The sequence below is a fragment of the Corynebacterium sp. KPL2825 genome (assembly GCF_037908445.1).
GTDB classification, from domain to species: Bacteria; Actinomycetota; Actinomycetes; order Mycobacteriales; family Mycobacteriaceae; genus Corynebacterium; species Corynebacterium kefirresidentii.
This window is the reverse complement of the sequence record NZ_JBBMGI010000006.1, coordinates 113952-165767: the sequence shown is the minus strand read 5'-3', so window position 1 is coordinate 165767 and position 51816 is coordinate 113952. Positions and strand designations below refer to the sequence as shown.

46 protein-coding genes, 5 tRNA genes and 1 pseudogene are annotated in these 51816 nt (G+C 59.3%); 16 read left to right on the top strand and 36 right to left on the bottom strand.

The genetic code is table 11. The features are described from left to right. Nucleotides 1-110: 110 nt before the first annotated feature. Together murA and ramA are read right to left on the bottom strand one after the other, a co-directional pair. Entirely contained in the window at nt 111-1379 is a 1269-nt protein-coding gene (gene murA / locus WMQ00_RS06680; RefSeq protein ID WP_023019848.1) for a UDP-N-acetylglucosamine 1-carboxyvinyltransferase, read from the bottom strand. A 21-nt stretch (nt 1380-1400) separates the two neighbouring features. Continuing rightward, a complete protein-coding gene (gene ramA, locus WMQ00_RS06675) occupies nt 1401-2240 on the bottom strand; it encodes an acetate metabolism transcriptional regulator RamA (protein ID WP_005325834.1) in 840 nt (279 codons plus the stop codon). A 265-nt stretch (nt 2241-2505) separates the two neighbouring features. Here ramA and cysK point away from each other — a divergent pair, with 265 nt between their 5' ends. Together cysK and epsC are read left to right on the top strand one after the other, a co-directional pair. Continuing rightward, nucleotides 2506-3441 carry a cysteine synthase A gene (cysK, locus tag WMQ00_RS06670; protein ID WP_248100211.1) on the top strand — a complete coding sequence of 312 codons (936 nt, stop codon included), beginning with the start codon at nt 2506-2508 and terminating at the stop codon, nt 3439-3441. A 70-nt stretch (nt 3442-3511) separates the two neighbouring features. Next, nucleotides 3512-4075 carry a serine O-acetyltransferase EpsC gene (gene epsC, locus WMQ00_RS06665; RefSeq protein WP_034655513.1) on the top strand — a complete coding sequence of 188 codons (564 nt, stop codon included), beginning with the start codon at nt 3512-3514 and terminating at the stop codon, nt 4073-4075. A gap of 40 nt (nt 4076-4115) precedes the next feature. On the opposite strand, the gene WMQ00_RS06660 is transcribed toward epsC, so the two are convergent. The 6 genes from WMQ00_RS06660 to WMQ00_RS06635 all read right to left on the bottom strand — a co-directional run bounded on the left by WMQ00_RS06660 (nt 4116) and on the right by WMQ00_RS06635 (nt 5288). Further along, nucleotides 4116-4406 carry a GNAT family N-acetyltransferase gene (locus tag WMQ00_RS06660; RefSeq protein ID WP_023019851.1) on the bottom strand — a complete coding sequence of 97 codons (291 nt, stop codon included), beginning with the start codon at nt 4404-4406 and terminating at the stop codon, nt 4116-4118. A gap of 49 nt (nt 4407-4455) precedes the next feature. Further along, nucleotides 4456-4528 (bottom strand) — tRNA-Phe (locus tag WMQ00_RS06655). A gap of 19 nt (nt 4529-4547) precedes the next feature. Continuing rightward, a tRNA-Asp gene (locus WMQ00_RS06650) sits at nt 4548-4621 on the bottom strand. 83 nt (nt 4622-4704) lie between these two features. Further along, nucleotides 4705-5019 (bottom strand): DUF4288 domain-containing protein, encoded by a 315-nt coding sequence (locus tag WMQ00_RS06645; protein WP_023019852.1) that lies wholly within the window; start codon nt 5017-5019, stop codon nt 4705-4707. A gap of 84 nt (nt 5020-5103) precedes the next feature. Beyond that, nucleotides 5104-5177 (bottom strand) — tRNA-Asp (locus WMQ00_RS06640). A gap of 35 nt (nt 5178-5212) precedes the next feature. Continuing rightward, nucleotides 5213-5288: transfer RNA gene (locus tag WMQ00_RS06635), tRNA-Glu, on the bottom strand. 82 nt (nt 5289-5370) lie between these two features. On the opposite strand from WMQ00_RS06635, the gene WMQ00_RS06630 reads away from it, so the two are divergent. Continuing rightward, on the top strand, nt 5371-5703 hold the full coding sequence (locus tag WMQ00_RS06630; RefSeq protein ID WP_023019853.1) for a metal-sensitive transcriptional regulator: 333 nt from the start codon (nt 5371-5373) through the stop codon (nt 5701-5703). A gap of 31 nt (nt 5704-5734) precedes the next feature. Here WMQ00_RS06630 and WMQ00_RS06625 read toward each other — a convergent pair. Then, nucleotides 5735-5807, bottom strand: a tRNA-Lys gene (locus WMQ00_RS06625). A gap of 108 nt (nt 5808-5915) precedes the next feature. Then, nucleotides 5916-7418 (bottom strand): acetyl-CoA hydrolase/transferase family protein, encoded by a 1503-nt coding sequence (locus WMQ00_RS06620; protein ID WP_200288676.1) that lies wholly within the window; start codon nt 7416-7418, stop codon nt 5916-5918. A gap of 191 nt (nt 7419-7609) precedes the next feature. Between WMQ00_RS06620 and dusB the strand changes: the two genes are divergently transcribed. Next, on the top strand, nt 7610-8755 hold the full coding sequence (gene dusB, locus WMQ00_RS06615) for a tRNA dihydrouridine synthase DusB (RefSeq protein ID WP_340440799.1): 1146 nt from the start codon (nt 7610-7612) through the stop codon (nt 8753-8755). 101 nt (nt 8756-8856) lie between these two features. Next, nucleotides 8857-9585 carry a phosphate signaling complex protein PhoU gene (gene phoU / locus WMQ00_RS06610; protein WP_340440798.1) on the top strand — a complete coding sequence of 243 codons (729 nt, stop codon included), beginning with the start codon at nt 8857-8859 and terminating at the stop codon, nt 9583-9585. A 70-nt stretch (nt 9586-9655) separates the two neighbouring features. Here phoU and pstB read toward each other — a convergent pair whose 3' ends face one another. From pstB to mshD, 5 genes are all read right to left on the bottom strand, one after another. Beyond that, nucleotides 9656-10429, bottom strand: coding sequence for a phosphate ABC transporter ATP-binding protein PstB (gene pstB, locus WMQ00_RS06605; RefSeq protein WP_023019857.1), 774 nt, complete (start codon nt 10427-10429; stop codon nt 9656-9658). A 52-nt stretch (nt 10430-10481) separates the two neighbouring features. After that, nucleotides 10482-11396 (bottom strand): phosphate ABC transporter permease PstA, encoded by a 915-nt coding sequence (gene pstA, locus WMQ00_RS06600; protein WP_049360033.1) that lies wholly within the window; start codon nt 11394-11396, stop codon nt 10482-10484. Between the two features lie 14 nt (nt 11397-11410). Next, a complete protein-coding gene (gene pstC / locus WMQ00_RS06595; protein WP_023019858.1) occupies nt 11411-12457 on the bottom strand; it encodes a phosphate ABC transporter permease subunit PstC in 1047 nt (348 codons plus the stop codon). A gap of 121 nt (nt 12458-12578) precedes the next feature. Continuing rightward, entirely contained in the window at nt 12579-13682 is a 1104-nt protein-coding gene (gene pstS / locus WMQ00_RS06590; protein WP_179386949.1) for a phosphate ABC transporter substrate-binding protein PstS, read from the bottom strand. A gap of 214 nt (nt 13683-13896) precedes the next feature. Then, nucleotides 13897-14814, bottom strand: a complete 918-nt coding sequence (mshD, locus tag WMQ00_RS06585) for a mycothiol synthase (RefSeq protein ID WP_284798074.1) — start codon at nt 14812-14814, stop codon at nt 13897-13899. Nucleotides 14815-14847: 33 nt separating this feature from the next. Here mshD and WMQ00_RS06580 point away from each other — a divergent pair, with 33 nt between their 5' ends. Next, the gene (locus WMQ00_RS06580; RefSeq protein ID WP_200288673.1) at nt 14848-15675 is read left to right on the top strand and encodes an LmeA family phospholipid-binding protein; all 828 of its coding nucleotides are present in this window, start codon (nt 14848-14850) and stop codon (nt 15673-15675) included. Here the strand turns inward: WMQ00_RS06580 and WMQ00_RS06575 are convergent. After that, a complete protein-coding gene (locus WMQ00_RS06575) occupies nt 15659-16696 on the bottom strand; it encodes a diacylglycerol/lipid kinase family protein (RefSeq protein ID WP_284798069.1) in 1038 nt (345 codons plus the stop codon). The two genes, WMQ00_RS06580 and WMQ00_RS06575, sit on opposite strands and share 17 nt — an antisense overlap. Nucleotides 16697-16749: 53 nt before the next feature. Here WMQ00_RS06575 and WMQ00_RS06570 point away from each other — a divergent pair, with 53 nt between their 5' ends. Beyond that, nucleotides 16750-17445 carry an FABP family protein gene (locus WMQ00_RS06570; RefSeq protein WP_023019863.1) on the top strand — a complete coding sequence of 232 codons (696 nt, stop codon included), beginning with the start codon at nt 16750-16752 and terminating at the stop codon, nt 17443-17445. Here WMQ00_RS06570 and WMQ00_RS06565 read toward each other — a convergent pair. Beyond that, complete coding sequence (locus WMQ00_RS06565) at nt 17442-18305, bottom strand: aminodeoxychorismate lyase (RefSeq protein WP_340440797.1); 864 nt, start codon at nt 18303-18305, stop codon at nt 17442-17444. The two genes, WMQ00_RS06570 and WMQ00_RS06565, sit on opposite strands and share 4 nt — an antisense overlap. A 30-nt stretch (nt 18306-18335) precedes the next feature. On the opposite strand from WMQ00_RS06565, the gene ygfZ reads away from it, so the two are divergent. Together ygfZ and WMQ00_RS06555 are read left to right on the top strand one after the other, a co-directional pair. After that, the gene (gene ygfZ, locus WMQ00_RS06560; protein WP_284835435.1) at nt 18336-19400 is read left to right on the top strand and encodes a CAF17-like 4Fe-4S cluster assembly/insertion protein YgfZ; all 1065 of its coding nucleotides are present in this window, start codon (nt 18336-18338) and stop codon (nt 19398-19400) included. 140 nt (nt 19401-19540) lie between these two features. Then, nucleotides 19541-19735, top strand: a complete 195-nt coding sequence (locus tag WMQ00_RS06555) for a DUF3073 domain-containing protein (RefSeq protein WP_023019866.1) — start codon at nt 19541-19543, stop codon at nt 19733-19735. An 86-nt stretch (nt 19736-19821) separates the two neighbouring features. Here WMQ00_RS06555 and purM read toward each other — a convergent pair whose 3' ends face one another. From purM to WMQ00_RS06540, 3 genes are read right to left on the bottom strand one after another with little or no spacing between them, the layout of a single operon-like run. Continuing rightward, nucleotides 19822-20874, bottom strand: coding sequence for a phosphoribosylformylglycinamidine cyclo-ligase (purM, locus tag WMQ00_RS06550; RefSeq protein ID WP_248100193.1), 1053 nt, complete (start codon nt 20872-20874; stop codon nt 19822-19824). Nucleotides 20875-20892: 18 nt separating this feature from the next. Further along, nucleotides 20893-22389, bottom strand: coding sequence for an amidophosphoribosyltransferase (gene purF, locus WMQ00_RS06545; RefSeq protein ID WP_248100191.1), 1497 nt, complete (start codon nt 22387-22389; stop codon nt 20893-20895). 10 nt (nt 22390-22399) lie between these two features. After that, the gene (locus WMQ00_RS06540) at nt 22400-22804 is read right to left on the bottom strand and encodes a sterol carrier family protein (RefSeq protein WP_248100189.1); all 405 of its coding nucleotides are present in this window, start codon (nt 22802-22804) and stop codon (nt 22400-22402) included. A 33-nt stretch (nt 22805-22837) separates the two neighbouring features. On the opposite strand from WMQ00_RS06540, the gene WMQ00_RS06535 reads away from it, so the two are divergent. Together WMQ00_RS06535 and WMQ00_RS06530 are read left to right on the top strand one after the other, a co-directional pair. Further along, the gene (locus WMQ00_RS06535) at nt 22838-23848 is read left to right on the top strand and encodes an acyl-CoA thioesterase (RefSeq protein ID WP_248100187.1); all 1011 of its coding nucleotides are present in this window, start codon (nt 22838-22840) and stop codon (nt 23846-23848) included. Between the two features lie 134 nt (nt 23849-23982). Continuing rightward, nucleotides 23983-25143, top strand: a complete 1161-nt coding sequence (locus WMQ00_RS06530) for an asparaginase (RefSeq protein WP_248100185.1) — start codon at nt 23983-23985, stop codon at nt 25141-25143. A 56-nt stretch (nt 25144-25199) separates the two neighbouring features. Here WMQ00_RS06530 and WMQ00_RS06525 read toward each other — a convergent pair whose 3' ends face one another. Then, on the bottom strand, nt 25200-26219 hold the full coding sequence (locus WMQ00_RS06525) for a LysR family transcriptional regulator (RefSeq protein WP_259825240.1): 1020 nt from the start codon (nt 26217-26219) through the stop codon (nt 25200-25202). A 70-nt stretch (nt 26220-26289) separates the two neighbouring features. Between WMQ00_RS06525 and WMQ00_RS06520 the strand changes: the two genes are divergently transcribed. Next, nucleotides 26290-27276, top strand: coding sequence for an SLAC1 family transporter (locus tag WMQ00_RS06520; protein WP_248100183.1), 987 nt, complete (start codon nt 26290-26292; stop codon nt 27274-27276). A gap of 143 nt (nt 27277-27419) precedes the next feature. Here WMQ00_RS06520 and trhA read toward each other — a convergent pair whose 3' ends face one another. The 7 genes and pseudogenes from trhA to purS all read right to left on the bottom strand — a co-directional run bounded on the left by trhA (nt 27420) and on the right by purS (nt 35004). Then, complete coding sequence (trhA, locus tag WMQ00_RS06515; protein ID WP_445293060.1) at nt 27420-28130, bottom strand: PAQR family membrane homeostasis protein TrhA; 711 nt, start codon at nt 28128-28130, stop codon at nt 27420-27422. Between the two features lie 109 nt (nt 28131-28239). Further along, nucleotides 28240-29329 (bottom strand): annotated as a pseudogene (locus WMQ00_RS06510) (type ISP restriction/modification enzyme); the annotation flags it as partial. Beyond that, nucleotides 29317-29805 (bottom strand): hypothetical protein, encoded by a 489-nt coding sequence (locus tag WMQ00_RS12005; RefSeq protein WP_396127264.1) that lies wholly within the window; start codon nt 29803-29805, stop codon nt 29317-29319. The gene WMQ00_RS12005 and the pseudogene WMQ00_RS06510, both read right to left, overlap by 13 nt. 93 nt (nt 29806-29898) lie before the next feature. Next, nucleotides 29899-31533, bottom strand: coding sequence for a histidine-type phosphatase (locus WMQ00_RS06505; protein ID WP_340440796.1), 1635 nt, complete (start codon nt 31531-31533; stop codon nt 29899-29901). Nucleotides 31534-31754: 221 nt separating this feature from the next. Beyond that, nucleotides 31755-34064: a phosphoribosylformylglycinamidine synthase subunit PurL gene (purL, locus tag WMQ00_RS06500; RefSeq protein WP_340440795.1), complete on the bottom strand. Its 2310-nt coding sequence runs from the start codon at nt 34062-34064 to the stop codon at nt 31755-31757. A gap of 13 nt (nt 34065-34077) precedes the next feature. Then, nucleotides 34078-34761 (bottom strand): phosphoribosylformylglycinamidine synthase subunit PurQ, encoded by a 684-nt coding sequence (purQ, locus tag WMQ00_RS06495; RefSeq protein ID WP_239208389.1) that lies wholly within the window; start codon nt 34759-34761, stop codon nt 34078-34080. Continuing rightward, nucleotides 34762-35004: a phosphoribosylformylglycinamidine synthase subunit PurS gene (purS, locus tag WMQ00_RS06490; RefSeq protein ID WP_049360085.1), complete on the bottom strand. Its 243-nt coding sequence runs from the start codon at nt 35002-35004 to the stop codon at nt 34762-34764. It lies immediately after the preceding gene. Nucleotides 35005-35235: 231 nt separating this feature from the next. On the opposite strand from purS, the gene WMQ00_RS06485 reads away from it, so the two are divergent. Beyond that, a complete protein-coding gene (locus WMQ00_RS06485; protein WP_340440794.1) occupies nt 35236-38013 on the top strand; it encodes an ExeM/NucH family extracellular endonuclease in 2778 nt (925 codons plus the stop codon). Between the two features lie 213 nt (nt 38014-38226). Here the strand turns inward: WMQ00_RS06485 and WMQ00_RS06480 are convergent, their stop codons facing one another. From WMQ00_RS06480 to purD, 5 genes are all read right to left on the bottom strand, one after another. Continuing rightward, the gene (locus tag WMQ00_RS06480) at nt 38227-38910 is read right to left on the bottom strand and encodes a DUF2334 domain-containing protein (protein WP_023019880.1); all 684 of its coding nucleotides are present in this window, start codon (nt 38908-38910) and stop codon (nt 38227-38229) included. 56 nt (nt 38911-38966) lie between these two features. Continuing rightward, entirely contained in the window at nt 38967-41090 is a 2124-nt protein-coding gene (locus WMQ00_RS06475) for a S9 family peptidase (protein WP_308766977.1), read from the bottom strand. 52 nt (nt 41091-41142) lie between these two features. Continuing rightward, nucleotides 41143-42036, bottom strand: a complete 894-nt coding sequence (locus WMQ00_RS06470) for a phosphoribosylaminoimidazolesuccinocarboxamide synthase (protein WP_034655979.1) — start codon at nt 42034-42036, stop codon at nt 41143-41145. 116 nt (nt 42037-42152) lie between these two features. After that, a complete protein-coding gene (gene purB / locus WMQ00_RS06465) occupies nt 42153-43583 on the bottom strand; it encodes an adenylosuccinate lyase (protein WP_284835440.1) in 1431 nt (476 codons plus the stop codon). A 41-nt stretch (nt 43584-43624) separates the two neighbouring features. Then, nucleotides 43625-44899: a phosphoribosylamine--glycine ligase gene (gene purD, locus WMQ00_RS06460; RefSeq protein ID WP_340440793.1), complete on the bottom strand. Its 1275-nt coding sequence runs from the start codon at nt 44897-44899 to the stop codon at nt 43625-43627. 35 nt (nt 44900-44934) lie between these two features. Between purD and WMQ00_RS06455 the strand changes: the two genes are divergently transcribed. Beyond that, nucleotides 44935-45366, top strand: coding sequence for an HIT family protein (locus tag WMQ00_RS06455; protein WP_023019885.1), 432 nt, complete (start codon nt 44935-44937; stop codon nt 45364-45366). On the opposite strand, the gene WMQ00_RS06450 is transcribed toward WMQ00_RS06455, so the two are convergent. From WMQ00_RS06450 to WMQ00_RS06440, 3 genes are all read right to left on the bottom strand, one after another. After that, complete coding sequence (locus WMQ00_RS06450) at nt 45363-46868, bottom strand: sensor histidine kinase (RefSeq protein ID WP_023019886.1); 1506 nt, start codon at nt 46866-46868, stop codon at nt 45363-45365. The two genes, WMQ00_RS06455 and WMQ00_RS06450, sit on opposite strands and share 4 nt — an antisense overlap. Nucleotides 46869-46880: 12 nt before the next feature. Then, nucleotides 46881-47585, bottom strand: a complete 705-nt coding sequence (locus WMQ00_RS06445) for a response regulator transcription factor (protein WP_023019887.1) — start codon at nt 47583-47585, stop codon at nt 46881-46883. A gap of 186 nt (nt 47586-47771) precedes the next feature. Beyond that, a complete protein-coding gene (locus WMQ00_RS06440; RefSeq protein ID WP_248100165.1) occupies nt 47772-49517 on the bottom strand; it encodes a pyruvate dehydrogenase in 1746 nt (581 codons plus the stop codon). A 172-nt stretch (nt 49518-49689) separates the two neighbouring features. Here WMQ00_RS06440 and WMQ00_RS06435 point away from each other — a divergent pair, with 172 nt between their 5' ends. Then, the gene (locus tag WMQ00_RS06435) at nt 49690-51201 is read left to right on the top strand and encodes an MFS transporter (protein WP_248100163.1); all 1512 of its coding nucleotides are present in this window, start codon (nt 49690-49692) and stop codon (nt 51199-51201) included. Continuing rightward, nucleotides 51167-51748 (top strand): TetR/AcrR family transcriptional regulator, encoded by a 582-nt coding sequence (locus WMQ00_RS06430; RefSeq protein WP_248100160.1) that lies wholly within the window; start codon nt 51167-51169, stop codon nt 51746-51748. Before WMQ00_RS06435 ends, WMQ00_RS06430 begins: the two co-directional genes overlap by 35 nt. Nucleotides 51749-51816: the final 68 nt, after the last annotated feature.

The following is a 51816-nucleotide window of genomic DNA, read 5'->3' as shown; positions in this document are numbered from 1 at the left end:
ATCAAGTAACCTCCCGGCTACCTCTCGGCGACTTGGATTAATCTAGCCCACCACAACCAAACAACACAAATCCCCAGCACACTACGGAAAACTGTGTACTGAGGACGTCGTTAAAAGAGCTCTTCTTCTTGAGTTCTTTCGATCGTGGCGCCGAGACGCTGCAGGTTTTCTACAAAATTCGGATAACCGCGGTCGATGTGGAAAACATCGTGAACCGTAGTGGTCTCATCCGCACACAACGCAGAAAGCACCAAGCCCGCACCTGCGCGGATATCGGAGCTCCATACGTGAGTAGAAGACAGCCGCTCTTTGCCACGGACTACTACATGGTGGCCGTCAACCTGGGCGTCGGCACCCAGGCGCAGCATTTCATCTACAAAACGGAAGCGGGATTCAAAGACATTCTCTGTAATGACCGTCGTTCCGTCCGCAATGGCGGAGATGCCAATGGCCATAGGCTGCAAATCAGTAGGGAACCCCGGAAATGGCAGGGTCTGATAGTCCACCGACTGCGGGCGCTGATCCATGCGTACGCGGAAGCCGTTCTCATAGGTTTCCAGTTCGGCACCGGCGGACTTCAGCTTTTCCAGTGGCAGGTGCAGGTGGCGCGGTGAGATACCGCCCACCGTGATGTCCCCCTGGGTCATGGCGGCGGCATATGCCCATGTACCTGCCACGATGCGGTCACCGATAACCTCGTGCTGGGTGGGCTGCAGCTTATCGACGCCCCGGATAGTCACCACCGAGCTTCCTTCACCTTCGATATCGGCACCCATGGATTTGAGCATGGTGCACAGATCGACGATTTCGGGCTCACGAGCCGCATTATGCAGAACGGTTTCCCCCTCAGCGAGAACCGCGGCGGTGAGGATGTTTTCGGTTGCACCCACTGACGGGAAATCAAGGCGAATATTCGCGCCACGTAGGTGGGTGGCTTCTGCCACGACGGCACCGTGCTCAATACGAGTGGTAGCGCCCAGCTTTTCCAGGCCCGTCTGGTGCATGTCTAGCGGGCGGGAACCAATCGCGTCGCCGCCGGGCAGCGCTACCTTGGCATGACCACAGCGGGAGGTCAGGGGTCCGAGCACACAAACGGAGGCGCGGAACTGGCGGACTGCATCAAAGTCCGCATTAGATTGTGGCTGCGCAGGAGTAGTAATCCGGACTTCAGAGCCCTCGATAACTACCTCGCAACCGAGCCCCTCGAGGACCTTCTTCATCAGGGGGACGTCCAGAATTTCTGGGCAGTTGGTCAGCGTCGTAGTGCCCTCCGCCAGCAAGGATGCGGCCATGAGCTTTAAGACGCTATTTTTTGCGCCATCTACTTTGACGGTGCCCTCTAAGCGGGCACCGCCGGAAACAATAAACTGATCTTTCACAACTGCCTACGCTACCGGTTCTTAAGGCAACGCGCCGATGCGACGGGCGGCATTGACCGCCTCGTAGCGGGTGTGCGCACCGAGTTTACGCATTACCGAGCGCAGATAAGACTTCACAGTTTCTGCGCCGATTCCCATTTCCTCAGCCGCTTCCACGTTGGTGTGGCCCAGGGCCACACAAGAGAGAACGTCGAGCTCGCGGGCGGAGAGCTTGGTGGATTGCTTCACGCGCACCGGAGAAACCATCTGGTCACATAGCGTCTCCAGTTCCTTGCGCAGCTCCTCGTCTTCCACGCGGTTAGCCAGCATGCGCAGCTTGGAGTGGGTGGAGCGTACCTGTTCCCACTCAGCACCGTTCATAACGTGGCCGCGGGCGGCTCCGCCTTTAGACCCATCGGCGCGGCGCATCGCGGAATTTACAGCTAGGTCCTGCTCAAGAGTGCGCGCGGTCATCGTCACTTCTTCAATGACCTTGTCGCCCAGGCGAACTGGTGAATGCACTCCCACGTAGAGGACGCCGCGGATTTCGCGCTGGACCGTAACGGGCACAGCCACGATGGAGTGCAGGCCCTCGTCTTGGATTACGCGATCATTCTCGTGCGAAATGGTAGTAGCACGGGTGTAATCGGAGACGCCTACCGCGCGGCGAGTGCTCACCACTCGCCCACCCACACCAACGCCTGAGTCAATGATCAGATTCTGCAGCGCTGGGGTACGTAGGCCCACCCACTGCGTAATCTGCAAGCGATTGTCTGGCAGCAGCGTGGCATACATCGTCACCGGAATACCTGTAGCGGTTTTCAGGGACGATAACGCCGCGCGTACGGATTCTTCATCATCTTTGAGGCGATGCGACTCCATGAGACTCTTTCCTCGTCGGGGGTAACCAAGCAGGTGTACCCGTCTTCCCCCCGGGAATTTGGGGGCCAGCGGGCAACTGAGTGGAAGTATAGACAGCATGTGGGGGTAATTCGAAATCGCCCCTGGCTTATCCGGTGTTGTAATCCCACATGGAATGCCCGAATGCCCGGTCTAGAATTTATATACTGACCGGTCTACTTGTGTAGTGTACCCTTGCGTTGTACACGATTTGAATCCAAATCCGATTCCCAAAGGAGTCAATACAATGGCTGTCTACAACAACATTATGGAAACCATCGGCGGCACCCCGCTGGTCCGCCTAAACCGTCTTACCGAGGGCAAGGGTGCAACCGTGCTTGCCAAGGTTGAATCTTTTAACCCCGCTAACTCCGTGAAAGACCGCATCGGCAAGGCCATCGTTGAGGCCGCTGAGAAGTCTGGTCAGCTCAAGCCGGGCGGCACCATCGTGGAAGCCACGTCCGGCAATACCGGCATTGCCTTGGCTCTGGCCGGCGCCACTTTGGGCTACAAGGTCATCTTGACCATGCCGGAGACCATGTCCAACGAGCGCAAGGTGCTGCTGCGCGCCTATGGCGCAGAGATTGTACTGACCCCAGGCGCGGCGGGCATGCAGGGCGCCGTCGACAAGGCGAATGAAATCGTCGCCGAGAACGACAACGCTATCCTGGCTGCACAGTTCGCCAACGAGGCAAACCCGAAGATGCACGAGGAGACCACCGGCCCGGAGATCTGGGAAGACGCCGAGGGCAAGGTTGATGCCTTCGTTGCTGGTGTAGGCACCGGCGGCACCGTTACCGGTGTGGGTCGCTTCCTCAAGTCCAAGAATCCGGACCTGCACTTGGCCGCCGTCGAGCCGTCCGACTCCCCTGTCCTATCTGAAGGCCACGCTGGCCCGCACAAGATCCAGGGCATCGGCGCCAACTTCGTTCCTGAGGTACTTGACCGCGAGCTTCTCGACGAAGTCTTTCCCGCCACCACCGAGGAGTCCATTAAGGCCTCCCGCGACTTGGCCACCCAGGAAGGCCTGCTGGTAGGCATTTCCGCCGGCGCTAACGTCTCTGCAGCTTTGAAGCTGGCAGAGCGCCCAGAGTTTGAGGGCAAGACCATCGTGGTTGTCCTACCGGACTTCGGTGAGCGCTACGTCTCCACCATCCTCTTCGAGGACATCCGCGAGGCTTAAATCACTTCGGATGAATAAAAGCACCCGCCAACCTTGGCGGGTGCCTTTTTTATGCCAGTACTATGTGAGCATGAACATTATGAGCTACATCCGTGAAGACTTAGCGAATGCAAGAGATCACGATCCAGCCGCTCGCGGCGACGTCGAAAATGCAATAGTGTACTCCGGCCTCCACGCGGTGTGGTCTCATCGCATTTCGCACTGGATGTGGAAGCGCGGCCTACGCGGGCCCGCGCGCATATTAGCGCAAATTAACCGCTTCTTTACCGGCGTGGAAATCCACCCGGGCGCCACTATCGGTCGCCGCTTCTTTATTGACCACGGCATGGGCATCGTCATCGGTGAAACCGCCGAGATTGGCGATGGCGTCATGCTTTACCACGGTGTCACCCTCGGTGGCCAGGTACTCACTCAGACTAAGCGCCACCCCACCATCGAGGACAATGTAGTCATCGGCGCAGGCGCTAAGGTACTCGGCCCCATCACGATCGGTGAGGGATCGGCCATTGGCGCCAATGCCGTAGTGACGAAGGACGTGCCCGCCGAACATATCGCGGTGGGCATCCCGGCCAAGAACCGCCCACGCAATCCAAATGAGCGCATCAAACTGGTCGACCCCGACTACTACATCTAAATTCTCTCCCAGCGGCCCACAGGCACTTGTGGGCCGCTTTTTATATGCCTTCTGGGCGTAGCAGGTCGCGGTATTCGGGATTCTTTTCTATAAAGTGCGCCACGGCGGAGCAGGAAGCGATGACTTGCTTGCCGACGCCCCGGGCATCATCAAGCGCAGCCTTAATCAACGGCGCAGACAGTCCTTGGCCGCGAAAAGCATCCTTGATGACCGTGTGGTTGAACTCGCGGGTATCGCCCGCGTCTACGTAGTAGCAAGCACCCGCCTCAGTACCGTCCACGGTGAGGACGTAACGGGATTTATCGGTCTGGTGTGCAATAGCGTGTTCCATGCACCTATACTAAAGCAAAAATGGCCCCTCTTAAGAGGAGCCATTATTGTGGCCAGAGCCAGGATCGAACTGGCGACCCCACACTTTTCAGGCGTGTGCTCTACCGACTGAGCTATCTGGCCAGAAACCCGAAGGTTTCCGCGACCTTGACGGGACTTGAACCCGCGACCTCCGCCGTGACAGGGCGGCGCGCTAACCAACTGCGCCACAAGGCCATTTTAAATTATGTGTGCTCTCTGGCACGGATAGTTACTTTACAGAAGACTCCCAACACTCACCAAATCAGCACGTCATAACACTATTCGGGAGCCTGAAGAGGATCGCTTCCTCCTAATTTCATCTCAAAGCGCTCATAGTCTTCCAGTGCGGCAAAGTGTCGCGAGTAAAGGTCGCAATCTCGGTCCACATAGCCATACAGGGCCGGAGCAACATCTACAATGTGGCGCAACTTCAGCTCTTCATACTCTTGCTCGTGAGCTCGGTTAGCAACTTTGTGGTGCGCCTCCTCCTCAGAATCTGCGTAGACGAGGAAGAAGTCTTCCCGGTAGAAATTCCTAAGCTCCGAATCCTGCGACACGAGCTCAAAGACGACAATCCCTACGTATGGTTCCACAGTGCTGACTCTCCTAATTCCTTAGTTGGCGCCAGCGTACCAAAACAAAAAGCAGCAATCGTAGAAACGATTGCTGCTTTTCTGCGACCTTGACGGGACTTGAACCCGCGACCTCCGCCGTGACAGGGCGGCGCGCTAACCAACTGCGCCACAAGGCCAATCGAATATTTAATTCGTACCAACACTTTCATGTTGGTACCCCCAACGGGATTCGAACCCGTGCCGCTGCCGTGAAAGGGCAGTGTCCTAGGCCGCTAGACGATGGGGGCCCGTCGCGCTATGGCGACTTCTAGAAATATACTGGAGACCTCACCTAGTTACAAAATCGCTCCCCCAGAAAGATTAGGAACCATGTCTGACCAGCATCAAACGTGCTCCTGTCACGAGCCGCACGTGCACGGATATAACGCAGATTCACAAAGTAAAGATCGCTACCTCGCACGGCTCAAACGTATTGAGGGCCAAACACGCGGCATCCATCGCATGATCGAGGAAGACCAGTATTGCATTGACATTATTACCCAGATTTCGGCCGTGAAGTCAGCGCTAGAAAATGTCTCACTCGCGCTCCTAGAAGACCATATCGAGCACTGCGTGGCCGGTGCTGCCGCCGAGGACGGCGAAGTGGCCACGGAGAAGCTAGAAGAGGCGATGCGCGCCATCAAGAAGATGGTGAAAAACTAAAAGGAGCCACCCTACCGGGTGGCTCCAGTTGTGGGCCCTGTGGGGATCGAACCCACGACCTGCGGATTAAAAGTCCGTAGCTCTACCAACTGAGCTAAAGGCCCAACGTCGTTACATCTTAGCTTGCGACATTTGCAAAGTCCTAATTAGGGGGCGTCGGCAAGCGAAAGGCGCCCAGCTCACCGCTGAGCGCCCGCCAGGACACAGTTAGATTAGCCGCGCATATCGCCCTTTTCCATGAAGTTCACCTGGAAGTCGAAGGCGGTCTTCAAATCGTGCGGGGTGTGCTGGAACTTGTTTTCCTTGGCACGCTTGAAGTAGTCCTCCAGCAGCGGACGGTAGTCCGGGTGAGCGACAGAGATAACCTTCTCCACGCGCTCCTTCGGAGCCAGTCCGCGCAGGTCAGCTGCTCCATACTCGGTAATGATGACCATGGTGTCGTGCTCGGTGTGGTCCGTGTGAGACACGAAAGGAACCAGCGCGGAAATGGCGCCATCCTTGGCCACGGACGGCGAGACGAAGGTGGAGATATAGGCGTTGCGGGTGAAGTCACCCGAGCCACCGGTGCCGTTCATGATTCGGGAGCCGGAGACGTTGGTGGAGTTGATATTGCCGTAAATATCGGCCTCAATCATGCCATTGGAAGAAATCAGGCCAACGCGGCGAATGACCTCTGGGTGATTGGAGACCTGCTGTGGGCGAAGAATGATGTGCTTGCGGTAGCGCTCTGCCTCCGCGTTCATCTTCTCGGCATACTCCGGGGAAAGGGCAAAGGAGGTAGCAGAGGCCATGGTCATCTTGCCGGCGTCAATTAGATCAAGCATGCCATCCTGGATAACCTCGGTGTAGGCTTGGATATTTTCAAACTTGGAATCCAGGAGGCCAGCCATCACGGCATTTGGCACGTTGCCCACGCCGGACTGCATGATGAACTTGTCATACTCAAGGCGGCCGGCAGCCACCTCACCCTCAAGGAACTCGATGAAGTTTGCAGCGATCTTTTCCGAGATCTCGTCCGGCTCCTTAAACGGCGCGTTGCGGTCGGGGGCATCGGTCTTGACCACTGCGACCACCTTCTCCTCCGGCACCTCCATGTAGGTGGTACCGATGCGGTCACCCGGCTTGGTGATAGGGATCGGCTGACGGTTCGGCAGCTTTTCAATGCGGTAGATATCGTGCATGCCCTCGAGGTTGATGGACTGCCACTCATTAATCTCGATGATGATCTTATCCGCAGCCTCAATGTATTCGAGGTTATTGCCCACGGCGGAGGACGGGACGACGTGGCCTTCCTCGGTGATGCGCACAGCCTCGATGATGGCTACCTGGAAATCACCGTAGAAGCCCTCCTCTACTTGCTGGCCAGAGTGAGACAGGTGAATGTCCTGGTAGAGCGCGGTTCCGTCATTGAACTGCTTACGCAAGGTGGGATCGGAGTTATAAGGAGAGCGGAAGCGAATCGCCTCAGCTTCCGCGAGGACGCCATCGCAATCCGGAGCAGTAGAGGCACCAGAGAAGACATCGATCTTAAATTCCTCGCCCTTTTCGTGCAGGGCCTTGGCCTTTTCTGCAATGGCGGTAGGCAGGCCCTTAGGGTAGCCAGCGCCGGTAAAGCCGGAAATGCCTACGCGATCACCGTGGTTTACGTGCTGAGCAGCCTCTTCTGCCGAAACTACGAGCTTTTGAAACGGGGCATACGCGATTCTTTCGGACAAGGGTAATCCTCCTTCATCGAGAGACTAGCCAAAATAACGGCCGTCCTAATTAGTTACACAGACCACATTAGCGAATCTTTGCAAGATTTCCACCACATTTGTGTGACCCCCACCCCATAAAACGGAAATAAGGAACGCCACCACTGTGGCCCTAGTTGCTATTTTGGCCCGTCAACTAGCACAATTGGGGCGTGAATTTGCGCATTGGACACTACGATCTCTCCTCCCCCGTCATCCTCGCCCCGATGGCGGGGGTAACCAACGTTGCTTTCCGCACGTTGTGCCGCGAGCAGGAATTGGCGCGCACTGGCACGGTTTCCGGCCTCTACGTCTGTGAGATGGTCACCGCCCGCGCGCTAGTAGAGCGCAATGAAAAGACGCTGCACATGACAACCTTTGCTCCGCAGGAGGATCCCCGATCACTGCAGATTTATGCGGTGGATCCGGAATATACTTACAAGGCAGCAAAGATGATCGTGGACGAGAACTTGGCGGACCACATTGATATGAACTTTGGCTGCCCGGTTCCCAAGGTGACCCGTCGCGGCGGTGGATCCGCTTTGCCTTATAAGCGACGCCTCTTTGGCAATATTGTCTCCGCCGCCGTCAAAGCTACTGAGGGCACCGACATCCCAGTAACGGTAAAGATGCGCGTAGGCATTGACGATGAACACCATACGCATCTTGATGCGGGGCGCATCGCCGTCGAATCCGGCGCCGCCGCCGTTACCTTGCATGGCCGTACCGCCGCCCAGCGCTATTCCGGTGAAGCACGGTGGGACGAGATCGCCCGACTAAAAGTGCACCTAGCAGACACTGGAGTCCCGGTTTTGGGCAATGGCGATATCTTCCGCGCCGAGGATGCGCGCCGCATGATGGAACAGACCGGTTGCGACGGCGTGCAGGTCGGGCGCGGCTGCCTCGGCCGCCCGTGGCTCTTTGCGGAGCTCGGCGCTGCCCTTCGCGGCGAGTCCATCCCAGCTGAGCCCACCCTGGGTGAGGTTACCCAGGTTATTCTCCGCCACGCAGAGCTACTCGCAGAGCACGATGGCGAGGATAATGCTTCCCGCGACATTCGCAAACACATTGGCTGGTACCTGCGCGGCTTCCCAGTCGGCGGCCAAGTACGCGCGGGCTTGGCCAAGGTGGATTCCCTCGACGCACTGCGAGAGCTCCTAGCCCCATGGGCAGATTCCGACGCCTTGGCTGCCGACGCCGACGGTGCCCGAGGCCGCCAAGGTTCGCCTTCCAAGGTGGCATTGCCGGATGGCTGGCTCGACGATCCGGAGGATGAATGCGTTCCCGTCGCCGCAGATATTATGAATTCCGGCGGTTAACCTTATTAGGGCATCAGAGCACCCTGGGGTATATAGGTATCGTGCATTTATCTTCCACTTAAGTTGCGCGGGAATGGAAAGTTTTCGCTATTATTTCTGGCATGCGTGCTGCCTACAGGGAACACTTAGACAACTTCTCCCATGACCTCATCGTCATGTGCGATACCGTGCGCACCATCATGGATAAGTCCTCACAGGCGCTAATCCAGGGCGTTTTGGAATCTGCCGAAGAAGCTCTCACTATGACTGAGGAGCTCGATGAGATCCGCACTCGATGCTCGGAGCGCGCCGTAAAACTTTTAGCACTAGAAAACCCCATGGCGCAGGATCTCCGCCAAGTTGTCTCTTCCATCTATATCGTGGAAGACCTCTACCGAATGGGAAAGCTTGCCCAACACATCGCGGATTCCGCACGCCGCCGCCACCCCGATCCCGTGGTGCCTGCGAACTACATGGGCTACTTTGAGGAGCTGTACCGTCTCACTGAAGAGATGGGTTCTGTGCTGCACAATATTCTCGTTACTCCCGACGCGGATCTATCCGTGAACCTTCGCGCCGATGACGACGCCGTGGACGATATCAACTCTCATCTTTTGCGCCTCCTGACCCAGCGCGAGTGGGAAGGATCCGTCCGAGAGGCAGTGGAGACCTCGCAGATTACGCGCTATTACGAGCGCTATGCCGACCACTGCGTTTCGGTTGCCGGCCACATTATCTATTTGATCACTGGGCTGCTGCCCCACGACTATGCCAAGAAGCTAGAAGAGAGCAAGAAGGACGCGGAGTTCGAGGCCCGTATGGCCGAGCTGGAGCGTCAGTTCCGCCGCTAAGGAATAAAAACTAAGAAACGGGGCCGGTTCGAATGAACCGGCCCGTTTTCTCGGACAATCTCTCTACTCTTTAGCCAAAGCGGCCAGAGATATAATCCTCGGTCTCCTTCTGGGAAGGATTCTCGAAGATCTTGGTGGTGTCATCGAACTCCACCAGGTGACCCGGCTTGCCGGTTGCTTCCAGGGAGAAGAAGCCGGTCTTATCGGACACACGGGCTGCCTGCTGCATATTGTGGGTCACGATGACGATGGTGAAGTTCTCCTTCAGCTCGTGGATAAGGTCCTCCACGGCGAGGGTGGAAATCGGGTCTAGGGCGGAACAAGGCTCGTCCATGAGCAGCACCTCTGGCTCCACGGCGATGGCGCGGGCGATGCACAGACGCTGCTGCTGACCACCGGAAAGGCCGCCGCCCGGCTTGTCCAGGCGGTCCTTGACCTCGTCCCACAGGTTGGCGCCGCGCAGGGACTTCTCCGCGACTTCCTTGAGCTTCTTCTTGTTCTTCTCACCGGAAAGCTTGAGGCCAGCCACGACATTGTCCTCAATGGACATCGTGGGGAACGGGTTAGCCTTCTGGAAGACCATGCCGATGGTGTTGCGTACGGATACTGGGTCAACCTTTGGTCCGTAGATATTGGTGCCATCGAGCAGGATTTCACCCTTTACCGAGGCGCCGGGAATGACCTCGTGCATACGGTTGATGGTGCGCAGCACGGTGGACTTACCGCAGCCGGAAGGGCCGATGAATGCGGTCACGGCCTGGGCCGGGATCTGCATATTCACGTTCTGCACGGCGTGGAAGTCGCCGTAGAAAATGTTCACGTCATTGAGCGCGAGCTTAGACATTTGGGAGTTTCTCCTCTAGCAAGTGTATGGCGGAATCGAGTGTTACGGCGTTTTACTTCTTAACCGAGAACTTTGCGGACACGATGCGGGCCGCAATATTGAGGACGGCGATGAGGATAACCAGCGTCAAAGCTGCACCCCAGAGCTTGTCCAGCACGGCTGGCTGAGCGCCAGCCTTGTACATATCCAGCATCATCAACGGGAGCGAGGACTGAGATCCCTTGAAAGCGTCCCAGTTGATGACGGAGGAGGAGCCAACCAAGACCAGCACCGGCGAGGACTCACCCATCACACGGGCAATCGCCAGCATGATGCCGGTGACAATGCCGGACAGGGCGGTAGGCAGAACGATACGGGCGATGGTCTTCCACTTTGGTACACCGAGCGCGTAGGACGCCTCACGCAAGTCCATTGGGACCACGCGCAGCATCTCTTCGGTATTGCGCACCACAATCGGAATCATCAGCAGTACCAGGGACAGCGCCACGGCGAAGCCGGAGCGGCCGAAACCGAAGAGGGTAATCCACATGGCGAAGATGAACAGAGCCGCAACAATGGACGGCACACCAGACAGGATGTCCACCATAAAGGTGGTGACGCGGCCAAGCCATCCACCCTTGGAGTACTCCACCAGGTAAATAGCGGTGAAGATGCCGATGGGAATGGAGATGACGGAAGCCAAAATGGTTTGCACGAAAGTACCCACGATTGCGTGGGCAGCACCGCCGCCAGCCGAGCTATTCATGATGCCGCGCTGGGAGGCGGTCCACCACTCAGGGTTGAGGATTACGCCACTACCGCGGGCGATGAGTTCCCACAGAACCCACACCAGCGGGACCATAGCCAAAATCATTGCGCCCCAGACCACTGCAGTGGCGATGTTATTGGTCATCTTGCGGGAGCCGGAGATGTCCAGGAATGTCGCGCCGCCTTGGGAGGCAGGCTTGGCATTAGTTGTCGTAGTCATTGATCCTCCCCTCCTTACTTCTTCTTCACGATGGCGCGGGCAATTGCGTTGACCACGAAGGTCAGCAAGAACAGCATGAGGCCGGCGGCGATGTAGGCACCAGCGCGCATCTCGTTACCGAACTCGGCAGATGCCAGGGCGATGGCCGTGGCGAAGGTCGTGCCGCCATCGAAAAGCGAGAAGCGGAAGTCAATCAGCGGGGAGACGACCATGTACAGCGCCATGGTCTCACCCAGCGCACGGCCCAGGCCGAGCATGGAGCCTGCGATATAGCCGGACATGCCGAATGGCAGCACGGTCATGCGGATAACTTCCCAACGGGTAGCGCCCAGCGCCAGGGCGGATTCCACCTGGCCTGGAGGGGTCTGCACGAAGACCTCGCGGGCGGTGGCCGCGATGATTGGCAGAATCATCACGGCGAGCACGATGCCACCGGTAAACAAGTTGCGGCCGGTAGCAAAAGAGGGCGAGTTATCGAAGACATGGAAGAGGAAGAAGCCGCCGGCCCAAGACTCCATCCAGGAGTAGAAGCCGGATAGCGCCGGGCCGAGAACCTGCCAGCCCCACAGACCATAAACAATGGAAGGAACCGCAGCGAGCATGTCCACCAGGAAGCCGAGAGGTTTGACCAAGCGGGCAGGCGCGTAGTTGGACAGGAAGATGGCAATGGCCAGGGCCACCGGCATAGCCAGCAGGAGGGCGAAGACGGAGATAAGGACGGTGGTACCGAACATGGTCGGGATACCGAACTTCATCGCAGAAGTATCGGTGGTCTCCCAACGGCCACCATAGGTAAAGAAACCCAAGATGCCGCCGTCGTTGACTCCCAGGGCGGGAACTGCACGCCACAGCAGGAAGGCGGCAATAGCCGCAATCATGACGGTAATAAGTGTTGCCGAAGCAGTGGACAGGAACTCAAAGACACGATCGCCTGGGCGCTTTACGCCGCTATTGGAGCTGGTGGTAGCTACTTCTTCGTGTCCGCTGGTGGAGACTCGCTCGGCAGCGGTGATATTCGCGTCCGCCTGCTCTGGAGCCGTGGTGAGATTATTGTCTGCCATGAGACTGTTAATCCTTTTCAGCGTTGAAAATGGAAAATATCGTTACATACCTGCGCCCCCAAAGCGCGAATCGTGTGCGGCAGTGGGGGCGGGAGATATTAAGCTTTTACAGCTTTAGCGCTTACTGCAAAGCGTCAACAGCAGCCTTCAGCTTGTCCAGGTGAGCACCCTCAACCGGGATGAAGCCTTGCTCAGCCAGCTGGTCGTCCTGGTGATCCAGGACGGTGGTGAAGAAGGACTTGACCAGCTTGGAGGTCTCCTCATCGTAGCCCTTGGAGCAGACGATGTTGTAGGTAGTCAGGATGAGCGGGTATGCACCCTCGTTATCGGAGGAGAACAGTGCCTCAGAGTCAACAACCATGTTGTGCTCGGAGTCGGTCTTCTTGAACTCCAGGTTTTCCAAAGCCTTGTTGACGGACTCGGTGGAGAGCTCAACTGGGCCGTGGCCGAAGTCAATCTTGGCCTTCTTAACGCCTTCGCCTTCCTTCTGGTCTGCAAAGCCAGCCTCGACGTAGGTGATAGCACCGTCGATGCTTGCAACCTGGTCAGCAACGCCGGAGGAACCGTTAGCGCCCTCACCAACAGAATCCGGGAACTGCTTGCCCTCGGAGTCCCAGTCGCCCGTAGCGGCCTTCAGGAACTTCTGGAAGTTTGCGGAGGTACCGGACTCGTCGGAACGGAAGATGACGGTGATGTCCTTGTCCGGCAGGTCGGTGCCCTCGTTGTCAGCGGCGATAGCCTTGTCGTTCCACTTCTTGATTTCGCCCTTGAAGATCTTGCCCAGGGTCTTGGTGGAAAGGTTGATCTCGGTGTCACCCAGGTTGTAGGCGATTGCAACCGGGCCGATGGTGGTTGGCAGGTGCCATGCCTCGTTGCCGTCGCAACGCTTAGCGGCAGCCTCGACCTCGCCCTCGTCTTCCTTCAGGGCGGAGTCAGAACCAGCGAAGTCAGCCTGGCCGTTGGTGAAGGCCTCAACGCCGGCGCCGGAACCGGAAGCATTGTAGGACAGGGAAGCGTCTGGGTGATCCTCGGAGAACGCGGTTTGGAAGTAAGACATTGCGTTCTGCTGGGAGGATGCACCGTCGCCGACGAGCTCGCCGGAGACGTCCTCGCCGCCAGCGGAATCGGAGGAGGAGCCAGACTCCTCAGAGCAAGCTACGAGAGCGGTAGAGGTTGCGGCTACGATGCCGAAGATTGCGGCGGTGCGCTTGAAGTTGCGAATCACGGGAAAACCCTTTCCGGTGCAGATCAGAGATTGATTGTCCGAGGAAACCGCATCTCCTAGAGAGATATTTCCCGCATCCCGCTTCGCTTTCTGGGGCGAGATGCAGGTGCGCAGGTGCGGTTAACTCACAAGGTGTAAAGCTATCCGCAGGATCTGACCAAAAGGGTGCCAATAGGTGAACACTGAGTGAACAAACACGGCTCACCCCATGACTTTAATCACATACACCCCATACGACGTGTTCTTCATCAACTTTAAAGCCCAGGCGCTCATATGCTTTCAGCGCCGGATCATTGTCCGCTTCCACATAAAGAATTACCCGCTGAGCACCCTTTTCCACCATGCGACGCAGACCAATCTGCAGCAGCGGTCCACCCAATTTCTTGCCGCGATAGTCCGCAGCCAAGCCCACCACGTAGACCTCACCGAATCCCGGGGCTTCCTCCGCATGCCATTTGGTCCAGTGGAAGCCGGCTAGGACCGGATCTCCTGCCGTATCCCACAAGAAGAGCAGGTCAGCGGGATCAAACCAATCCGCCTCCATGCCGCGGTGCAGGCGATCTATATCCCAGCCACCTTGCTCAGGGTGCCAGGAAAAAGCCTCATTATTTGCCTTGAGCCACTGCTCCTCCACAAACTCCTGCCCCCATTTTGCTACCGACTCGGAGTAATTGAGCGCCGTCAAAGGCACGTCCTCGGGACGGGCGACAGCAGCGAGCTCTTCTCCCCCAATACCCATAACCACTAGCTTACGGGTGACCTGCAGACCTCGGGAGTGTGCCAGGGCCTGTGCGGCCGGCAGGTTCCCGTGGGCCCAGGCCTGGAGATTGGGGGTTTCCGCGGCGGCGTCGTAAAGCAAGGCCCCATAGCCCTGTCCGCGGAAATCTGGGGCGATAAATAGCTCGGCGGTGGAACCATCCAGCCCAGCCACGCCGCACGGCTTCTTATCTACCCACGCCACCAAGTGGCGATGCTGCAGGCGGGAATCAGTGAGGCCATTAAGGAACTGCTCTGAAAGGGGCGCCATTCCATCCACACGTTCGGCCTGCTCAGCAAGCTCTTCTAGGCGGCTCGCCAGCTCCGGGGAGTCCGGCAGGTTTTCTTCCGTGATACTAAAGGCATTGCTAGTCATAGACCCCAGAATACGTAGGGTAAGAATGAAGGGGTGAGTGTTCTAAGAATTGACCGGCGCATCGTACACATCCTCCTCGTGGTGTGCGTATTCATTGCGGCCTGGGTGGCGGATGCCTGCGTGGCTATGCACACGGAACACAAGGTGGCACAGGCCGTAAAAGCCAATTCACGGCTGGAAAATACGCCAGATGTCTTTATCGGTGGCACCCCCTACGTGTGGGCTGCGGCCTCGAAGGAAATTCCCTATTTGGAGGTCAAGGCGCTCGACGTGGAGGTGCCCAAGCTGGGAATGGTCAATGCTTCGACCGTACTGCGCGATATTACGGTGACCCCAGAACAAGTAATGAACGGCGATATTGAGGGCGCGCCTGTTTCTACCTACTCGCGCGGCATTTCCTTAGACGGGGTGGCGTTGGGCCGCCTGCTGGGAATTACCGATCTATCCATTGCCAACCCAGACGATATCTCCCCTTCCGGTGGCACCTCCGCGGAAGCTGAGCTGACAGGCACCCTGCCTGGCGATACTCACAAGTCCACCGCCAAAGTCACCCTCCGCTTAGTCGGGCCGGAGTTTCGCATGCAGGTCTATGACACCGATGACGAGCGCCTGCAAAAGGCCTTTTCCCTCAACTTTGATACTCGCCAGCTTCCGCTTCCGGCCCAGGCTACCGCGGTAAAAATGCAGGGCGGCACCATCTCCTTCGAAATACAGCGCCGCAATATCAAGGTGCAGCTGGCCCAACTCTCTCCTCTGGAGATTGAAGGCTCGGAGCAAAAGGCCGTGGAAGAGGCAGAAAAGAAAGCCGCCGACACCAAGCACCGGGTGGGACCTGCGCCGCAGGCTAGCGCAGGCGGATAAAGTCCCGGAGCACTTCCTTCATCGTGCGCTTATGGACTTCTCTCCTATCCTGCGGGGCGAATACCTCGATGGCTTCCTTTACGGAGGCTAAGGTAACGGCATCGAAGCGCCCCTCAGATTCCCCGTCGGCCTGGAAGCGCTGCGGTTCGCGGCAGACCAGTTCGACGCGCATGGCATCGTCGAAGGCCACGGTCTTTTCTTTGGTGAGCTTATTGAGCCATCCACGTTTATCGGCACCAAAGAGGTGCAGCAGGCCGACGACGCCGCCAAGTCCGCTAAACTCCTCCAGGCCAAAAAGAGCAAGGCCCTCATCAAAAGAATTGCGCGGATTGGTCACAACCGGCAGAGGGCCTAGGAAGGTCCACGGGTTGGTATTGGAGGTAAACATGAGCGGCACATCGTCTTTGCGCAGCTGCTCGCCGATGCTGGATTCGGCCTTAACCGCAATATGCGGTGGATTCTTCCGCGCGCGGCTCCACGCCCGAATGGCAACATTGAGATAGCGCAGTGGAGTGGCAGAAAATCCTTGCTCGCGCGCCCGGTCCACGCGCGCCAAAACATCCGCATCCAAGCCGAAGCCGGCATTGACGGCAAACCAGCGATCGTTCCACGTGCCCAGGTAAATGGTGCGACGGAGGTTGCGCTCCAGCATGCGCGCCAATACGTGAGTGGCTTCCACCGGAGTGTTGGGAAAACCTAGAGCGCGCACGAAAACATTGGCAGACCCGGTAGGAATTACGGCCAACGCGGGGATGGAGTGGGGGTCGGGGCGCTGCCCATCGGCCGGGCCGAGGAGCCCGTTGACTACCTCGTTGACGGTCCCATCTCCGCCTACAGCGATAATGACGTCATAGTCATCCCTGGTCATTCCCTTGACCATCTCTTCGGCGTGGCCGGGGTGGTGCGTAAATTGCACCTTCAGGCGCAGCCCCTCCACCGCTTGTAGGCAAGGAACGATTTGGCGGAAAAGGGCGTTGGTTTGTGAGGTCGAGTTGGGATTCGAGATCATCAATGCATGCACGAGGCCCAAGTCTAGTAGTTAAATAGGCGGGTTCACGACTAGGCTGGACGCCCATGAGCGAAAATAAAAATGAAACCACTCCCGAAAACATCGAAACCACCGCGGCTTCCCACCCGGAAAATGATCCGGGAAAGCTCAACGGCAACGATGCCGTGAACCAGGCCGCCGAGCAGTGGAAAGACGCCGCTAGCCGCAATATCCCCGCTCTCGAGCTGGGCGATACCCCGGTACCGGACGATACCGCTAACCTGCGCCAGGGCCCATCGCTGCACGACGGCCTGCTAGGACTGCTCCCCCTCGTGGGCGTCTGGCAAGGCGAGGGCCAGGCACACGATACGCAGGGCCAGGAATATACCTTTGGCCAGCAGCTGGTCATCGCCCACGATGGCGAGAATTACCTCACGTTTAGCTCCCGTACCTGGAAGATTGATACCGAGGGCAAGCCGGAAGGCCCCTCCGTGCGCGAGACCGGCTTCTGGCGCATTTCTGAAAAGGATGAAATCGAGGTCACTTACACCTCTTCCAACGGCATTGTGGAAATCTTCTACGGCGAGCCGTTCAATGACCGCGCATGGCAGCTGGAGTCCGCCTCCACCATGGTCACCGAAACCGGACCGAAAAACCTGGGGCCGGGCAAGCGCATGTACGGCCTGATGCCCAATAACAACCTGGGCTGGGTAGACGAGCGCATGGTTGATGGGGAAATGCGCCCCTACATGTCCGCGGAGCTCACCCGTATCGCTGGCTAGTCCCCCAGCGCTTTATCAATAAGGTCTCGAATGACGTCCACGTTATCCGGGGCCTTTAATTTTTTGCCATTAAGCCGGGTGACCCGGGCGGCAACGCGCACCGAGGACACCAGCCACACTGAGTCCGCCTTTTCCAGATACTCCACGGTGAGCGGCTTGGCTTTGCAGCGATAGCCCTCCTTAGTGGCGTGGGCGAAAAAGGCCGCCTGCGTGGTTCCGGGAAGGATGCCGCGGCCGGCGGCGGTGCGCAGTTTCTCTCCCTTGACGGCCACCACGGTCGAGGTTGCGCCCTCGAGGATTTCTCCGGTGTCTGGGTCGGTGAGGATGAGATCCTCAAATCCCTTCTCGCGCGCCATACGCAACATCGCCATCGTGGCCGCATAGTTGAGCGTCTTGGCGGGTAATTCCTCCGCTACGTGCCACAGGCGCGGGCTGGTCATGACGGCTACGCCGTGCGCGCGCTGTTCTAGGACCTTCTCCTCGATGGGCTGCACCACGACCCAGGCGCTCGGCCTTCCCGTAGAGGCGCGCCCGCGGGTATAAGTCCAGGTGCATTTGGCATCCCCTGTCTCATCCCCGCAGAAGTCCGCAATCGCGAGACGCGTGGCTTCTTCCCACTTCTCCATAGGCGGTTCTGGCAGATTCATGGTGCGCGCTGAATCGCAGAAGCGTTGCGCGTGCCGCTGCAGGTTGGCGGCTTTTCCTCCGCGTACGAGCAGGGATTCAAAAATGCCATCGCCGCGGGTGACCGCGGCATCATCCGCATAGACGAGAGGCAGCGTGGGCATGTGCCTGCGTACCGACCCTCCAAAGGGCTCCACAACGTAGATGACCGGCTCTTTTCGCGGCGAGAACTTCATACCTTTGATTATGCCCTACCATCGGTAGTTGTGAGTTATTCTTCGCCTCTTCTGCAACGCACCGGTGCCGCGGAGCACCAGGACGCAACCGTACTCGATGCCCAAGGCGTGGCCTGGCACTATGGCAATCCGCTGGGTGAGCAACGAGCTGCCGATGGCGGCACCATAGTCATCGACCGTTCCCAACGCCGCGTCATCCGTGTCAGCGGCAAGGACGCCGCCGAGTTTCTTAATAATTTGCTTTCGCAAAAGCTGGATACCGCCCCCGTGGGCTTTAGCGCCGGCGCCCTTGACCTAGACATCCAAGGACATATCCTCCACCACATGGATATCGTCCGCACCGAAGACGCCTTTCTTATCGACGTCCCCGCGGCCCAATTCGACTCCCTTTTCAAGTTCCTCACCATGATGATCTTTTGGTCCGAGGTCACCGTAGAGGAGGCTGATATCGCCATCCTCACCCTCCTGGGTGAAACCGATATTCCCCTACCACCCATGGTGGAGTTTTCCCGCCAGGTTCAGTGGACCGGAATCAATCGCGTTGACCTGGGAGTTCCGCGCGAATCCTTGGTTGAGGCAACGAAGCTCTTGGAGGAATCCGGCGCGCGACTGGCCGGGCTTATGGCGTTTACCGCCGAGCGTGTGCGGGCCCGTGAGCCGGAGCTGGCAGCGGATCTAGATAATAAATCCATCCCCCACGAGGTACCGCAGTGGATTAGCCGTAGCGCAGATAATCCGGCCCACGTCCACCTCAATAAGGGCTGTTACCGCGGTCAGGAAACGGTAGCGCGCGTGGAAAACCTCGGCCGCTCTCCTCGCCTATTGGTGCAGCTACACCTCGACGGCTCAGCCCCGCAACGGCCGAATGTGGGCGATGACATTACTTTCAATGGACGTAAGGTAGGCCGCATCGGCACGATCGTGGATGACTGCGATTTTGGCCCCATTGCCCTAGGCCTCGTGAAGCGCTCTGCGCTGGACGCCGGCACCCTAGAGGTGGGCGATACGGCGGCTTCTATCGATCCTTCTTCCATCCCCGAAGATGAGGGCCCCAAGGCCGGACGTGAGGCGGTAAACCGGCTGCGCGGACGTTAGATCTCCCACTAGCTAGGGGGCGGTGCGGAATTTTTTCGTCACACAGGCTATTGTGTCTTACAGGAAGATACTCAATAGACAAGTCGATGGGGCGCCCAAGAATCCCTGGCGCGCCCTACTAACCCAAGGGGGTCATGCACATGGGACGCGGACGCGCAAAGGCAAAGCAGACCAAAGTTGCACGCCAGCTCAAGTACAACTCACCCGAGATGGATATCGAGTCCCTACAACGGGAACTCGCCGCACAGCAAGAGGGTGACTCCCGCGATTATGAAGAGGATGACCCATACGCCGACTACGTCGATGAATGGGATGACGACCGCGACGAACGCTAATCTTCCGCTCGCCGCCGGATAGTTCAAGGGCCCTAGGATTTCCTAGGGCCCTTCCTCATGCCCTCCCCTAGCGGGACAAGACACTTTTAGAAATTTGGGTGCTCGCCGTGCATGAGCACGCGCGGCTCTTCGCCAGACGCGGAGCGAACGGTGCCCAGCTCCCACGCATCGATGTGGCGCGCAGTAAGCATCGCTAGGGCGCGGTCGCGGTCTTCAGGGTTGACCACGGCAATCATACCCACGCCCATATTGAAGGTCTTCTCCATCTCAGCCAGCTCCACCTTGCCCACTGAGGAAATGAGCTTGAAAATCTGACCCGGGGTCCACGAAGCGCGGTTAATATCGGCGGCTAGGCCTTCCGGGATGACGCGCTCGAGGTTGCCGGCCAGCCCACCGCCGGTGACGTGGCAGAAGGTGGATACAGAGCACTCACTGGCCAAAGCCAGGCAGTCCTTGGCGTAGATGCGGGTAGGCTCCAGCAGTTCCTCTCCGAGGGGACGGCCGAGTTCCTCCACGTGGCCGTCGAGAGGCATGCCAGCCTGCTCCAAAAGGACGTGGCGGGCCAAAGAGTAGCCATTGGAGTGCAAGCCGGAAGACCCCATGGCGATGAGCACGTCGCCATCACGGACCTTATCGGGGCCGAGCACGCCATCAGCCTCAACGACGCCCACCGCGGTGGCGGAGACATCGTATTCATTTTCTTCCATCATGCCGGGGTGTTCGGCGGTCTCGCCGCCCAATAGCGCGGCACCGGCCTGCACACACCCCTCGGCGATGCCCTTGACTACCTCGGCCACCTTTTCCGGCACGACCTTGCCCACGGCAATATAGTCCTGCAAGAAAAGCGGCTCCGCGCCGCAGACGACGAGATCATCGACGCACATGGCGACCAAGTCGATGCCGATGGTCTCGTGCTTGTCCATGGCCTGGGCCACGGCCAGCTTGGTGCCAACGCCATCGGAACCCGCGGCCAAGATGGGCTCCTTATAATCGCCGAGCTTAAACAGGCCGGCAAAGCCGCCGAGGCCGCCAAGGACCTCGGGGCGGGTGGCGCGCTTGGCGTGCGGGGCGAAAAGCTCAACGGCGCGGTCGCCCTCTTCGATGCTGACGCCGGCTGCGGCGTAGGTATTGTCACTCATGGTTTCAAAAGTCCTTTGTTATTTGGTGCCGAGCAAGGTGCGCACGGCGTCTGCATTGGAGTTTCCGGCGGGCAGGCCGAGCGGGTACTCGCCCGTGAAGCAAGCGGTGCACAGCTCGGACCGGGGCTGCTCGGTGGCGGCCACCATCTCCTCAACGGAGACAAAGCCCAGGGAATCGGCGCCGATGGTGTCGCAGATAGTGGCGCAAACGGTTTCCGGATCGTCGGAGGGGCTGGCATTGGCAATCAGCTCGCCTGGGGAGGCGAAGTCAATGCCGTAGAAGCACGGCCACTTCACCGGCGGGGAGGCGATGCGCACGTGCACCTCAGCGGCGCCGGCCTCGCGCAGCATGCGGATGAGAGCGCGCTGGGTATTGCCGCGAACGATGGAATCATCCACCACGACGAGCTTCTTGCCGTTGATGACCTCGCGCAGCGGGTTGAGCTTCAAGCGGATGCCCAGCTGGCGCAGGGTCTGGGTGGGCTGGATGAAGGTGCGACCTACATAGGCGTTTTTGACCAAACCGTGGGCGAAGGTGATTCCCGATTCGCGGGCATAGCCTACGGCGGCTGGATTACCGGATTCGGGTACTGGGATGACGAGGTCCGCGCCCTCCGCGGGGTATTCGCGGGCCAAGCGGCGGCCAATATCCACACGGGAGGCGTTGACGGAACGGCCCTTGATATCGCTATCCGGGCGGGCCAAGTAGACGTATTCGAAGACGCAACCGTGGCGCTTTGCCGGCGCGAAGTTCACGGATCGGATGCCAGCCTCATCGATGGCGACGAGCTCACCGGGTTCAATCTCGCGGATGAACTGGGCGCCGCAGATATCGAGCGCACAGGTTTCGGAGGCCACGACCCAGCCCTTGGCCAGGCGGCCAAGGACAAGCGGGCGCACGCCGTGCGGGTCGCGGGCGGCGTACATGGTGTGCCCATCGGTAAAGGTCAGGCAGAAAGCGCCCTTAACGCGCGGGAGCAGATCGCGGGCGGAGTCGAAGACGGAGGTGTCTTCATCCACGCCGTCGGCAAGCAGCATGGACAAGCACATGGAGTCAGAAACGGATTCCTCGTGCGGCTTGATGAGGCCGCGTTGCACGGCCTCCTCGCGCAGCTCCAGGTAGTTGACCAGATTGCCGTTGTGCCCAAGGGCAATGTCTACCCCGGTGGAGGAGGTAGAAAACATGGGCTGCACGTTGGACCATTCCTTGCCGCCGGCGGTGGAATAGCGCGTGTGCCCCACCGCTACGTTTCCTTGCAGGGCAGACAGGGTGGATTCATCAAAGATATTGGCCACCAGGCCCATGTCTTTGAATACGACGATGCGGTCATCATCGCCCACCGCGATGCCGGCGGCCTCCTGGCCGCGGTGTTGCAGGGCGAAGAGCCCAAAGTAGGTTAGCTTGGAGACTTCCTCCCCGGGAGCCCAAACGCCGTAGACGCCGCACTCTTCGCGGGGCTCCTGCTCATTGTGATCGTCAAGATTGGTGATACTAGGAGTATGTACTTCTACCACGGCGTTGAGTTTAGCCTGTCGCGCCGCCGGAAACTAACGGAATGAGCGGCAACCACTGCGCGATTTCGCCCGCGCGGGAGCCAGAAGCATCCACGCGACCAGTACTTACGGCCTCCTCCCAGTCCGCCAATCCGGTGGCAAGGCGCAGCCAGGTTTCCGGATCAGTCTCCACCACATTGGGTGGGGTGCCGCGGGTATGGCGGGGTCCCTCAATGCATTGCACCGCAACAAATGGGGGTACGCGCAGCTCCACGGAGTGACCCGGCGCGTCGGCTTCGAGGGTGCGAGCGGTGCGCCGGACGGCGTCGGCAAGCAGGGTCCTACCTGGCTTATCATGCTCCGCCGGGGCGGCAATCCAGTCTTTGATGGCCATGACGGCCGCGCGGGTGGCAGCGGGATCGACGGGCTTTTTCATAGCTACATCATAACTACTGTTATCTTGTTGTTTATGTCACCTACGCCTTCCGTTGCGGAAAATCAGAAATCGCCGGCGCTGACGCTGCGCTTTATGGCATCGCCAACCGACGTCACCATGGCCGGCGCCCCCGGCATCAGCGGCGGACGCGTCCTGGAATGGATTGATAAGGCCGCCTATGCCTGCGCCGTGCAGTGGTCCGGCCAATACTGCGTGACCGCATACGTGGGCCATATCCATTTCACTCGGCCGATCCCCTCCGGGCACATCGTGGAGGTACGCTCGCGCATCGCCATGACCGGCCGGTCTTCCATGCACATCGTCAATGAGGTGCTTTCGGCTGACCCGCGCGAAGGCATCTTCACTCGCGCCTGCGATTGCCTGGTCATCTTCGTAGCCAAGGACCCTGCCACTGGCAAGTCCACCCCGGTGCCGCCCTTCGTGCCGGAAACCGATGAACAGTGCCGCGTAGAAGAAGCAGCCAAGTCCCGCATTGAGCTGCGCAAGGCCATCGAGGCGGAGATGGAAGAGCAAACCTATGACGGGCCTTCCGATGCCCCGCGCATGGTCAACCGCTTCCTAGCCAAGCCCACCGACGTCAACTGGGGCGGCAAGGTCCACGGCGGCACCGCCATGCAATGGATCGATGAGGCCGGTGCGGCCTGCACCATGGAGTGGTCCGCCGAGCGCACCGTAGCTGTCTATGCCGGTGGCATCCGCTTCTACCGCCCGATTTCCATCGGCGACCTCATCGAGGTCGACGCCCGCATGATGCGTACCGATACCCGCTCGATGCAGATGTCCATCCACGTCCGCTCCGGCAACCCCCGCGGCGGCCGTGAGCACTTGCAAACCGCCATCCATGCCACCGTGGCCTATATCGCCCTCGATCATGATGGTCAGCCACAGGTGGCCCGCCCCTTCCATCCGCGTACCGAGGAAGATAAGCGCTTGGCCGAGCACGCCACCGTGCTGCGCGAGCTACGCGCCAAGTACTCGCCAAAACCTTTGGTGGTGGCGCCGACAAATCAGCACATCGATTAACTGCTCTCCCCTCGTTTCGGTGTTAGCAAGTCCATAGTGGCAGCGGCAACCCCGTCTTTATGCTTTAGATGGATTTATACGCGGACGACGGTTTCCTGCCGTCTGCTCTTATATCCACACAGAAACGAGGGAATATGCACACCCCAACTTTGCGCCGGTCGGTACGCACCGGCCTTGCCCTGATAGCTTCGGCCTGCCTCTTGGCGTCCTGCCAGAATCCGGATAACCGCCCAGCGGACGAAACTTCGGCCACCACACCCGAGTCTTCCGCCTCGCACAGCCCCACCAGTTCTGAGCCCGCGACCACAGAAGCAACCGAAACCTCCGCCACGGAAAGCGAGGGCCCACGCGCCACCGCCGAGGGACACGTGGTGGTCCTTTCTACCGGCGGCACTATCGCCAGCACACACGATAAGACTGGCGCGGTGGTGCCTACCGTTACTGGCTCCAAGTTGGTGGAACCGCTTTCTGGCACCTTTGATAACAACAAACTCACGTTAGAGGTCAAAGACATTGCTAAGCTGGATTCTTCCGCGATGACCTTGGACGATACCGATAGCATTATCACGGCCGTACACAAGGAGCTGCAGCGCAAGGACGTCGATGGTGTTGTGGTAACCCATGGCACCGATTCCATGGAAGAGACCGCCATCGCTGTCGATACCTTCCAAGACAGTGAGAAGCCGGTGGCCTTAACCGGTGCAATGCGCCCCTTTGATGATCCGAATCCAGATGGCCCGGATAACTTGGCGCTCGCGGTGAAGACCGTCACCGATCCCGCCAATAGGGGCCGCGGCACGTTTATCGCCTTTGCGGATCAGGTCATTCCTGCCCGCGGCGCTTTCAAGTCCGATACGTCCAAAGCCGATGGCTTTGCCAATAACAATGGCGAGAAGCAGCCTCAGCGCCCGAAGGCTCTGAAGTTTAAGCCACTGGGCAATACCCGCGTCGATATTATCGCCGCCTACCCCGGTGCGCCGGCTGATCTCATCCAGCGTTCCTTGGACAGCGGCGCCGAAGGCATCGTCATTGAGGGCATGGGCGCCGGCAATATCGGCGACGAGCTAGCACAGGCCGCTCAGGCCGCGGCCAAGAAGGTTCCGGTGGTGCTCACCACCCGCGTGGACCACGGCCCAGTGGAGGGAATCTACGGCGGAGCCGGTGGCGGTGCCACGCTTGCCGACGCCGGCGTTATCTCCTCTGGCACCCTGCGCGCGCCCCAAGCACGTATGCTGCTAGCCGCTGCGATTACGACCGGCACCGATGCTGAGGATCTCTTCGCTCACGCTGAATAAACACTCGCCTTGGAGCACCGGCTGGTGGAGTCACCACATTAATGAACGAGTTTTCATCAGCCACGCTTAGTTTCGACCTCGTCCCCGTCCGCATAGTCCGCCAAGAAGCGAAGAAACCGGTGAGCCGGCTCTGGGAGTCGGTTCTGCGAGCTCCACACCACACGTAGAGGCCGGTCAAACTTGATCTCAGCTACCGGAACCTCTATATACTCACCGGTGGCCAACTGCGACTCCACTGCTCGCCTGGCTATAACCCCTGGAGCGCCTAAGGCACCTATAGCAGCGCGTTGCGCCCCCAGAGATCCAAATTCTCCTGCAGGAGGAGCGAGTGACCCCAGAATGTCCTCTACTACCTCCCGCGTGCCGCTTCCCTGCTCACGCAGAACCAAAGGAGTAGTCTGCAGCTCCTCCTTAGTTACTGCAGCCATCCCCTTCAATGGTGCTGAAACTGTAGAAGTCCCAGCTTCATTTCGGTTATCCACCCGAGCCCAGTGATGGCCTGCGGGGACGACAACAACGAGTTCATCGTGTCCGGCTACACGCTGTTGCAATTCATGGGATACCCAGTTGCCTTCCACAATGGCCAATTCCGCCAATCCCTGTACTACGTAGCGCTGGGCCTCCCGGCTATTGAGCTGGCGCATACGCAGAAAAGTTTTCGGGTGAGCACGTTGAAACGCCGCAGCCCAGCGCGGGTAATCTACCTCGGCGACTGTATGCGAGACCACCAATTTAATTTCCTCGGTGACGCCTTCACCGATGGCTCTCTCAAGACCACGCGCGCAGTCGTTCAAGGCACCCTCTAGCACCTCGAGTACCCGGACAACCTGGGAGCCGACTTCCGTAGTAAAACTACCCGCAGCTCCACGCCAAAAAATGCGTTGATTTAGATGCCTTTCAAAATTGGCAATGCGATTACTCACCGACTGTTGGGAGACATTCAGGTGTATGGCGGCCTGATTCATACCCCCATACCGTGCCACAGCAAGTACGGCGTCGACTGTCTGGGCATCGGGGACAAATCCGCGCCGAACTGGTAAAAAGTCATCACTACTACCGATTCGCGAGGGGTACATATTTTCATTGTAACCCCGTCCAGAATGAACGCCCTCCCGCAATTCTGCCGTAAAGCTTAGCCTCAAGCGCATGTTAAAAATTCAGAACGAGATAGACCTTCCCCCGCTCGGCCCAGGCTGGGCCGGGGCCGTTATGGGCCTCGGAATCTCTTCTACTCTTATCGACGTACACGTAACTCCCCTATTAGGCTCGGCCCCCTCGAAAGCCATGCTTGGGGTTGTAACAATTCTTGCTATATCACTCGTATTTGGGTTTCTAAAGCACCATAATCCGGGATTTTACGCCGCCGACATGCCTGCTTGGGGCATGGTATCTATGGGCATACTTTCTTTGGGTAGCGCCTACTCCCTCATTTATGATGCCTGGTCGGTTCATACCTTGTGCTGGGCAATAGGAACGGTTCTCGGCGCGGTGACGTGCATCCGTTTTCTCGTGTTTCTCATCTGCGATCGCCCGTCAGCCCCCGCTTTCACCTGGGGACTACCGCTGGTTGCCCCCATGGTTGCGGCTACCTCCTCAGCTCAGTTGGCACCGCATGCCGGCGAGTGGGGATCGATAGTCCACAGCATTGGCGTAATCAGTTTTGCATTGGCTTGGCTTACAGGATTGCCTACATTCGCCTTCGTTTACCTGCGTACCATTCCGAAAATTCCTACCAGCTTCGCTGCCACTGCTTGGATCCCGCTCGGGCTGGTAGGCCAATCTACCGCGGGAGCACAATTGCTTGCAGGTGAACAATGGCACTTCCGCGCAATGGTCTACGGTGTAGCGATGCTCGGGCTTGGCATCCCGCTGGCCATTTACGCCATGAGCAAGCACTGGGGAGCGGCCCTAGGAAGCACCCCCATGTCTTATAACCCCACGTGGTGGGCTAGTACATTTCCCGTAGGTACCTGCTGTCTTGGTAGTCATACTTTGTCCACCCAACCTGCGGCACTGACGTTGGGCATGGGATGGATGGATACCATCAGCGCCGCCCTTCTAGTGCTGCTTCTTGTCCACGTCATGTGGGCTACTATCGGCGCAGCCGTGATCGGCTGGGCAAAAGCACGCTGAGTTTTCGAGTCTCATGACTTCTAGGTGAATACCCACCGTAGCGGCGTCAGTATGTGTACCCCCCTTCCATCTAAAAAGGAGTTTACAGGCAGTCCGGCAATTCCTGGGTGGAGGAGATAGACGTGCTAATAGTCGACCTACCCCTAGACGACGACCATCCACACCGCAACCAGGTGCACCACCGCCGCCGCAATCGTCGCGGTGTGGAAGTGCTCGTGGTAGCCGTAGTAGCGTGCGTTGCGCCCTGGCCACTTAAAGCCATAGACCAGCGCACCGAGCGAATAAACCACGCCGCCGGCAACGAGCAGCCAGACGACGGCCGCGCCGGCTTGCGTCCACAGCGTGGGCAAGAGCGGCAGCACCAACCAGCCCAGCGCTAGGTAAACCACCACGTCCAACCAGCGCGGGTGGCCAATCCACACCAGGTTCAAAATCGCGCCGAGAATCGCTCCTGCCCAGGCAACGCCTAGCATCCATGCCGCCTGTACCGGCGATAACACGATGAGGCACAGCGGCGTATACGTCGCCGCAATAAACACCGAGATGGTCGCGTGATCCGCCCGCCGCCACCACTGCACGGCACGCGCGCTCGCCCACGGATAGCGGTGATAAAGCGCTGAGACGCCAAAAAGCCCCACCAGCCCCACGCCGTAGACAGTCACGCCAAGCCCCTGCCACCAGTGCAGCGTCATCCATGCATAGGTAATGAGCACGGTGGAGGCAATCACCGACAGCAATGCTGCAATCGCATGTCCCCAGCCACGGCTTAGCGGCCTGGGACCGCGGTCGGCCATCCAGTACGTGCGCTGGACAAGGCCCGGCCCCGGCGCGCTATCCGCATGAATCTGTGCCACGAGGTACTTCCCTTCTGCTAGCCGCAACGAACCCGAACAAGAAACCTACGATACCGTAAGTCTACGGACGCAGCCGGAGGGATTCAAGGAAAATCGCCTCGAAATGCTGCTAACTTTCCACAGCAGAACCTTCCTCTACCAGCCCATCAACAATGCGTACCGTCTCCATCGCTACGCGCGTGACCTTGCCAATTAGGTCCACGATGCAGCGCGGATTGCCCACCTCATCGGCCCAATCCTTCGGGTCATTAACAATACCGGAGGCCTTGTCTTTCTTAACCTGGTAACGGTCAATCAGCCAGGCGAGAGCTGAGCGCGAGCCAAGCATATACTCATCCGCCTCCGCAGGAATACCACCGATGGTCACCTGCCTGTTGTAGATCAGCTTGGTCACGTCATTGACGTTTTTGCCTGTCTCCGGGTCCTTGCGCTTGGCCCATATCATCTTCTTAACGCGCCACGTCTCACGGTCAGACTCATCACCCTTGACCTGAATATCCAGCGGCCACGGCTCCACGGACTCGTAGTCCACGTGCAGGTCCATTAATTCTTTACCAGCCGCAGCAAACTTGTCGAACTCCGCACGCGAGGATGGCGTTTCAATATGCGGCAGCATCTTCTTCAAATCCGCCGCATTCTTCGTGCGATAGCCCGAGTCATGCAACTTTCCGTACACAAAGTGGAAGATGTCATCACCGCTTTTCGAATACTACGGCTTTGGACTCCCCCTGTAACCCAAGCATCTCGGCCTGTAGCGAGGCCCAGACTATAATCCTTGAAAATAGAAATCTTGTTTGGCTTTTGCCCCCAGTACCGGCCACTTTTCAAATTCTTCAGAGTGCTGGTGCAACCAGTCACCCTCTTCATTTGGTTCAATGGACTGCCAGTCAATGGTTTCAATCGCGGAGGAGTCGACGATCCCAAGCTTTTCTTCGACTGTCAGATAGTCACTAATGTCTCGGTAGTGAAGCTGGAAACCAGTCTTTGATACCGACGGTGATAGCCACGGAGTTGCGGGAACCAGAGCCGAAGACTTTGCCGCCTTCTTTGCGGGACTGTTCGCCAGCGGTACGTTGGTTGCCGCGAAGGTTAAAAATATAAAGGTCCGTGAAATCCTCGGCCATCGATAAGCGCACACCATCACCCGTATTGCCGTCGATCCACCCGCCATTGGACACGAAGGCTACTACCTCCTGGTCGCCGATGCGGTCGGTGCCCAGCGGAAAGCTCGCAAATAGGAATCGTAGAGGGTTCGCTGAGGCGTCGCCGTGGATTTCACAGCGTAAGTCTCTGCAATGCGCTTATCCAACCCCGGGTATTTCTGGTTGGCGTTTATATCATTGGCGGACTTTTGGCCGGCGGAATATGGCGGGTTGCCAATAACTACGTTGATGGGTGCCTTCTTCTGGCGCTCAATGGTGGCGTTGTTTTCGCGGAAGACGTTGAGGTCCGGAATGTCGCCGTCTTCGTGAATTTGGAAGGTATCCGCTAGAGCGATGTTGTTAAAGGTTACGTAGTCCGGAATTGGTTCCCCGTTGCGCTGCGGACATACTTCAAGGTCGAAATCCGAAAGGACGACACACACTAGGCCCAGCCGAGCACTAAAGGCTGCAATGGCGCTAGACCTAGAGCTGTAGCGAGCCTGCTTGCGGTTCCATTGAACTATGGAAACCATATGGGAGGCTGTGCCTTTCGGAAGCCGCCACTAAGCGGTGATTCGAGGAGAGCTTCCCAGTTTGTCGCCCCCCTCAGTAATATCTTGCCGTTACTAAAAGGGAAGTTGGATGCCGAACTTATGTAGCAGACTTTCTATCTGCTGCCGGTTAATGTACACAGTTCCAACTGCAATAGTCAGTATGCTGACGAGGGCACCAACTACCGCCCACATCTTCGACTGTGAAGAGGCAACGCTACTTCCTGTTTGTGGCTTGTACCCGCTGTCCGCGGTGGAATCAATATGAGCTTGAGAGTGGTCAGAGACAGAACCAAGCGGCAGACAAGCGGACAGCTCATCGATGGTATAAAACGTCGAGCCCTCACTTATTGGCTCACACCCCTCCTTGAAGGGAATTTCCTTCTCGTTGTACAGCATGCGCACGAGGGTCTCGCCATTGTCATTCTGGAAGGCATCCCACTGGATATTTGCTCCCATTGGGGAGACCTCGTCACCACGCCAATCCGAGTTCTGCCAGGTGTAGAGCTCTCCTGCGGGAACTCCATTCTCTGAGCCAGGCGTTTTCAGCAATGCGGCGAGCGGAATGATGGTTTCCGCGTGACCAAACCTATATTCCGCAGCTATATCACCACCGGCCGCGCGATCCTGTACGCCCTCAATCATTTCCTCAAGCAGTGGCTCATAATTGTCGTAAGAAACAGTGCGACCCTCGATAGCCGGCCCCTTCTCATAGAAGTCTTCTACATCCAATAGGTATGCAAAGGTAGGCCCGCTCGCATCGTCCATGTACTGATCAAATATCCACCCCTCAGCAGGGGTTTTCTCCTCATCAGCAAGTGCTGGAGCAATGATGTACAGGTTGTAGAACTGCAGCGCGGCGTCCACTATTCCTTCTACTGTCTTGCCATCCTTTTCACGGGCGCTAAATGAAATGGCCCCATCTTTTAACTCATCGATAAAATCCGAGGTGAAAATCTTGGACAGCAACTCCTGCGATGCTTCTTGGGAGGCCGGCTTGGAATAAGCTTCCTGGATCTTTTCCTGTAGCTGCGGTGAGTCTTTCCACGCCGAATATTTTTCGTACGACGGTGACTTCTTATCTTTATGCGCATACATCAGGTCAGTGCGTGGCTCGATGGTGACATGACCATCGTTGGTTCCGTCCACGAGGTTGTCAGCAAGAGTGGGAGCTTCCTTCAGCCACGCCGCACCGAAATTCCAACCAGAGTCATTAGCGCGGTCCTCACCCGAAGAGATGAATTTCACTTTTGAGTCGTCCCTGTCGATGCTGTGCATAAGCTCAGCATTGCGTTGCGCATTGCGCTGACCAATCCCCCGCAGTTCTTCCCGCCCAACTGCGGTGAGGTTTCCGTATCCGGCGTCTTGTCCGGCGCCACCGGCCAATTCCTCATTCACGGAAATCATCGCTTCTACCTGCGGAATGAGCTTTTCTCCTAAATCCGTGAGCTCACCACGCTCCTGGGCATACTCCAGCATCTGCTGCGCGAGGTCGTCATACTTAAAGCTAGACAGCCCACGCGAGCCATGCCGGTCCACCGTGGAGGTATAGATCTGTCGGAATCCTGCGGGAGCTTCGGAATACTCCCGCCCCTGCGGTTCATAGTGCTGCTTGGTGGAGTAATAGGAACCATGCTCGGCGGCCGTGGCTGGCACTGTTACACCAGAACACGCAACGGCGGCAATAAGAGCGAGAGTACGTATACGCATTGGACGTTGGCTTCCATGAGTAGTGGATATCTTGAAGAGGGACACACTCACGGTAGGCCGCTGACGTTACGGAAAGGTTGCCTGAAAGGAAAATGATTGAAAAGAACTCGTCCCGACGCTGTTCTTAGCCTTTGTCACTGCTCCTAACGAGAATTAAAGCCCGGCCGAAGCCGGGCTTTCCGCATTGTCGCTTAGTTGCGTTTGTCCAACGCCGGGAGTTTTTACTCCACTACAGAGTTAGCGCCCACAGCGTGGTCGAAGAGGTCCGGCAGGGTGGCGGACCAGGCGGCGACCAACTGGGAGATGGCGACGGACTCGCCGCCGAGGGTAAGGGCGCCGGTTTCGGTGGTCTCACCCACTATGGCGGCTGGGATGCCCAGCTCGCCGGCGCGGGCAAGCACCTGATCGGCGCGGTCGGCGGTGGTGGCCACGAGCACGCGGGAGGCAGACTCGGAGAAGGCGGCGACAAATTCATCCTCGTGGACTGCCGAAAGGTCCAGGTTGAGGCCGAGGCCGGCGCCGTCGGCAGTCGCACCAGCGCGCTTAGCCATCTCAAAAGCGGCTACTGCTAGGCCACCTTCGGACAGGTCATGCGCGGCGGTAAGCAGCTCATTGCCGTGGAAGAACTCGGCCAGGCGCTTCTCGTTGGCCATGTCCACCTGCGGCGGCAGGCCATTGAGGGAGGAAGCCTCGGAGGTATCGGCGCTCACCTGCTGCCAGATGGAGCCGCCGAACTCGTCCTTGGTCTCACCTAGGGCGATGAGAACTTCCTTTTCACCTACGGTGCCGAGCTCATTGCCAATGGCCTTGTGCACGTCATCGATAACGCCCAGCACGCCGACCACCGGGGTGGGCAGGATCGGCTCCTCGCCGGTCTGGTTGTAGAAGGATACATTGCCGCCGGAGACGGGGATGGAAAGCTCCACGGCGGCGTCGGCAAGCCCATGCACTGACTCGCGGAACTGCCACATAACGTCGGGGTTCTCCGGGGAGCCGTAGTTTAGGCAGTTGGTAATCGCGACGGGCTTGGCGCCGGTGACGGCCACGTTGCGGTAGGCCTCCGCCAGCGCGAGGCGGGCGCCCATGTTCGGATCCAGCTTGGTGTAGCGGCCGGATGCATCGGCGGACACGGCCACGCCGCGGCCGGTCTCCTCATCGATGCGCAGCACGCCGGCATCCGCATGGTGGGACTGGACGGTATTGCCGCGCACGTAGCGGTCATACTGGTTCATGATGAAATCGCGTGAGCACAGCGACGGGGAGGAGACGAGCTTCTGCAGGGATTCCACCAGACCACGCTTGTCGGTGCCCTGGTACTTCTGCAGCTCGTCCTGCCACTCCGGGCGGGCATAGGGGCGCTCGTAGACCGGGGCTTCGTCCGCGATGGTGCCGGCGGGAGCATCCACGACGACCTCACCCTGGTGGCGGATAACCAGGTGATTGCCCTCGGTGACCTCGCCGATCTCGGCGCAGGTTACATCCCAGTGCGCGCAGATTTCGCGGAACTTCTCCACGTTCTCCGGAGACACAACGGCGCACATGCGCTCCTGGGACTCGGAGGCGAGGATCTCAGCCGCGGTCATGTCCTTCGCACGCAGCGGAACATTATCGAGGTTGACCTCCATGCCGCCATCGCCGGCCGCTGCCAGCTCCGAGGTAGCACAGGCCAAGCCCGCACCGCCGAGATCCTGGATACCTACGACCACGCCGGCGTGGTAGAGATCGAGGCAGCACTCGATAAGCACCTTCTCCGCGAAGGGGTCGCCTACCTGTACGGCCGGCAGCTTACGCTCGGCGCCGTCCTCGAAGGTATCGGAGGCCAGCACGGAAACACCGCCAATGCCGTCCAAACCGGTGCGGGAGCCGAAGAGCATGACCTTATTGCCCTTGCCGGACGCAAAGGCCAGCTTGAGGTCCTCCACCTTGAGGGTGCCCACACACAGGGCGTTGACCAGTGGGTTACCCGCGTAGGTCTCATCAAAGACGGTCTCGCCACCAATATTGGGCAAACCCAGGGAGTTTCCGTAGCCGCCAATGCCGGAGACCACACCGGGCAGGACGCGCTTGGTATCGGGGGCGTCGGCAGGCCCAAAGCGCAGCTGGTCCATCACGGCAATCGGGCGAGCGCCCATGGCCATGATGTCGCGCACGATGCCGCCCACGCCGGTGGCCGCACCCTGGTAGGGCTCCACGTAGGAGGGGTGATTGTGGGACTCCACGCGGAAGGTCACCGCGTTGCCGTCGCCAATATCCACCACGCCGGCGTTCTCACCGATGCCGGCGAGGATCTTCTCCCCCATCTCCTCGGTCATGGTCTCGCCAAAATAACGCAGGTGCGTCTTGGAAGACTTATAGGAGCAGTGCTCGGACCACATAACGGAGTACATGGTCAGCTCCGCATCGGTAGGGCGGCGGCCCAGAATATCGTGGATGCGCTGGTACTCGTCATCCTTCAGGCCGAGCTCCGCGTAGGGCTGCTGCTCATCCGGGGTGGACTGTGCCTTTTCTACGGTGTCATTATGAACGGTCATTAAAGTGGCCTCCTTAAACCGCCGGCGCCTGGGCGACGGCCTTGATGGCGGATACGAAAAGTCCCAGTCCGTCGGTGGATGGGCCGGTCAGCGTGTCAATGGCGTGCTCTGGGTGCGGCATGAGGCCCACGATGCGGCCAGATTCATCGCTGACACCGGCAATGCCGTTGACAGAGCCGTTGTAGTTATCGGTATAGCGGAAGACCACGCGGCCCTCGCCTTCGATGCGGGCAATGTCATCATCGCCGGCCTGGAAGCGGCCCTCACCGTGCTTGGCCGGCACCAAAATCTTCTGGCCCTGCTCAAACTCGCTGGTCCATGCGGTGGTGGAATTGGCCACCTCCAGGTAGGTATCGGTGCAGTGGAAGTGCAGGCCCTTATTGCGGGTCAGCGCGCCCGGCAGCAGGCCCGCCTCGGTCAAAATCTGGAAGCCATTGCAAATGCCAAGCACCGGCATGCCCTGCTTCGAACGGTCAATAACGGACTGCATCACCGGCGCAAGCGCGGAAATAGCGCCCGAACGCAGGTAGTCACCATAAGAAAAACCGCCCGGCACTACGACCGCATCCACGCCGTGCAGATCGCTATCTGCGTGCCAGAGGCTTTTCACCTCTGCGCCGGCGGTGCGGGCTGCGCGAGCGGCATCCACATCATCCAGGGTTCCGGGGAAAGTGATTACTCCGATTGTTGCGGCCACTTACTTGACCTCCAGCCCAACAACCTCGTAGTCCTCGATGACGGTATTGGCCAGCAGTGTGGCGGCTACCTTATCTAGGTCCTCTGCGGTTACAGAGTCGTCGACCTCGATTTCGAAGCGCTTTCCCTGGCGCACATCGCTGACACCGGATACCCCGATGCGACCCAGCGCGCGGACGACGGCTTGGCCCTGCGGATCCAGAATTTCCGCCTTGGGCATGACATTGACAACTACACGAGCCATGAAAATATTGCCTTACTGTATGGGGCTTTGGTCTGCGCGGCTTAGTTTAGTTGGCACCCCCTGCTTTTACCTAGACTCACCCCCGCAGTGTGGGTTTCACCCCGCTTGGGCAAACTCTACGTGAACCTCAAACAACGCTCTGGCAAACTCCGGCGTGCGCTCCACCCCGCCCCGGCGCGGCGATCTACTAATAGACATCGCACACTATCGCTCTCATTTAAGGTTGAATCTATGTCTTCTCGTCGCCTAGGTGCGCTGGCGCTCGCCACCGCCTTGTCTACTGCCGCCCTTGCTGTACCCACTGCCACGGCTGCCACCGACGGCTCCGCCGCAGTCATCTCAGAGGTCTACGGGGGCGGTGGCAATAAGGGCGCTGCCTTCACCCATGACTTCATCGAGCTCTATAACCCCACCGATGCCCCGATTGACCTGAGCGGCTATACCGTGGAGTATTTCTCCGCCTCCGGCAACACGGGCGGCAAGGTAGTGCTTTCGGGCACCATCGCCCCGCATGGCTACTACCTCGTGCAGGGAGCGGCCGGCAATGGAGCGGGCGATGCACTGCCTACCCCAGATGCCGAGGGCAACCTCAACATGTCCGGTTCCAAGGGCTCCGTGCAGCTTGCCGACGCCACCGGATCCCCCATCGATGCCATCGGCTACGGCGCCGCTTCCCTCAAGGAGGGCACCGCTGCTGCGGGTCTGTCCAATGCCAAATCCGCCTCTCGCGACGCCGAGGGCACCGATACCGATGACAATGCCGCCGACTTCACCAGTGGCGCTCCCACCCCGACTAATACCGGTAATAAGGCTCCCTCCCCTCAGCCTGAGGATCCGGCCGAGCCCGAGCAGCCAGCTCCCGAGGGCGTGACCGCCATCGCGGATATCCAAGGCACCGGCGCTGAGTCCCCGCTCACGGACCAGACCGTTACCACCGAGGGTGTTGTCACCGGCGTGTGGAGCGAGGGTGGCCTCAATGGCTTCACCATCCAGACGGGCGGCACCGGCGCCGAGGCTTCCGACGCCTCCCAGGCCCTCTTCGTGTACATGGGTGATAAGCCAGCCGACCAGTACCCGGACCTCGAGGATTCCGTTGCGGTCACCGGCAAGGTCTCCGAGTTCTATGGTTCCACCCAAATCACCGCCGCCGAGGTCACGCAGCTCGATGCCCCGCTAGAGAAGGTCACCCCACTGAAGGTCGACCAGCTTCCTGATGGCAACGAGGCCCGCGAGCCCTTCGAGCACATGCTCATCCAGCCCGGCGAGCACACCGTAACCAATAACTACGCTCTCAACCAGTACGGCGAGATTGGCCTTGCCCCTGGCAAGGAAGCCTTCCGCCAGCCTTCCGATATCTTCTCCCCTTCCACGGATCCCAATTCCGATATCCAGAAGCTGACCAAGGACAACGCCGATAAACTGGTCACCTTGGACGATGGCCGCACCCGCGACTACTTAAAGACCGACCAGAATACCCCGCTGCCGTATATCGCCCAGGATGATGCCCACACCATCAAGTCCCTGCGTACCACCGATACCGTCTCTTTCCAGCACCCGGTCATCGTAGGCTTTTCTCACGAGCAGTGGCGCTTCCAGCCCACTACCCCAGTCACCGGCAACACCGCGGGCGCAGACCTGCCCATCTCTTGGGAGAACTCCCGCGAGGCTGAGCTGCACGCCATCGATGACGTCAAGGGCGAATACACCATCGGCGCCTTCAACGTTTTGAATTACTTCACCTCCCTGGGCGAGGAACTCGGCGGCAGCGCCTACACCGACCGCGAGGGCAATAAGGTCACGGTCAACCGCGGTAAGACCCGCGGCGCCTATACCCAATCCGCACTCGCGGACCAGGAACGCAAGATTGTCGCGGCCATCAACGGCCTCGATGCCGATGTCATCGGCCTTTCCGAAATCGAAGATGGCTACGCTGTCACCGGTGACTTTGCCCAGCGCGATAAGGCACTCAAGCACCTGACGGAAAAGCTCAATGAGGCCGCCGGCTCCGATAAGTGGGCCTTCGTTCCTTCCCCGTCCAAGGACGCCGTACCAGACTCCCCGGATGTCATCCGCACCGCGTTTATCTACCACAAGGATGTGGTGAAGCCTGTCGGCGAGTCCCGCATCTTCCAGGACGATCGCTTCACCGGCACCGCCCGCGAGCCTCTTGCCCAGGAATTCCAACCGCTAAAGGAGGGCGAGGAGTCCTTCGTTGCCGTGGCCAACCATTTCAAGTCCAAGGGCTCGGTGGCCAAGGGCGATGCCGATTCCGGCGATGGCCAGGGCAATAACCCGAACGTGCGCAACGCGCAGGCACAGGCCGTCCTCGATGCCCTCCACAAGCAGGAAGACTGGAAGGATAAGCCGCTTTTCGCCCTAGGCGATTTCAATACCTATACTCACGAGACCGCGCTCGACGTCTTCCGCAACGATGGCTTTACCGTGCCCGCCGAAAAATATGGTGCCGATCCCTCCTACCAGTTCTCCGGCCTGCTTGGCACCTTGGACCACGTGCTGGCAAACAAGGTAGCCACCGGCACGCTTGACGACGCCCAAGTCTGGAACATCAATGCCGACGAACCCGTCGCCTTCGAGTATTCCCGCCGCAACTACAATATCGTCGACTTCTACGATGACTCCCCGTTCCGCGCCTCTGACCATGACCCAGTCAAGGTCGGTTTCACCCTCGGTGCGGACGACTCCGCCGGCCAGCCAGACGATCCTGCGGATGATCCTGCAGATGATCCGGCGGATAAGCCTTCCGATGAACCTTCCGATAAGCCAGAGGACAAGCCGTCAGAAAAGCCCGGTAAGCCTGGCTTCGGTTCCAACTCCAGCACTAGCTCTGTCGGCGCCGGTATCGCCGCTGCCATCGCGGCTATCGCCGGCCTCGTCGCCATCCCCGGCTTCCTCGCTGTGACCGGCAATCTCCAGAAGGCCATCCCGGCCCCGATCTGGGGCATGCTGCCGCAAGAAGTAAAGAACTTCATCACCAGCCTGCAGCGCTAATCGCCCACAGACGCAGACCCCGCTCGCTTCGGAGAAATCCTAAGCGTGCGGGGTCTTAATTTTTGCGATTTCAACGATTTCGTCCATCTAAAACACTACAACCGTTGACGGAAACAGGGTATTAGATGGACGAAATCGTGCTACCGGACATAGACACCACCAACCATCCCCGCCACTTTTGTTCGCAGAACCTCTGACGAGGGAATGCGCTCCCTAATTTGGCAGGAAGGCGCCATAATCGGCAGGGGTCGCCCCAGCGTTAATAGCCCGGTCGGCAGCTTTGACGAAGTCATGGATCACCTTGCGGTCATCTAGGTTGCGGCCGGACACGGACAGGCGAACGGTATTGCCGCGCTGCGCGGACCTCTCTGCTGCACGAATGATGTTCTTGCGCCACCACTTAGCGGAGCCAAAGCCCTCGCCAAAGGACAAGTTACGGGCCTGGTGGAATTTGCCGGAATTGATCTGCAAAACACCGCGGGTAGAGGCTGCCACCTCAAACTTAAACTGTGGCAATACCTGCAGGGTGCCGGGAGACATGCGCCAGCGCGGCGGGGCGAAAATTGTGGGTTCGAAGCCGATCTTGGCCATCTGACGGGTCGCACCCGCGAGTCGCAGCTTTGCCTCGTGGGAGTCGAGATTCGCAAACTCTGCACGACGTCCCTGCACCGAGCGGTCGAAACCGTTGAGGATGAGTATGCGGCCGGCATCGGCTTGGTCTCGGAGCCAGCTTTTGGTGTCTTTATCTTTCGCAAGGTGCCAGTTGCCGTCGATATGCGGGGCAATAAGCAGGGAAACAGGAATCTCCTCTCGATCAAGGATCGAGAGGAGCCGGCTAGCCTGCTTCCGTGTGTCATCAAAGATGCTGGAGATCGATACCAGAAGGTGGCCATTCATAAGAAAAATTATCGCACAGGAATTTAGGATTCGCGCGCTGGCCCCCTATCCGGGTTTTACTTCTCCAGACCGGTGGCCTTATTGATCGTCCACGCATACTCGAAGGCGTTTTGGCGCCACTTTTCATAACGGCCGGACACTCCACCGTGGCCTGCAGCCATTTCAGTTTTGAGCAGGAACTCACCGCCGGTGGCCGTCGCCCGCAGCTGGGCAATCCACTTGGCCGGTTCAACGTAGAGCACGCGGGTATCGTTTAGCGAGGTAATAGCCAGGATGTCCGGATAGTCCTTGACCTCGATATTCTCGTACGGCGAGTAGGACTTCATGTAGTCATAGACCTCAGGATCGTGGTACGGGTCGCCCCACTCCTCCCATTCAGGCACCGTCAGTGGAAGCTCCGGCATGAGAATGGAGGTCAGCGGATCGACAAACGGCACGACGGCCTGGATGGCGGTAAAGCGGTCTGGGGCCATATTGGCGATTGCACCCATAAGCATTCCGCCGGCCGAACCGCCCTCGGCCACCATTTGGTCTGCGGTGGTCACGCCTCGGGCGATGAGGTCATCGGCAACGGCGATGAAGTCAGTAAAGGTGTTTTTCTTTTTGAGCATTTTGCCATCGTCGTACCATGTGCGCCCCATCTCGCCGCCGCCGCGCACGTGGGCGACCGCAAAAATCATGCCGCGGTCCATCAGGGACAGGCGGGTCACGGAGAAGGCCGGATCCACGCTGACCTCGTAGGAGCCATAGCCGTAGAGCAGAGTCGGATTCGGCTGGGTGCGGTCAAGATCGGCGCGATGGACAATGGAGACGGGGATGTCGGTGCCGTCGGCAGCCGTGGTCCACACGCGGTAGGCCACATAATCATCCGGATTATAACCACCGGGAACCTCTTGCTCCTTGAGCAGGGTGTACTCGCCGGTGTCCACGCGGTAATCGAAAAGCTGGGCGGGCTGGGTAAAGGACACATAGCTTACGCGAAGCACCGGCGCGTCCCACTCCGGGTTACCAGATACGGAAACGGTGAAAAGCTCTTCGTTGAAGTTGAGCTCTTCGAATTCGCCAAAGCCGTCGTTAATGCGCATGATGGCGGCACGGCCGATGCCGCCGCGGCGGTAACCCACCACAATTTGGTCGCGGTAGGTATCCACGCCCTCGATGCGGGTGGTTTCCTTATGAGGCAGCAGCGCGGGCAGATCCCGAAGAGCGGGCAGCTCGCCGTCGGCCTTGGTATAGCCCACCTCGAAGTTGGGGCCGGTGGCATTGTGGGTGACAATCCAGTAGTCCTCGCCCTTGACGACGACGTGATCGACGTCGTAGTCCACGCCGGATTCACGCTCCCACAGCAGGCGGAAGTCGCCCTCGGGGTTGTCCTCTTCGAGCACCCATACCTCAGAGGTCACCTTGGAGCTTATGCCAAGGAAGAGGTACTTATCAGAGCGGGCGCTGCCGATGCCGACGTTGAAGTGCTCGTCATCTTCCTTAAACACCTGCACGTCCTCGGACTGCGCGGTGCCTACCTTGTGGCGCCAAATGGTATCGGGACGCCATGCATCGTCGACGGTGGTGTAGAAAATAAAGCCGTCTCCAGCCCAGGTAGCGCCGTAGAAAATGCCCTCTAGGTGGTCGTCGAGAAGCTCGCCGGTCTCTAGGTCCTTGATGTAGAGTTCAAAGCGCTCATCTCCGGCAAAATCCACCGAATAGGCTAGGTAGCGGCCAGAATCAGAGATGGAGGCGGCACCGAGCGCGAAGAAGTCCTTCCCCTCGGCCAACGCGTTGGCGTCAAGGATAATCTCTTCCCCGTCCGGGGTGCCTTCCTCCGGGATAACCGGGGCGGTCCAGGGGTCGGACCCCTCCTCTACTGGAAGGCGGCAGGAATAACCGTAGCTCTTACCTTCCTCAGTGCGGCCGTAGTACCAGTAATCGCCGCGGCGGGAGGGCACGGACATATCAGTCTGTTTGATGCGGGACTTAATCTCCTGGAAGATATTCTCCGTCATCTCCTCCAAGTGCGCGGTCTTCGCCTTGGTGTAATCATTTTCGGCGTTGAGGTAATCCAGGGTTTCCTGGGATTCCTTATCGCGCAGCCACTCGTAGTTATCCACGAACTCCCGGCCGTGGAAGGAACGGGTCACGGGGTGGACGGCGGCTACGGGGGCGGAAAGATTCTCGTTGCTCATGCCGTCCCACTGTACGCGTGGCACCCCGTGGTGCGGGAGCTTCGGCGGGGAGTTAGTCCTCGGGCGAGAGGAAATCAGCGAAATGCTTGCCGGACAGCCGCTCATAGGCCTCGATGTAGCGCAGGCGGGTGGCGGAAACGACGTCGGCAGGCAGCTGAGGTGGGGTGCCGTCGGCGGCTTGGTCCCATCCGGAGGCGTCGGAAGTCAGCCAATTGCGCACATACTGCTTGTCGAAGGATGGCTGAACCTCGCCCTCGACATAAGAATCAGCCGGCCAGTAGCGGGAGGAATCTGGGGTGAGGACCTCATCGGCCAGCACGAGCGTACCGTCCTGGTCGAGGCCGAACTCGAACTTGGTATCGGCGAGGATGATGCCCTTGTCCTCCGCAAGCGCGGCGGCCGTGGAGTAGATGCGCAAGGTGGCCGCGCGTAGCTCCTCGGCGCGCTCGGCGCCTAGCTTGTCCACCACGTAGTCGAAGGACACGTTCTCATCGTGCTCGCCCTGTTCCGCCTTGGTGGCCGGGGTGAAGATGGGCTCGGGCAGGCGGGAAGCCTCCACGAGGCCATCTGGCAGCTCGATGCCACACACGGTGCCATTGGCCTTGTACTCCTTCAAACCGGAGCCGGTGAGAAAGCCGCGGGCCACACACTCGAAGGGCAGCATGTCCAATTTCTTGACTACCATCGCGCGGCCGAGGCACTCGGCAGGGATGCGCTCATCATCGAGCGGGCCGGCCAGGTGGTTGGGAAAATCGATGGAATCGAAGAAGAACTTCGAGGTCGCGGTCAGCACGCGACCTTTATCCGGGATGGCCGGCTCTAAGGCGTGGTCGTAGGCGGAGATGCGGTCCGAAACCACCATCAGCAGGGTGTTTTCGTCCACATCGTAGATATCGCGGACCTTGCCGGAGGCAAGATGGGTATATGAAGAAAGCTCAAGACGCATGGCTTTCATTCTAGCGCCCAGGGGTGGCGAGTAGGTTTCGATCAAATAAGCCCCGAAATCCGCGCGGGATCCGGGGACTATTTGATCGAATTGCGAAGGGAGCCGGAAAATGCGGGCTAGAGGATTTCGCCCGGGGTATAGGCGGCGGCCTTGGGGTGCTCGCCTACCAAGGCGTTAATGCGGTTGAGCACCTGGTTGACCTGGGACTCGGCAGCGCCGATGAAGGCGTGCTTATCGGCCAGGGCGGCCTCGAGGTCGGACTCGTCCATGGGCAGGCGGTCATCGGCAGCAAGGCGCTGGACCAAGTCCTGCTCGCCGCCGTTTTCGCGCATATTAAGCGCAACGGCTACGGCGTTTTCCTTGATGACCTCGTGGGCAGTCTCGCGGCCCACGCCGGCACGCACGGCCGCCATGAGGATGCGGGTGGTAGCCAGGAAGGGCAGGTAGCGCTCCAATTCGCGGTCAATCATGGCGGGGAAGGCGCCGAACTCGTCGAGGACGGTGAGGAAGGTTTCGAATTGGCCGTCGAGGGCAAAGAAGGCGTCGGGAAGCGCGACGCGGCGGACGACCGAGCAGAAGACATCGCCTTCGTTCCACTGCTGGCCGGCCAGGTCTGCGGCCATGGTGAGGTAGCCGCGGAGGATGACCTGCAGGCCGCCGACGCGCTCGCAGGAGCGGGCGTTCATCTTGTGCGGCATGGCAGAAGAGCCGACCTGGCCTTCCTTGAAGCCTTCGGTGACGGTCTCATTGCCGGCCATCAGGCGGATGGTGGTGGCCAACGAGGACGGGGCGGCGCCGAGCTCCACTAGGGCGGAGATGGCGTCGAAGTCGAGGGAGCGTGGGTAGACCTGGCCCACGGAGTTGAAGATGCGGTGGAAGCCCAGGTAATCCGCGATGGCGGTCTCTAGGGAGGCAAGTTTGTCTTCGGAGCCGCCCATGAGATCGAGCATGTCCTGGGAGGTGCCCATTGGCCCCTTGATGCCGCGCAGCGGGTAGCGCGCAAGAAGCTCTTCGACGCGCTCTATGGCCAGCAACATCTCGTCGCCGGCCGTAGCAAAGCGCTTGCCCAGGGTGGTGGCCTGCGCGGCCACATTATGGGAGCGGCCGGCCATAACCAGGGACTGGTACTCGGCGGCGTGACGGCCGATGCGGGAGACCACGGCGATGGCCTTATCGCGGATGATCTCCAGCGAGGTGTGGATTTGCAGTTGTTCCACGTTCTCGGTGAGATCGCGGCTGGTCATGCCCTTGTGGATGTGCTCGTAACCGGCCAGCGCATTGAACTCCTCGATGCGGGCCTTCACATCGTGGCGGGTGACGCGCTCGCGCTCCGCGATGGACTCGAGGTTCACGTCTTCCACCACGGCCTCGTAGGCATCGATGGCTTTGGAGGGGATGTCTACGCCCAAATCCTTTTGGGCGCGCATAACCGCAATCCAGAGCTTGCGCTCTAGGATGATTTTATGCTCCGGGCTCCAGATATTGGACAGCTCTGCGGAGGCATAGCGGGAGGACAGGACGTTGGAAATCTTCTTCTTTTCAGCCACGTGGCTATTATTCCATGCCTGCCCCACCGCGGGGTGAAGGGTTAGAGAGAAATCTCACCGTCTTCTGCTCGCTTGCCGATGTCCCGGCGGACAAAACCACCCGCAAACTCGATGCCGTCGACGGTGGCGTAGGCGTCTGCTCGCGCTTCAGCCAGCGTGGATCCCTTTCCCAGCACGCTAAGCACGCGACCGCCCGCGGTGCGGTAGGCGCCATCGGTATGCACGGTGCCGGCGTGCAGGACGCGTTGCGGATCATCCAGCGCAGCTCCGGAGATGGCATCGCCCTTGCGCGGGGAGGCCGGGTAGCCTTCTGCCGCCATGACAACGATAACGGCGAAGCCATCCTCCCATTCCAGCGGCGCGAGCTCGGCCAGGGTACCAGTCGCGGTGGCGTGGAGGGCCTCGGCCAATGGCGACTTGAGAAGGGAAAGCACGGCCTGGGTCTCTGGATCGCCGAAGCGGCAGTTGAACTCGACTACGGCCGGGCCTTCTTCGCCCCACGCCAAGCCGGCATAAAGCAGGCCGGAATATGGGGTGCCGCGGCGCACCATCTCCTTGGCCACAGGGGCGCAGACCTCGTCCACGATGCGCTGCACGCCCTCCTCCGGCAGCCACGGCAACGGGGTGTACGCCCCCATGCCGCCGGTATTGGGGCCTTCGTCGTTGTCATAGGCGCGCTTGTGGTCCTGAGCTGGCAGCAGCGGGACGACGGTCTCGCCGTCAACCAGGCAGAAAAGCGAAATTTCCGGTCCATCGAGAAAAGACTCCAGCAGCACCGGATTGCCGGCGGCAAGGGCGGCGTCTACGTGAGCGCGGGCAGCGGCACGGTCCGCGGTGACCACCACGCCCTTGCCACCGGCAAGGCCATCGTCTTTGACTACAAACTGTGGGCCGAAGCGGTCGAGCGCGGCCTCAATGTCTTCCTCGGCCGCACCTGGGCGTAGCTGTTCTGCGCGAGCGGTCTTGACTCCTGCCGCCTCCATAACGTTCTTGGCAAAGGCCTTGGATCCCTCGATCTGGGCTGCTTCCTTGTTAGGTCCGAAGACCGAGATGCCGGCGGCGCGCAGGGCATCTGCCACGCCAGCAACGAGCGGCACCTCGGGGCCGATGACGACGAGATCGGCGGCGATATCTCGGGCCAGTTCTACCATGCGGTCCGCATCATCTACCTGGGAGTATTCCGGGTGGACTGTGGCGAGAGTGGACATGGCCGCGCTGCCCGGCGCGGCATGGATTTCGGTGCTCTGGGGGTCGGCGGACAGGCCCTTAACAAGGGCGTGTTCACGGCCGCCCGAACCAATTACGAGAATGCGCATGCCCACCATCATAACCAGCGGGTAGCCTGGCACACATGGCTTCTGTATTTAGCAAGATCATTAACGGTGAACTACCCGCTCGCTTTGTCTACCGCGATGAGACCTGCGTGGCTTTCCTCTCCATTGAGCCGCTGCGCTACGGCCACACCTTGGTCGTTCCCATCGAGGAAGTAGATAAGTGGACCGACCTGGATCCGCAGACCTGGGCCCACCTCAACGAGGTCGCCCTGGAAATCGGCGGTGCCATCAAGACCGCGTTCAATACCCCGCGCACTGGCTACATCATCGCCGGATTCGACGTCCCGCATACCCACATCCACCTCTTCCCTACCGAAAAGATGGAAGAGTATGACTTTGCCAAGGCCTTCGACGCCGATAACACCGACGATGCCGCGATGGATGAGGCGGCCGCCCGCATCCGCCAGCACCTGGGCTGCAACGAGGAAGGCTTTCGCGAGGAGGACTAGGACTCAGAGGGGGCGTCGGCAAGCGCGGGCAGGCGCACCGTAAAGGTGGTGCCGCGGCCGAGCTCGGAGTCGACGCTAATGCTGCCATCGTGCTGTTCCACTAGGGAGTGCACGATGGCCAAGCCCAAGCCGGAACCGCCGGTATCGCGGGTGCGCGAGGTATCCGCGCGGTAGAAGCGCTCGAAGATATGCGCCGCATCTTCTTTGGACATGCCTTTGCCATCATCGATGACATCGATCAGCACGTCATTGGCTTCACGGCGCAGGCGCAGCGTCACCGTGGCCCCCTCGCCGCCGTGGCGGATGCCATTGGTCACTAGGTTAAGCAGCACCTGGTGCAGGCGGCTGGCATCACCATTGACCACGGGGATGGACTTGGCATCATTGGCCACCGAAATCTCGCGGCCGGGGAAGGCCGCACGCGCGGACGAGCCTACGGACAGGGCCAGCTCCAATAGATCCACCGGACGCAGGTCGAGGCGTGTACCCTCGGCGCGGGTAAGCGCCAGCAAATCCTCCACCAGCAGGGACATGCGCTTCGATTCATCATCGATCTTAGAAAAGACCATGTCCACGTCCTTGGTGGCACCGGAGCGATAAAGCTCGGTATAGCCGCGCAGGCTAGTAAGCGGCGTGCGCAGCTCGTGCGAGGCATCACCTACGAAGCGGCGCATCTGTTCCTCTTTGTCCTGCGCACGCACGACGGAGCGCTGTAGCTGCCCCAGCATAATATTGAGCGCGGCGGCCAGCTGGCCCACCTCGGTATGCAGCGGCCACTTGGGAACGCGCTTGTCCAGGTCGCCCGCCGCGATTTCCGACGCCGTCTTTTCCACCACCCGCAGCGGCCGCAACGCCCTGCGGATAAACCAGAAACCCACGGCCGCAATGGCGGCCAAGGCGATGGCGGCGATGGTCACCTGCACCATCGCCAGGCCGTGCAGGATTTCCTTTTCATGGGTCATATCCTTAGCGATGACCGTGATGACGCCATTAGAATCCGCAAAAGCCAGCGCGCGCCACTTGGTATTGTTCTCGATGGACCCAACGGTGGTGGGATAGCCGCCAAGCGGGATATTCTCCGCATTCGGTGTGGTCGAAGACGGCCCCGAATAGCGGATGGTGCCATTGGGCAGGTAGTTCAGCACCACGTATTCGGTAGGCGGGCGCTTAGTGTGATCACCGATAAAGAAGTCATTGCTGATATCGCGTGCCCACGTAGTCGATGCGGAGCGCAGCTCATCATCGACGTTATTAAAGAGCACATTGCGCATAATGGAGTTCACCGCAAAGGACGAGCCTGTAATACCCAGCCCAGAGACTACGACAAGGAGGATGACCAACCACGTACGCAGCGGCATTGCCTGCGGAATCTGGGAAAACATCCGCCGCTTGGAGGACTTGTCCTCCCCCTCGTCTTGCCCTAGGCCTTCATGCCACATGGATTGCGGGCGCGCTGCCGCTGGCGCAGGCGCCTGGCCCTGGGTCTCCTGTGAATCTTCCATTACCACAGCACTTTAGGAGCGCGGGGTGCGCAGTACATAACCCACGCCGCGCACGGTGTGGATCAACTGGGTATCGCCCGTATCAATCTTGCGGCGCAGGTAGGAGATATAGGACTCGACCACGTTGCCATCGCCGCCGAAATCGTAGTGCCACACGTTATCCAAAATCTTGGACTTAGACAGCACCACTTCTTTGTTCTGCATGAGGTAGCGCAGCAGATTGAACTCGGTGGGGGAAAGCTCGATGAGCTCACCGGCCTTGGTGACCTCATGGGTGTCATCATTAAGCGTCAAATCTGCGTAGCTCATGGTGGCGTCGTTGGTGGATTCTTCCGCCGCACCACCGCGGCGCATGATGACGCGCAGGCGGGTGATGACCTCTTCCAAGCTAAATGGCTTGGTCACATAATCATCCGCACCGATGGTCAGGCCGTGGATGCGCTGGTCCACCCCATCCTTTGCCGTGAGGTACAGCACCGGGCCGTCCAGCCCCTCCTGACGCAGCTTTCCTAGCAGCTCGAAGCCGTCCATGCCCGGCATCATCACGTCCAGGATGTAGGCATCAGGGTTTACCTCACGGGCTACGCGCAGCGCCTCGTGGCCGGAATTGGCGCTGAAGACCTCGAAGTTCTGGAACTTCAACGATACGGTGAGCAGCTCCACAATATTGGGCTCGTCATCGACGACAAGAACCTTGGCGAGTTTTTTGTCTTCCATGTTCTCCTCAGACTCCCTTAAAGGTTGCGAATTTCTATCACGCAATCATGACACGCTTGCTTCCCAGCCTACTGAAGAGTTTCTGGCTGAATCCTGTGAACATAGATGCTCGCCCTGGTCGCCGCAAAAGAAAACCACGCCCCTCCCCTAGTGAGGAAGAGCGTGGTAACTAACGCGGCGCGCTATTTAGAAGTCCTGCGGGCGTGGGATGTTGCGCAGGTTGGACTTTGCCATGGTGATCATCTGGCCCACACCACCGTCCAGAACGGTGCGGGTTGCAGCCTTGGAGAAGCCCATGAGCTGCTCGATGGTCAGCGTTGGTGGCAGGGACAGGGCGTTGGGGTCAGTAACGACGTCGATAAGAGCCGGGCCGTTGTAGGCCAACGCCTTCTTGATCTGCTCCGGAGCTTCCTTCGGATCCTCGATGCGGAAGTGCTTGATACCGGAAGCCTCTGCAATCTTGGCAAAGTTGACAGACTCGTGGTCGGTCTCGTGCTCCGGTAGACCCTGCACCAGCATCTCCAGCTTGACCATGCCCAGGGAAGAGTTATTGAATACGAACATCTTGATAGGCAGGTTGTGGAGCTTTACGGTCAGCAGCTCACCCATCAGCATGGATAGCCCGCCATCACCGGAGAAGGTGATGACCTGGCGACCAGGGTTAGCGGCCTGTGCACCCAGCGCCTGTGGCAGGGCGTTGGCCATGGTGCCGTGGCGGAAGGAGCCAATCTGCTCGCGCTTGCCGTTGGCAGTGATGTAGCGAGCGCCCCACACGTTGCACATGCCGGTATCGACGGTGAAGATGGCATCTTCATCCGCGTTCCTATCGATGAGGTCTGCAACGTACTCTGGGTGGATCGGGGTGTGCTTTTCCACGTTGGAGGTGTAGGCCTCCACGACGTGCTCCAGCTTGCCGTAGTGCTTCTTGAGCATCTTGTCCAAGAAGGAGCGGTCCTTCTTCTCATCCACGTGCGGCAGGATGTTCTCGATGGTAGCGGCTACATCGCCGGTAACCGGATAAGAAATCTTGGTGCGGCGGCCGATGTGGGAGCCGTTGATGTCCACCTGTGCCACATTGGCATCCGGCAGGAAGTCGTTATACGGGAAGTCGGTACCCAACAGGATGAGCAGGTCAGCCTCGTGGGTGGCCTCGTGTGCTGCGCCGTAGCCCAGCAGGCCGTTCATGCCCACATCGAATGGGTTCTCGTACTGGATGTACATCTTGCCACCCAGGGCGTGGCCGATAGGAGCCTTAATCTTCTCCGCCAGCTTCAGCACCTGTTCGCGGGCATCCTTGACGCCAGCGCCAACGAAGAGGGTGACAGTCTTAGCCTCGTTGATGGCCTGGGTCAGGGCCGCAGCCTCGGCTGGGTCTGGGAAGACAACCGGGCGACCGGTAGAGATCTTGGACTCCACAAAGGAGTCATCGTCGGCGTCCTGCATGGAGACGTCGCCCGGGATGACCAGCACGGAAACACCGTTGCCCGCCATGGTGGACTGAATGGCGTGGTGCAGGACAACACCGCCCTGCTCAGCGGAATTGACCATCTCGCAATAACCAGAGCACTCCTGGAAGATTGCCTCTGGGTGGGTCTCCTGGAAGAACTTGGAGCCGATCTGGCGGGATGGAATATGGGAAGCCAGTGCCAGAACCTTGGCGCCGTTGCGGTGGGCGTCATACAGGCCCTGGATGAGGTGAGTGTTGCCCGGACCGCAGGATGCAGCACATACTGCCAGCTTGCCGGTGGTCAGGGAATCTGCCTCAGCGGCGAAGGCTGCAGCCTCCTCATTGCGGACGTGAATCCACTCGATGGAGGAGCGACGAACTGCATCCACAATCGGATTCAGAGAGTCACCGACCAGGCCATAAATGCGCTCGACCCCCTGCTTTTCTAGGGTGTCAACTAGCTGTTCTGCATAGTTACGTGCCATTAATTATCATCCTTAACTCTTAATTGGTGCTAATACCACTGTGCTACTTACACCGCAGGAAAGTCCACTATTCTCCTATACACTCACACAGTGTCCCCAGCTGTGAGGAAGGTAATACTAACCTATCTTTGACTGTAAACTATAACGACCGTTCGGTACTGTTTACTCTGCTATGAGTATCCACCCGCCCCGCGCACGAAGCCTTACCGCTCCGGCCTCCACGGCCGCGCAGCGGTGGTCTTTCTGCGCCGTCATCTCTCTGGGGTTACTCATGGTTGGGCTGGATAATTCCATCCTCTACACCGCATTGCCGCAGCTATCGCAGCAATTGCATACCACCGATACCCAGCAACTATGGATTATCAACGCCTACGCGTTGGTACTCTCCGGTCTCCTTCTCGGTACCGGCACGCTAGGTGATCGCACCGGCCACCGGCGAATGTTCCTCATCGGTCTGGCCATTTTTGGCGGCGCTTCCTTACTCGCCGCCTATTCCCCCAGCGCCTGGACGCTGGTCCTAAGCCGGGCCTTCCTTGGCTGCGGCGCCGCCATCATGATGCCATCGAGCCTTGCGCTTATCCGCCTTACCTTTCCCGATGAGGTGGAGCGCAACACGGCCATTGGCATTTGGGGTTCCGTCGCCGTCATCGGCGCGGCGGCCGGCCCCACCGTGGGCGGCTTCTTTTTGGAGCACTTCTGGTGGGGCTCAGTATTCCTACTCAATGTCCCGGTCGTGGCCCTTGCCCTCGCGTTGACCTTGCTCCTAGCTCCGCCAAACGCCCCAAATCCCCTTAAACACTGGGACTTTCCTTCGTCCCTGTATTCCCTTATCACTCTTACCAGCCTGGTATTGGCCATAAAATCCCTGCCACACGCGTGGCCGGTGAGCGTCGCTGCGGCTGCCGTCTTCGTCTGCGGCGCGCTCGCCTTTGCCCACCGCCAGACCCGCTTGTCAGATCCCCTTCTGACCTTCGACATCTTTGGCTCCCGCGTCTTCAGCGGCGGGGCCTTAGCGGCCGGCGGCGCCATGTTCGGTATGTCCGGCCTGGAGCTACTCAGCACCCAAAAGCTGCAGCTTGTCGACGCCCTCTCACCCCTCCACGCCGGCCTTATCATCTCCGCCATGGCGCTATCTGCCATCCCTACCTCCATCCTGGGCGGCGCCACATTGCATCGCCTGGGATTCCTCCCGCTCATAAGCGGCGGATTCCTCCTTATGGCCACCGGCATGACCCTGCTGCTCGCAACCCGAGGCGAGACGCTTGCCCTACTCGTTGTCGCCCTCGTCCTCACCGGCCTAGGCGCGGGCCTTGCCATGTCCGTATCCTCAACCGCCATCATCAATGCCGCGCCCCTCCACCGCACCGGCATGGCCGCTGGCGTAGAGGCGGTCTCTTATGAATTTGGCACCCTGATTTCCATTGCCCTGACCGGAACCCTCGTGCCTTTACTCATGGCCCGCGAACTCCCACCTCACCTCGCAGAACTAGGAACCGACGCGCTGCATCACCCCGCTTCCCACGCGACCGCCGCCAGCGCCTACAATGCCGGGTATCTTTCCACCATCGGTGGCCTGGCTTGCTTCGCCTTACTCCTAGCCGCGATAACCGCCTGGTGCTTCCGCGATAACCCCAAATCAGGAGATCCCCATGCCGCGAATCAACAAAAAGACCGCAGCCCTTGAAGCTGCGCTCGACATCATCGCCGCCGAGGATGTCTCCGGCCTTACCTATGACTCCCTGGCGCAGGCGACCGGCATGTCCAAGTCCGGTCTCATCTACCACTTTCCTACCCGCCACAACCTGCTGGTAGATTGTCACCGTTTTTGCGCTGAGCGCTGGGAAGAAGAGCTCGAGCAACTAGCCGGCGGCCACCCTGCCAGCGAGCTCAGCTTGGCCGAGCGCTCCCGCGCCTTGGTGCTCTCCATGGGCAAAAAGGATCCGCTCGTCAAGCTGCTGATGTGTGTGCACTCCCAGACTCACCCAGATTTTTCTGCCCAATGGGCAGATGTGGATGCACGGTGGATGGTGGATCCCTCCGCCGCCGAGACCGACGAGGATGACCTGCTCGTCATGTTGCTTAGTACGGGGCTGTGGGTGCACGATCACCTCAACCAGCGCAAGCTCTCCCCCGCTAACCGCCAACGCATGGTTGACCGGCTTTTTGGGCTTATTGATGCCCCACAAAACACCACGAAGGCTAGGCCCACGCTGGACCCAGCCTCCTTTTGAGCTGGAGACGAGACTTGAACTCGCAACCTACGCTTAGGTTACAGTAGCTCCACCACTTTCACTTAGTG

Excerpts from the sequence above, each read along its gene's own strand:
- WMQ00_RS06660 (WP_023019851.1), bottom strand. The coding sequence starts at position 4,406 with ATGGAACACGCTATTGCACACCAGACCGATAAATCCCGTTACGTCCTC.
- pstA (WP_049360033.1), bottom strand. The coding sequence starts at position 11,396 with ATGACTACGACAACTAATGCCAAGCCTGCCTCCCAAGGCGGCGCGACA.
- WMQ00_RS06630 (WP_023019853.1), top strand. The coding sequence starts at position 5,371 with ATGTCTGACCAGCATCAAACGTGCTCCTGTCACGAGCCGCACGTGCAC.
- WMQ00_RS06570 (WP_023019863.1), top strand. The coding sequence starts at position 16,750 with ATGAGCGAAAATAAAAATGAAACCACTCCCGAAAACATCGAAACCACC.
- WMQ00_RS06450 (WP_023019886.1), bottom strand. The coding sequence starts at position 46,868 with ATGGAAGATTCACAGGAGACCCAGGGCCAGGCGCCTGCGCCAGCGGCA.
- WMQ00_RS06505 (WP_340440796.1), bottom strand. The coding sequence starts at position 31,533 with ATGCGTATACGTACTCTCGCTCTTATTGCCGCCGTTGCGTGTTCTGGT.
- pstB (WP_023019857.1), bottom strand. The coding sequence starts at position 10,429 with ATGTCTAAGCTCGCGCTCAATGACGTGAACATTTTCTACGGCGACTTC.
- WMQ00_RS06535 (WP_248100187.1), top strand. The coding sequence starts at position 22,838 with ATGTCACCTACGCCTTCCGTTGCGGAAAATCAGAAATCGCCGGCGCTG.
- purS (WP_049360085.1), bottom strand. The coding sequence starts at position 35,004 with ATGGCTCGTGTAGTTGTCAATGTCATGCCCAAGGCGGAAATTCTGGAT.
- WMQ00_RS06520 (WP_248100183.1), top strand. The coding sequence starts at position 26,290 with ATGTTAAAAATTCAGAACGAGATAGACCTTCCCCCGCTCGGCCCAGGC.
- WMQ00_RS06480 (WP_023019880.1), bottom strand. The coding sequence starts at position 38,910 with ATGAATGGCCACCTTCTGGTATCGATCTCCAGCATCTTTGATGACACA.
- WMQ00_RS06565 (WP_340440797.1), bottom strand. The coding sequence starts at position 18,305 with ATGAAGTTCTCGCCGCGAAAAGAGCCGGTCATCTACGTTGTGGAGCCC.
- pstC (WP_023019858.1), bottom strand. The coding sequence starts at position 12,457 with ATGGCAGACAATAATCTCACCACGGCTCCAGAGCAGGCGGACGCGAAT.
- epsC (WP_034655513.1), top strand. The coding sequence starts at position 3,512 with ATGAACATTATGAGCTACATCCGTGAAGACTTAGCGAATGCAAGAGAT.
- WMQ00_RS06530 (WP_248100185.1), top strand. The coding sequence starts at position 23,983 with ATGCACACCCCAACTTTGCGCCGGTCGGTACGCACCGGCCTTGCCCTG.
- WMQ00_RS12005 (WP_396127264.1), bottom strand. The coding sequence starts at position 29,805 with ATGGTTTCCATAGTTCAATGGAACCGCAAGCAGGCTCGCTACAGCTCT.
- WMQ00_RS06475 (WP_308766977.1), bottom strand. The coding sequence starts at position 41,090 with ATGAGCAACGAGAATCTTTCCGCCCCCGTAGCCGCCGTCCACCCCGTG.
- phoU (WP_340440798.1), top strand. The coding sequence starts at position 8,857 with ATGCGTGCTGCCTACAGGGAACACTTAGACAACTTCTCCCATGACCTC.
- WMQ00_RS06435 (WP_248100163.1), top strand. The coding sequence starts at position 49,690 with ATGAGTATCCACCCGCCCCGCGCACGAAGCCTTACCGCTCCGGCCTCC.
- WMQ00_RS06445 (WP_023019887.1), bottom strand. The coding sequence starts at position 47,585 with ATGGAAGACAAAAAACTCGCCAAGGTTCTTGTCGTCGATGACGAGCCC.
- WMQ00_RS06440 (WP_248100165.1), bottom strand. The coding sequence starts at position 49,517 with ATGGCACGTAACTATGCAGAACAGCTAGTTGACACCCTAGAAAAGCAG.
- WMQ00_RS06540 (WP_248100189.1), bottom strand. The coding sequence starts at position 22,804 with ATGAAAAAGCCCGTCGATCCCGCTGCCACCCGCGCGGCCGTCATGGCC.
- WMQ00_RS06485 (WP_340440794.1), top strand. The coding sequence starts at position 35,236 with ATGTCTTCTCGTCGCCTAGGTGCGCTGGCGCTCGCCACCGCCTTGTCT.
- purM (WP_248100193.1), bottom strand. The coding sequence starts at position 20,874 with ATGAGTGACAATACCTACGCCGCAGCCGGCGTCAGCATCGAAGAGGGC.
- WMQ00_RS06430 (WP_248100160.1), top strand. The coding sequence starts at position 51,167 with ATGCCGCGAATCAACAAAAAGACCGCAGCCCTTGAAGCTGCGCTCGAC.
- purD (WP_340440793.1), bottom strand. The coding sequence starts at position 44,899 with ATGCGCATTCTCGTAATTGGTTCGGGCGGCCGTGAACACGCCCTTGTT.
- WMQ00_RS06555 (WP_023019866.1), top strand. The coding sequence starts at position 19,541 with ATGGGACGCGGACGCGCAAAGGCAAAGCAGACCAAAGTTGCACGCCAG.
- purL (WP_340440795.1), bottom strand. The coding sequence starts at position 34,064 with ATGACCGTTCATAATGACACCGTAGAAAAGGCACAGTCCACCCCGGAT.
- WMQ00_RS06470 (WP_034655979.1), bottom strand. The coding sequence starts at position 42,036 with ATGCGTCTTGAGCTTTCTTCATATACCCATCTTGCCTCCGGCAAGGTC.
- mshD (WP_284798074.1), bottom strand. The coding sequence starts at position 14,814 with ATGACTAGCAATGCCTTTAGTATCACGGAAGAAAACCTGCCGGACTCC.
- ramA (WP_005325834.1), bottom strand. The coding sequence starts at position 2,240 with ATGGAGTCGCATCGCCTCAAAGATGATGAAGAATCCGTACGCGCGGCG.
- cysK (WP_248100211.1), top strand. The coding sequence starts at position 2,506 with ATGGCTGTCTACAACAACATTATGGAAACCATCGGCGGCACCCCGCTG.
- WMQ00_RS06525 (WP_259825240.1), bottom strand. The coding sequence starts at position 26,219 with ATGTACCCCTCGCGAATCGGTAGTAGTGATGACTTTTTACCAGTTCGG.
- WMQ00_RS06455 (WP_023019885.1), top strand. The coding sequence starts at position 44,935 with ATGGCTTCTGTATTTAGCAAGATCATTAACGGTGAACTACCCGCTCGC.